This is a genomic window from Pseudomonas sp. UBA6699 (assembly GCF_002454615.1).
Taxonomy (GTDB): Bacteria; Pseudomonadota; Gammaproteobacteria; order Pseudomonadales; family Pseudomonadaceae; genus Aquipseudomonas; species Aquipseudomonas juntendi.
Genome location: NZ_DKJF01000001.1, coordinates 1 through 56232, shown reverse-complemented (window position 1 = coordinate 56232; position 56232 = coordinate 1). Strand labels below are relative to the sequence as shown.

The following is a 56232-nucleotide window of genomic DNA, read 5'->3' as shown; positions in this document are numbered from 1 at the left end:
TTTCAGGCCTTCGCCCCACTGCCGGCGAATCTGCTGGTAATAGGCATCGTCGCTGGCGATGCGGATGGGCTGCGGTGCCTCCAAGGCATCGGCTCGGTACACCAGCAAGTCCAGCGGCATGCCTACCGACAGGTTGCTGCGGATGGTGGAGTCGAACGAGATCAGGCCACAGCGCAACGCCTCATCCAGCGGGGTGCGGTACTCCAGGTTGCGGTCGAGTATGGGCCGCCCGTATTTGCTTTCCCCCAACTGCAGGAAAGGCGTGTCGCGCGTGGCCTGGAAAAAGTTGCCCTGGGCATAGACGTTGTAGATCGCCATCGGCCCGCCCGCAATCTGGCCACCGACGATGAACGAGCTGCTCAGGTCGATACCGGCCGTCAGCTTGCTGCGGTCGCGGCACACCACCTCGCGCAAGGTATCGGCCACCAGCACGGTGGCATCGTAGAGCGTGGCGACATTCAGCAGGTGCGGGCCGCTGCCCTGGCTGCGTTGCTGCAGCAGGTTGACCACTGACTGCGAGGTTGCCAGGTTGCCCGCCGTCTGCAGCACGATCAGGCGCTCACCGGGTACGCTGAAGACGAACAACTTGGCAAAGGTGGAGATCTGGTCGATACCGGCATTGGTGCGTGAGTCGCTGATGAAAACCAGCCCGTCTTGCAGGTGCATGGCGACACAGTAAGTCATGCAAGTTCCCTTGTGTGGCAGAGGTAGTGGCCTTGCTGCAGGCGCGCAGCAAGGCTGGCTTGAGGGCCAGGCGTCACTGGCGATGCACGTGAACACTGGCTTGCATGGACTCGGTGCCACCCCCGCGGCGCACGCCCCTGACCGGGCAGGCGTCGAGGTAGTCCAGGCCCACGGCCAGCTTCAGGTGCCGCTCGGGCCGGGTCAGGCGGTTGGTGATGTCGAAGCTGTACCAAGCGTCGTCGACCCAGGCTTCGGCCCATGCATGGCTGGCCAGGTGCTGTTCATCCTCGGTGCACAGGTAGCCGGAAACATAGCGGGCCGGCACCCCCAGGCTACGGGCGCAGGCCAGGAAGGCATGGGTATGGTCCTGGCACACGCCCGCACCGGCATTGAACGCTTCGCTGGCCGTAGTGCCGACGGAGGTCGACCCTGGGCTGTAGGGCATGCGCTCGGCCAGCCCCTGCATCAGGTCGATCAATGCGGCGCGGTCACGGTGCGTGCCGCATTGCTGGGCGGCGAAGGCCACCAGCGCGTCATCGGCCAGGGTCAGGTGGCTGCCACGCAAGAACGGCAGGGGTGACTGGCAGGCTGCCTCCTGTTCGCAGGCCGGGTCGATTTCGACCTGGCCGCTGGCAGTGAGGGCCAGGTGCCCATGGGGCTTGTCCAGCGTCAGCACATGCAGGATGTTGCCGTACGGGTCGATCTGGCTCTTCACCTTGCAAGGCAGGTCCAGTTGCCATTCGACGATGCGCTGGCGTTCGCTGCTGCGCGGGGTAAGGCGCAGGAACTGAATGCTGTTGGACACATCACTGGCGTAGCTGTAGGTGGTGTCGTGGCGGATGGACAGTTTCATACAACCTCCAGGTAGGAGTGATGGACCGCCTGGCCCAGTTGGTTGACGCGGCCGATGAAATCGCTGAGCCAGGGATGCAGCCCGGCGTCGAGGATTTCGTCGATGGCGGTGCAGCGCAGCCGCGCGTTGAGCTCGGCGGCCAGCCGCTGGGCCGCTCGCCCGGTACTGCCAGGCAGGCCGGCCAGGATCTGGTCCAGCTCCTCGATACAGGCATGCAGCGAGCGCGGCACGTCGACGCGCAGCAACAGCAATTCGGAAACCGGCCCGGCACTGGGCGCGGCGCGGTAGATTTCATTGAAGGCTTCGTAGGAGGTCAGGGCGCGCAGCAAGGCACTCCACTGGTAAAAACCCCTGGCCGAGTCGTCGCTGACCTCGTCGGAGGCCTCGCCGAACATTTCATAGCGCGCATCGAGCAGCCGCAGGGTGTTGTCGGCCCGTTCCAGGAAGGTGCCCAGGCGAATGAAGCTGTAGGCATCGTTGCGCATGATGGTACCGGAGGTGGCGCCGCGGAACAGGTGCGAGCGCTCCTTGACCCAGTCACAGAACTGGCTGATGCCGTAGCGGCCCAGCCCGTTGCTGGCAATGTTGCGCATTTCGATCCAGGTGGCGTTGATGTTCTCCCACATGTCGGCAGTGATCCGCCCGCGCACTGCATGGGCGTTGGTCCTGGCCGCCTGCAGGCAGCAGTAGATGCTGCCGGGGTTGGTGGCATCGAGGGCGAAGAAATGCAGCATGCGCTCGGTGTCGAGCTCGGCGTGGCGACGGATGTAGTCGTCGAGCGTGCCCGAGGCCAAGAGTGACATGGCCAGTTCGGCATGGCCGTCGCTGCGCCCCGCCTGCGGCATCAGTGACAGCGAGTAGCTGACCTCGAGCATGCGCGCCAAGTTTTCCGCACGTTCCAGGTAGCGGGACATCCAGTACAGATCAGAAGCAGTTCGCGAAAGCATGGTTCAGTCCTCCACCACCCAGGTGTCTTTGGTGCCGCCACCTTGTGACGAGTTGACCACCAGCGAGCCTTCCTTCAGCGCCACGCGGGTCAGGCCGCCTGGCACCAGGCGGGTTTCGCTGCCCGACAGTACGAACGGGCGCAGGTCGATATGCCGCGGCGCGATGCCGCTGTCGACGAAGGTCGGGCAGGTGGACAGGCACAAGGTCGGTTGCGCGATATAGGCATGTGGACGCGCTTTGATGCGGGCGCGGAAGTCCTCGATCTGCGCGGCAGTGGCGGCCGGCCCGACCAGCATGCCGTAGCCGCCAGAGCCCTGGGTTTCCTTGACCACCAGCTCGGGCAAGTTGGCCAGTACATGGGACAGGTCGGCCGGCTTGCGGCACTGCCACGTCGGTACGTTGTTGAGGATCGGCTCCTCGCCCAGGTAAAAGCGGATCATGTCGGCGACATAGGGGTAGATCGACTTGTCGTCGGCTACGCCGGTGCCCACCGCGTTGGCCAGCACTACGTTGCCGGCGCGGTACACCGAAATCAGCCCGGGCACGCCCAGCATCGAGTCGGGGTTGAACGAGAGGGGGTCGAGGTAGTCGTCGTCCAGCCTGCGGTAAATCACATCGACCCGTTGCGGGCCGGCGGTCGTGCGCATGTACACATGCTCGTCGCGCACGAACAGATCGGCGCCTTCGACCAGCTCGATGCCCATTTCGCGGGCCAGGAAGGCATGCTCGAAATAGGCACTGTTGAAGCGCCCTGGGGTAAGCAGCACAGCGGTGGGGTTATCCAGCGGGCTGGCGCTCTTGAGCGTGTCCAGCAGCAGGTTGGGGTAGTGGTCGATGGGCGCGATGCGCTGGGCGGCGAACAGCTCGGGGAACAGGCGCATCATCATCTTGCGGTCTTCGAGCATGTAGCTGACACCACTGGGGGTGCGCAGGTTGTCTTCCAGCACGAAATAGCTGCCATCGCCATCGCGGACCAGGTCCACGCCGGCGATGTGCGCATACAGGCCCCGGTGCAGGTCCAGGCCCTGCATGGCGATCTGATAACCCTCGTTGGCCAGGACCTGCTCTGGCGGGATGATCCCGGCCTTGAGGATGCGCTGGTCGTGGTAGATGTCTTCCAAAAACAGGTTCAGGGCCTGCACGCGCTGGATACAGCCGCGCTCGACCGTACGCCACTCGCTGGCGCGGATGCTGCGCGGGATGATATCGAAGGGGATCAGCCGCTCGGTGTCCTGTTTGTCGCCATACAAGGTAAAGGTGATACCGGCGCGGTGGAACAGCAGGTCGGCCTCGCGCCGGCGCTGCTCCAGCAGCTCCAGCGGGGTGTTCGCCAGCCAGCGGGCGAACTCTTGGTAGTGCGGGCGGCAGCTGCCGTTCGCGTCGTACATTTCATTGAAAAAAGCCCGGGACATACCCACTCCTTGCCGCCGTTACCGGCAGCTTCATTGCCGTTCATCTGCGTCTTTCAGGGTGCTGCCTTGCTGGTAAGTGGGGGTGTCTTCAGCCTCGGTCGCGTTGGGTTGCGGGTGCATTCCGTTCACCAACCAGCATTGCAATGAAAGTGCCGGAAACCCGGTGCAGTGCCGGGCAGGCCAGGGAATGGGCGGTGGGCAGCGGTTTTGCTGGGCGGCGCCTGGTCCAGGCGGGGTGAGGTGGCGGCCGGCTGACCGGCCGGCGTGCATCAAAACAGGGCGCCTGGTGTGCAGCCGCGTTTTTTGAACCGCGTTGGTGCGTACTGCCATGCCGGCCAGGCCAGGCAGGCGGTTCAACACCTCAACCCGCGTTGGCGGTCAGTTCCTGGCGAACGATGGCAGCCCCGGCGCTCAACGCCTTGAGCTTGCCGCTGGCGACCGCGCGCGGCAGTGGGGCCATGCCGCAGTTAGTGCAGGGGTAGAGCTTGTCGGCATCGACGAACTGCAACGCCTTGCGCAGGGTGTCGGCCACGGCTTCGGGTGTTTCGATGGCAGGGTTGGCGACATCGATTGCACCGACCATGACCTTCTTGCCCCGAATCAGCTCAAGCAGTTCCATCGGCACATGGGCGTTGTGGCACTCCAGCGAAATGATATCGATGCTCGACTGCTGCAACGTCGGGAACACCTGCTCATATTGCCGCCATTGCGCCCCCAGGGTCTGTTTCCAGTCGGTGTTGGCCTTGATCCCGTAGCCATAGCAGATGTGCACCGCGGTTTCGCACTTGAGCCCTTGAACGGCGCGCTCCAGGGCGGCCACGCCCCAGTCGTTGACCTCATCGAAGAACACATTGAACGCCGGTTCGTCGAACTGGATGATATCGACGCCCGCCGCTTCCAGTTCCAGGGCTTCCTGGTTGAGTAGCCTGGCGAATTCCCAGGCCAGTTTTTCCCGGCTTTTGTAGTGGCCGTCATACAGCGTGTCGATCATGGTCATGGGGCCCGGCAGCGCCCACTTTATTGGCTGGGCAGTTTGCTGGCGGAGGAACCTGGCATCGTCGACGAACACCGGTGCCTGTCGCGCGACAGCACCCACCACCGAGGGCACGCTGGCGTCGTAGCGATCGCGAATGCGCACGGTCTGGCGTTGCTGGAAATCGACCCCGCTCAGGTGTTCGATGAACGTGGTCGCGAAATGTTGGCGGGTCTGTTCGCCGTCACTGACGATATCGATGCCCGCGTGCTGCTGTTCCTGCAAGGCCAGGCGCAAGGCGTCCTGCTTGCCTTCGGCCAGCTGCGCGCCCTGCAATTTCCAGGGTGACCAGAGTGTTTCAGGCTCCGCCAGCCAGGTCGGTTTGGGCAAACTGCCGGCAGTGGAGGTGGGAAGTAGCGTGTTCATCAGCGGTTACCTTGTGCGTTGGGGTGATCAGCCGGCGTATTGAGCGGACCATTGCTCCAGGGTGGCCTGGTACGGTTTGACGAAGCGCTCCTCGGCAAACCTGCCTTGTTCGAGCGCCAGGCGGCTGCGCTCTTCGCGGTCGTAGACAATGCGTGTAAGCGAATAGTCCTGGTGCTGCAGGCTCGGTCGGTAGGCCATTGCGGCTGCCGCATTGGCGTTGTAGATCTCGGGGCGGTAGATCTTCTGAAAGGTTTCCATGGTGCTGATGGTGCTGATCAGCTCCAGGTCGTTGTAGTCGGCCAACAGGTCACCGGCAAAGTAGAAGGCCAATGGCGCCACACTGCCGGGCGGCATGAAGTAGCGCACCTTGAGCCCCATCCTGCTGAAGTATTCGTCGGTCAGCGAGTGGTCGTTCTGGTGATACTCCACGCCCAGCACCGGGTGCTGGTTTTCAGTGCGGTGGTAAACCCTGCTGCTCGACACACTCAGGCAGATGACCGGCGGCTTGTCGAAGTGAGCCTTGTAGGTGGCCGAGTTGATGAAGCACTTGAACAGCTTGCCATGCAGTTCGCCAAAGTTGTCCGGCGTGCTGAAGCTTGGCCGACCCTTGTTGTGTTCCAGCAACAACACACTGAAGTCGTAGTCCCGCACGTACGAGGAAAAGTTGTTACCGACCATGCCGTCGATACGGCGGTTGGTGGTGTGGTCGACGATATGGGTCTGCAACAGCTCGATCAGCGGCAGGCCGCTGCTGCGCTGTTCACTGTGCAGGTGCAGTTCCACCGAAATGATATCCAGCTCTACGCTGTAGCGGTCTGCATAAGCATTGTCCCAGTGCGCCAGGGCGTTGAAGCGGTTGTCGATCATCTGCAAGGTGTTGCGCAGGTTTTCCTGGCGGTTTTCCCCCCGCGCCAGGTTGGCGAAATTGGTGGTGATGCGGGTGTTTTCGCCGGGCTGGTAGTGCTCGTCGAAAGCGATGCGCTGCACAGTGAATTGCGGTGCGTAAGCCATGTTGTACGGTGTCCTGATGCCTGCTCGTGCCGTTGGGTAGTGCAAGCAGGCAACTATTGCCATGGCGCGAGCGACGTGATGTCCGTGTTCAGGCCGTATTCTAGGCAGGGGCCCTACATGAATGATATTGAAGATAAATCACTAATGATTTAGAACCGCTCATGATGGTGGGTGTCGGGAGTAGGCAACGGGAAGGAAAGCTTGTGTATGCGGTCGAGCGCGGGCGGTTGGCCCTGTGATCTTGCTCGCAACTTTCCAGACTAAAGGTACGGAATTTTCAAGTTGGCATGAATATCCCATGTTAGTCGGGAGTCCAGTCTCCACCTACTGCACTACCTCCATCACCTCCACGGAAGAACAAGAAAGGGGGCTAACATGAGTTGTCTGATTTGCGCAGGGCACGCGGAATCCGTCGAATGCACCCTTGGATGGGAGGAGCGGCGCTGTGCCCAATGCGGGTGTTACCGAATGTCCCAGTCGCTGATCCTGGCGATGATGGATGAGGGGCAGATATTCGACACCGAGCGCATGCGCGAGTGGCTGGTCGTGCAACGCGGGCAGGTGCCTGTGCCCGACATCGACCATGACCACGCCATACTGCGCTAACGGCCTGCAGCGGTGTAGCGCCACAGGCCATGGTTGTGCCTGGGGTCAGTGCGCGCTGGCCACGGTCTGCGGTTGCCAGCCGCCACCCAGGGCTTTGTAGATAGAAACGATGCCGCGGTACAGCTCGACCTCGCCTTGCGCTTGCGCATCTTCGGCACTCAGCCGTTCGCGTTCGGCATCGAGCAGCACCAGGTAGTCCACGGTCCCCTCGCGATAGCGAATCGAGGCCAGTTGCGCCGCCTTGCGGCTGGCTTCGCTCTGGCGCATCAACGACAGCAGCCGTTGTTGGGTCTTGGCGTAGTCGCTGAAGGCGTTGGCCGACTCTTCCAGTGCCAGCAACACCTGTTGCTCGTAATTGGCCATGGCGCCTTCGGCGTCGGCCTTGGCCCCGCGCAGGCGGGCCCGCACGCTGCCCAAGTCGAACGCCGCCCAGGTAATGCTGGGGCCCAAGGCCCAGGCATTGGCCGCCGATGAGCCGAGCTGCGACCCGCGCGCGGCGGTAAAGCCCAGGAAACCGCTGAGGCTGACCCGCGGGAACAGGTCGGCGGTGGCGACGCCGACGTTGGCCGTGGCGGCTGCCAGTTGGCGTTCGGCGCTGCGAATGTCCGGGCGGCGGCGCAGCAGTTCGCCGGGGTCGCCCACCGGCAGCGCCTTGGCGATGGCCGGCAGCGCCTTGGGCGACAAGTCTATGCTGAGGGCGTCGGGGCGCTGGCCGAGGAGGGTGGCGATGCGATGCCGCGCCCGGGCCTGTTCGGCCTGCAGTTGCGGCACGGTCGCTTCGACCCCGGCCAGGCGGGCATCGGCGCGTACCACGTCGAGGTCGTTGCCGACCCCGGCGTCGCGCAGGGTTTCGGTGATGCTGCGCGATTGCTGCTGGGTCTTGAGGTTGGCCAGGGCAATCTTCTCGCGCAGCTGTGCACCGCGTAATTGCCCATAGGCATCGACCAGTTCGGCGATCAGGCTGACCTGCAACTGCTGCAGGTCGGCGGCAGCGGCCGCTTCCTGCGCTTCACTGGCTTCGATCTGGCGCTGGATGCGGCCGAACAGGTCCAGCTCCCAGGCCATGTCCAGGCCCAGGTCATAGCGTTCGCTGTTCACCCGTTGCTCGGTCTGGCCAGGAACCTGGCCTTTGCCGATATCGCTGCTGGCACGGCTGGTGACCACCGGGAACGGGTCGTTCTCGGCGTCTTCACGGATCGAGCGGGCCGACTTCAGGCGGGCAAAGGCCACGCGCAGATCCCGGTTGCCGGTCAACGAAGCCTGCACCAGCTGGTTCAGTACCGGGTCGTCGAACTGCTTCCACCACAAGCTTTCAAAGTGGCTGCGGTCATAGGCCTTGGCCTGCGCATCGGCGCCCAGCTGGGCAGGTGCGGTGGCGGGGGCCTGGTAGTCCGGGCCGACCGCGCAGGCGGCCAGGGCCAGGGCCAGCAGGCTTGGCGTCAGGGGTTTGAGCAGGTTCATGCGTGGTTCTCCAGCACTTGCACGCGTTCGGCCTTGCGGGCCTGGCGACGCTCGACGAAACGGCGGATCAGGAAGAAGAACACCGGGGTGAGGAACAGGCCGAATACGGTCACGCCGATCATTCCGGAGAACACCGCCACACCCATGGCATGGCGCATTTCCGAGCCTGCCCCCGAGCTGAACACCAGCGGCACCACGCCCATGATGAAGGCGATGGAGGTCATCAGGATCGGCCGCAGCCGCAGGCGGCACGCTTCCAGCACGGCAGCCAGCGGGTCGAGGCCCTTGGCCTGTTCGTCCTTGGCGAACTCGACGATCAGGATCGCGTTCTTGCACGCCAGGCCCACCAGTACGATCAGCCCGATCTGGGTGAAGATGTTGTTGTCGCCACCCGATACGATCACACCGGTGATCGCCGACAGCAGGGTCATCGGCACGATCAGGATCACGGCCAGCGGCAGGCTCCAGCTTTCGTACTGGGCAGCCAGTACCAGGAAGGCCAGCAGCACGCACAGCGGGAACACGAACAGCGCGGTATTGCCCGACAGGATCTGCTGATAGGTCAGGTCGGTCCACTCGAAGGTCATGCCGTTGGGCAGTTCCGCTTTCAGCAGTTTTTCGATGGCCGCCTCGGCCTGGCCGGAGCTGTAGCCAGGGGCTGCGGCACCGTTGATTTCAGCGGTGATGAAACCGTTGTAGTGCATCACACGGTCCGGCCCGGAGGTATCGCTGACCTTGAGGAAGGTCGCCAGCGGTATCATCTCGCCCAGGTTGTTGCGCACCTTCAATTGGCCGATTTGCTCGGCATCGAGGCGGAACTGCTGCTCAGCCTGGACGTTGACCTGGTAAGTGCGGCCAAAGCGGTTGAAGTCGTTGGTGTACAGCGAGCCCAGGTAGACCTGCAGGGTGTCGAAGATGTCGCTGATCGCCACGCCATGGGTCTTGGCCTTTTCCCGGTCGATGGCGGCATCGACCTGCGGCACGTTGACCTGGTAGCTGGTGAACAGGCCCGCCAGCTCCGGCACCTCGTGGCTTTTGGCAATGATGTTCTGGGTTTCCTTGTACAGCGCTTCGTAGCCCAGGTTGCCGCGGTCTTCGATCTGCAGGCGGAAGCCGCCGATGGTGCCCAGGCCTTGTACCGGCGGTGGCGGGAAGATCGCGATGTAGGCGTCCTGAATGTCGGCGAACTGGGCATTGAGCGCGGCAGCGATGGCGGCAGCCGACTGGCTTGGGTCCTTGCGCTCGTCAAACGGCTTGAGTGGAGTGAACACGATGCCGCTGTTCGGGCTGTTGGTGAAGCCGTTGATCGACAGGCCAGGGAAGGCGACCGAGTCGGCCACGCCAGGTTGCTTGAGGGCGATTTCGCTCATGCGCTTGATCACCGCCTCGGTGCGGTCGAGGCTGGCGGCGTCGGGCAACTGGGCGAAGGCCACCAGGTATTGCTTGTCCTGGGCCGGTACGAAGCCGGTGGGGGTAGACGAGAAACCCAGGTAGGTCAGGCCCATCAGGCCGGCGTACACGAACAGGGCGATGCCGCTGGAGCGAATGACCCGGCGCACGCCGCCCACGTAGCGGTGCGAGGCACGGTCGAAAAAGCGGTTGAACGGGGCGAACAGCCAGCTGCCCAGGAGTTTTTCCAGTAACCGCGAGAAACGGTCCTTGGGCGCATGGTGTTCCTTGAGCAGCACGGCAGCCAACGCCGGTGACAGGGTCAGCGAGTTGAATGCCGAGATCACCGTGGAAATGGCGATGGTCAGCGCGAACTGCTTGTAGAACTGCCCGGTCAGGCCGGAAATGAATGCAGCAGGCACGAACACCGCACACAGGACCAAGGCGGTGGCGATGATCGGCCCGGTCACTTCGGCCATGGCCTTCTGCGTCGCCTCCAGGGGTTTGAGGCCCAAGCCGATATTGCGCTCGACGTTTTCCACCACCACGATGGCGTCGTCCACCACGATACCGATGGCCAGCACCAGGCCGAACAATGACAGCGCGTTGAGCGAGAAGCCGAACAGGTGCATGACCGCAAAGGTGCCGATCAGCGATACCGGCACCGCCAGCAACGGGATGATCGAGGCGCGCCAGGTTTGCAGGAACAGGATGACCACCAGCACCACCAGCACCAGCGCTTCGAACAGGGTGTGCACCACCGCCTCGATGGAGCCGCGCACGAACACGGTCGGGTCATAGACGATGCTGTAGTCCATGCCTTCGGGGAAGTCCTTCTTCAGCTCGGCCATTTTTGCCCGTACTTCGTCGGAGATCTCGATGGCGTTCGAGCCTGGGCGCTGGAAGATCGGCAGTGCCACTGCCGGCTGGTTGTTCAGCAACGAGCGCAGGGCATATTGGCTGGAGCCGAGCTCGACCCGGGCGATGTCTTTCAGCCGGGTGATTTCGCCGTCGGCGCCGGCGCGGATGATGATGTTCTCGAACTCTTCCTCGTTGACCAGGCGACCCTGGGTGTTGATCGACAACTGGAAGCTGGTCGAACCCGGGGCGGGCGGGGCGCCCAACTGGCCGGCGGCGACCTGGCGGTTCTGTTCACGAATGGCTGCGACCACGTCACTGGCGGTGAGGTTGCGCGAGGCGGTCTTGTTCGGGTCGAGCCAGACGCGCAGCGAGTAGTCGCCCATGCCGAACAGCTGCACATCACCCACGCCGCCAAGGCGTGCCAACTCGTCCTTGATATTGAGGATGGCATAGTTGGACAGGTAGAGCATGTCGTAGCGGTTGTCCGGCGAGGTCAGGTGCACGACCATGGTCAGGTCGGGCGAGGCCTTGTCGACGGTGATACCGATGCGGGTCACTTCTTCCGGCAGCTTGGGCTGGGTGCGGGTGACGCGGTTCTGCACCTGCACCTGGGCGTTGTCCAGGTCGGTGCCCAAGGCGAAGGTGATGGTGAGCGTCAGCTTGCCGTCAGCGGTGGACTGGGAAGACATGTACAGCATGTTCTCCACACCGGTAATGGCTTGCTCCAGCGGCGCAGCCACGGTTTCGCCGATGACTTTCGGGTTGGCACCCGGGAAGTTGGCGCGTACCACCACGGTTGGCGGCACTACCTCGGGGTATTCGCTGATGGGTAACTGGAACAGCGAGATCGAGCCGGCAATCAGCAGCACCAGCGACAGCACGGCGGCGAAGATCGGCCGGGTTATGAAGAATTTGGAGAAGTTCATCGGTCTGGTCCCTTAACCGCGTGGCGCCTGGGCGCTGGCGTTTTTCACGTTGTTGCCCGCCACTTTGGGCGCCGGGTTGCTGGCCTCCAGGGCCTGGCGCTGTTGGGCGAGGGCGGCGAGGGTCTGCTCGCTGGCCATCTGGGTTTCCTGCGGCGTTACCGGCGAACCCGGGCGTACGCGCTGCAGGCCCTTGACCACGATGCGCTCGTCCTTGCCCAGGCCGCTGCGCACGATGCGCAGGCCTTCGAGTTTCGGCCCCAGTTCCACGGCGCGGTAGGCGGCCTTGTTGTCCTTGTCCATGACCAGCACGAACTTCTTGCCAAGGTCGGTGCCCACGGCCTCGTCGTTGATCAGTACGGCGTCGTACTGGGCGCTGCCCACCAGCTTCAGCCGGGCATACAGGCCCGGGGTGAATTGGCCGTCGCGGTTGTCGAACACGGCGCGGCCACGGATGGTGCCCGTGCGCGGGTTGACCTGGTTGTCGACGAAGTTCATCTGGCCCAGGTGAGGGGTGCCGGTTTCATTGGTCAGGCCGAGGTACACCGGGGTGCTCTGGCCGCGTTGGCCTTCGCGCGCCAGCTGGGTGTACTTGAGGTACACGCGCTCGTCGGCGTCGAAGTAGGCGTAGACCTTGTCGGTGGAGACCACGCTGGTCAGCGGGGTCACGTCGGCGCTGACGATGTTGCCGGCCGTGAACGCGGCGCGGCTGACCCGGCCGCTGATCGGCGCGGTAACCCGGGTAAAGCTGAGGTTCAGGCGGGCGAGGTCCAGTTGTGCCTGGATGGCGTCGACCCCGGCCCGGGCTTCGGCAGCGGCGCTGCTGCGCGATTCGGCCAGCTCGGCGGAAATGGCGTTGCTGTCGCGCAGGCGCTCACCACGGCGGGCTTCATTGGCGCTGCGGATGGCGGTGGCCTTGGCTTGTTGCAACTGGGCTTCGAGGCGGCGGACTTCAGCCTGGAACGGGCGCGGGTCGATCTGGAACAGCAGGTCGCCTTTCTTGACCTGGGCGCCCTCGGTGAAGGCGACCTGGTCGATCTGGCCGGACACCCGCGGGCGCACCTCGACGGTTTCCGGGGCTTCGAGGCGGCCGGTGAACTCGTCCCATTCATTGATCGGTTGCTCGATCACCTTGGCCACGGTGACCTTCGGCGCGGCGGGAGCCTGCACGGCGTCGGGGGTTCGGCCGCAAGCGCTGATCACCACCACAGCCAGGGCTGCGAGGGGGAAGCGCAAGGGTTTGAGTGATTGTTCCATGGAGAACTCCGCCAATGTATTAGTGATGGGCGGAGTGTGAGTGTCTTGCGCGAGAGGCACGAATCGAACGGGCCGAAATGTATTATCACGCTGAATGATAGGTGGGGATCAGCGGGTGGTGAATCGAGGGTGCGGGCCTGCACCCGAAGCCGGTGCCAGGGCCCGCTGCCACGGGCTTAGCGTTGGCTGCCGCCAGCGCCGCCTGCGTCGGCACCACCGGTCCCTTCGGACCCTGTTCCGTCCATGCCTGGCAAGTCACGATTGTCGTTCTGCTGGGCGGGCGGGCTGTCCGGGTCATTGCCCTTGATGCGCGGGTCGGTATCGCGCGGCATGGGTTTTTCGATCGGGTTGAGGGTGCTGTCCACGCCGGGCTGGGGCGCGTTGTTGTGCGGGTCGTCGGGGTAGGTCGGGCCAGTGCCGGCGGCAAGCGCCAGTGGCGAGGCGAGCAGGGCAATCAGCAGCACGCTTGAGCGGTTCATGGCAGTCTCCATTGCGTGGGGTGGGGCGTACTCCTTTTCGGCCCCACCCGTGGCGCTAACGTGCCATTACTCTGTTCATTCTTCCGATCAGCGGTTACACCACCAGCGACAACAACATGATGAAGATGATGCCGACGATGGAAAGAATCGTCTCCATCATGCTCCAGGTCTTGAAGGTTTCGGCCACGGTCATGTTGAAGTACTGCTTCACCAGCCAGAAGCCGGCGTCGTTCACATGCGACAGGATCAGCGACCCGGCGCCGGTGGCCAGCACCAGCAACTCACGGTTCACGCCCGGTACCAGGTCGATCACCGGTGCCACGATACCCGCGCCGGTGATGGTCGCGACGGTGGCCGAACCGGTGGCGATACGGATCACCGCCGCCACCAGCCAGGCCAGCAGGATCGGCGAAATTTCCGCTTGCACGGCCATTTGCCCGATCACGTTGCCCACCCCGGTGTCCACCAGCATCTGCTTGAAACCGCCGCCAGCACCGACGATCAGCACGATCGCAGCGGTTGGCGCCAGGCTCTGGTCGAGCATTTTCATGATTTGCTGGCGGTTGAAACCGCGGGCCGAGCCGAAGGTGTAGAAGGCCAGCAGCAAGGCAGCGAGCAGGGCGGTGATCGGGTGGCCGATCAGGTCCATCCACTGGCGCACAATGTGCTCGGCAGGCAGCACCACGTCGGCGAAGGTTTTCAGCAGCATCAAGGCCACCGGCAGCAGCACGGTGATAAGGGTGATGCTGAAGCTCGGCAGGTTGCCCTGGTCGGACTCCTTGGCGATCTGGTCCATCAGCTCCTGCGACGGGTTGCCGGGAATGTAGCGGGAGATGAAGTTACCGAACAGCGGGCCGGCGATGATGGCGGTAGGCAGCGCCACGATCAGGCCGTAGAAAATGGTCTTGCCGATGTCGGCGTGGAAGATGCCGATCGCCAGCAACGGGCCCGGGTGCGGCGGTACCAGGCCGTGCACGACCGACAGGCCGGCCAGCAGTGGAATGCCGATTTTCACCAGTGAAACCCCGGAGCGCCGGGCCACGATGAACACCAGTGGAATCAGCAGCACGAAGCCGATTTCGAAGAACAGCGGAATGCCCACCAGGAAAGCGGCGAACATCATGGCCCAGTGCACGTTCTTCTTGCCGAAGGCGCGAATGAGGGTTTGCGCGATCTGGTCGGCGCCGCCGGAGTCGGCCATCAGTTTGCCAAGCATGGTGCCCAGGGCGAGCACGATGCCGACAAAGCCCAGCACACCGCCAAAGCCGTCCTGGAACGACTTCATGACCTTGGCCACCGGCATGCCGGAGGTCAGGCCCAGAAAGCCGGCCGCCAGGGTAAGGGCGACGAAGGGGTGAACCTTGAAGTGGGTGATCAGCAGGATCAGCCCGACGATCGTCACGAGCGCGTCGAGCAACAGGAAGGTATCAGTAGCCAGTCCGAACATGGTTTTAAGGCCTCGGTCTTATCGTTGTTTTGGGCGTAGCGTTGTGGGAACTTTTCGCGCTTTCGCGGGGTCGGGTAGCGCTGTCTTTGGTGAGCCGGGAAACCGCTGGGTCAGGCGGTCTGCGCCAGGCCCTGCTCACCGCGGCTCTTTAGCCAGCGGTCTACCGCTTCGGCCAGGGCTTCGATGGGCTGGGTAGCGTCCAGGGCCAGGGTCAGGGGCTCGCCACGGGGCGATTCCAGGGCGGCGAACTGGCTGTCGATCAGGCTGGCCGGCATGAAATGCCCAGGGCGTGCCAGCACGCGCTTTTCGGCTTCGGCAGGCGACAGTTCGAGGAAAACGAACACCAGCCCAGGCATGGCCTGGCGCAGGGTTTCGCGGTAGCGGCGTTTAAGCGCCGAGCAGGTCAGGATCGGGCGTTCGCCGGCCTGGCTGATGGTTTGCAACTCTTCGCCCAGGCGCACCAGCCAGCCGGCGCGGTCGGCGTCGTCCAGGGGGATGCCCGCGCTCATCTTGCGGATGTTTTCGGCAGGGTGGAAAGCGTCGCCTTCGATCAGGCGACCGCCGCTTCGGGCAGCGATGGCAGCACCGATGCAGCTTTTGCCGCAACCGGCCACGCCCATCACCACGATGGCGGACAGGGGAGAATTCATCAGTACCTCCTGCGGGGTGAGGTAGCGCTGTCTCGTCGCTGACGAACAGCCACCTCCCCGGTGTTATTGGTCTTGTCCTTACGCAGTATGGACGCCTGGCAGCACGCGTGTAGCGGCAGCTACCAAAGATTACATTGCCTGCATCCTGAGACAGCGCTACCTTAGTGGCCGTTCCCCATCCTTGCAAGTAGTAAAATTACAACATCCATGTCCCGCACCGGCTCCCGTACCACAGGTCGTCCTACCCTGGCTGAAGTCGCCAGGCTTTCCGGGGTTTCCCCGATCACCGCTTCGCGCGCGCTGCGCGGCGTGAGCACGGTCGCGCCAGAGCTGGCCGCAAAGGTCATGGCTGCCGCCGCCAGCCTGGGCTACGTGGCCAACCCTGCGGCCCGGGCGTTGGCTTCGGCGCGCAGCCAGTCTGTCGTGGTACTGATCCCGTCGCTGTCCAACCAGCTGTTCATCGATACCCTGGAGGCCATCCACGACGTCATGCGCCCGCGTGGGCTCGAGGTGCTGATCGGCAACTATCACTATGACCTGGCCGAAGAAGAGAACCTGATCCGCAATTACCTGGCCTATCAGCCCTGCGGCATGTTGCTGACCGGGTTCGAGCGCAGCGATGCGGCCCGCCAGATGCTGGCCGCCAGCGGCGTACCCTGCGTGCACATGATGGAGCTCAAGGGCGAGCCGGGGGCGGTATCGGTCGGTTTTTCCCAGGAGCAGGCGGGGCGGGCTGCCGCGCGGCACCTGCTCGAGCGCGGGCGCAAGCGCCTGGCATTCATAGCCGCGCAACTCGACCCGCGGGTGATGCAGCGGGCCGAGGGCTTCCGCCAGGCCCTGGCCGAGGCGGGCCTGCACGCTGCAGAACTGGAAGTGTTGGCCCCGGAGCCTTCTTCGATTGCCTTGGGCAGCACACTGTTCAGCCGCCTGATGCAGCAGGCCCCGGATGTGGACGGCATCTTCTTCTGCAACGACGACCTGGCCCAGGGCGCTGTCTTGCAGGCGTTGCGCCAAGGTGTGGAGGTGCCTCGCCAGGTGGCCATGGTGGGCTTCAACGACCTGCCGGCTTCGGCGCACATGGTGCCGCGCCTCACGTCTATCCGTACCCCGCGGGCTGCCGTCGGTCGGGGCGCGGCCCAGGCCCTGCTCGCGTTGCTGGACGGCAAACGGGTGGCCAGTGCCCAACAGGACCTGGGTTTTGAGCTGATGGTGCGGGAAAGTACCTGATTCGCTTCCCTGTGCAATGGCGTTGACCACGCCCTGGCGGCCTGCCGGCGTAACAGAAATGGAGTAATCACAAAGCGATGGCACTGTGCTTGCACCGCGCATACGGCCATCTATGCTCATGAAACCGCGCATAAAGGAGGCCCGGCGTCATGTTCGATTTCCATCGCAAATCCGATTTGGTCGAGATCCAGCGCAGCCATCAGGCATTGGCCGACGCACAGGCCAAACTGGCTGCCATCAGTCGCTCCATGGCAATGATCGAATTCGCCCCGGATGGCACCATTCTCGACGCCAACGACCGCTTCTGCCAAGCCATGGGTTACAGCGCTGAAGAGCTGCGCGGCAAGCACCACCGGCTGTTCTGCGCGCCGGACTATGCCCAGAGCGCCGAGTACCAGCAGTTGTGGCATGAGCTCGGTCAGGGCAAGGCCATCAGCGGGACGTTCGAGCGCGTCGACAAGGCCGGCCGTGAAGTCTGGCTGGAGGCCAGCTACATGCCCGTGCTGGATGCCCAGCGCCAGGTCAGCAGCGTGATCAAGGTGGCGTCCGACATCAGTCAGCGCGTCGCCCTTGAGCATGAAAGCGAAAGCCTGCTGAAGGCGATCAGCCGCGCCATGGCGGTGATCGAGTTCACCCCGCAAGGGCGGGTGATCAAGGCCAACCAGAATTTCCTGGACACCATGGGTTACCGGCTCGACGAGGTGGTAGGCCGCCACCATGGCCTGTTCTGCCTGCCGCACGAGCGTGAGTCGGCCGAGTACCGCCAGTTCTGGGCCTCGCTGAACCGTGGCGAATACCACTCGCACCGCTTCGAGCGGGTGAACAAGCAAGGCCAGACGGTGTACCTGGAAGCCTCCTACAACCCGATCTTCGACAGCAAGGGCCGCCTGTACAAGGTGGTCAAGTTCGCCAGCGACATCACCCACCAGGTCTGTACCCAGCAAAGTGCCGCCGATGCGGCCCATGCCAGTTCTGTGCAGACCGATGCCTGCGCGCGCAAAGGCACCGAAGTGGTTCAGCAGACCGTGCAGGTGATCGAGCAGATTTCCGTGGAGCTCAACGACGCAGCGCGGAGCATCGATGCGGTGAGCAAACAGTCGGATGTGATCGGGCAGATTGTGCTGACCATTCGTGGTATCGCCGACCAGACCAACTTGCTGGCGCTGAATGCGGCCATCGAAGCCGCCCGTGCCGGCGAACACGGGCGCGGTTTTGCCGTGGTCGCCGATGAGGTGCGCAACCTGGCCGCGCGCACCAGCAAGGCTACCCTGGAAATCGTCGATGTGGTGCGGCAGAACCACGACCTGTCGCTGTTGGCCGTAGCCAGCATGCAGTCAAGCCTGAACCGCACCGGCCATGGCGTGGCGCTGGCCAATGAAGCCGGCACGGTGATCATGGAGATTCAGCAAGGCTCAAGGCACGTGGTCGATGCCATCAGCCAGATCAGTTCGACGCTGCAATTGCATTGAGCGCAGCACGCATATCGTCCAGCAGGGCCTGCAGGCTGGCTTGCAGCCGTGCGCGCGGCTCGTCGGTCGGCGAGCCTTGCGCCTGGGCCGCTTCGATCGCTTCGCAATCCTGGACCACGGTGCGTACCCTGATCATCTTGGCACCGCCCTTGATGCGGTGGGCCAAGGCACGCAGCGCCTCTTCGGGCGCGTCCGCCGCCAGCGCATGCAGGGCCGCCAGGTCTTCACCAACGCTGATCGACAGTTGCTCGAGCAAATGCCTGGTGAGCTGCGCGTCGTCCTGAGTCAGGTGGCGTAGCTCATCCAGGTTCAAGCCGCCCGCGCGCGTTGTTGGCGCAGGTGGGCGGGCCTGGGGCAGGTGGGCTTTGAGGGCTCGCAAACCTATCGGCTTGAACAGGCAAACGTCCATCCCGCTGGCCAGGCAGCGGGTACGTTCCTCGGCCTGGGCATTGGCGGTGATGCCCAGAATCCGGCACCTGGGCAGGCTGCGCTCGGCCTCGAACTGGCGGATGCGCCGGGTGAGTTCATGGCCATCCATGACCGGCATGCTGCAATCGGTGATCACCACATCGAAGCGCCCCGCTTGCCAGCGGCCCCAGGCGACTTCACCGTTCTGCGCCAGGCTCACCTGGTGCCCAAGGGTGTGCAATTGCCGCTCCAGCAATAGCAGGTTGGCAGGGTAGTCGTCGACGATCAGCACATTCAAAGGGCCGTCGCTGTTTTCCAGTTGGGCCGGGTCCTCAGGCACGGCTGCCGGGGGCGCGCAGGTGGGCAGTTGCAGGTTCACTTGCACCCGGGTGCCGACGCCTTCGACACTTTGCAGCTTCAGCGTGCCGCCCATCAGCGCGGCAAGCGTGCGGCTGATGACCAGGCCCAAGCCTGCGCCCTGGCGGGCCCTGGGGCCGTCGGCCTGGACAAAGGCATTGAACAGGCGGGCCTGGTCGGCAGGGCTGATACCGATGCCGGTGTCGCGCACATCCAGCTCCACCGGCAACACGTCATGGCCGGCGATAACTGGCAGAAGCAGGCTGGCCTGCACCTCGCCACGGTCGGTGAACTTGATGGCGTTGCTGATCAGGTTCGACAGGATTTGCTTGAGCCGCAGCGGGTCCGCCAGCACCCAGGCCGGTTCAGCGGGCAGTTCGCCGTGCAGGTGCAGGCCCTTAGCCCGGGCGTTGCCTTCGAACACGCGCAAGGTGGCGCGCACCAGTTCGCGCAGGTCCGTGGGCACGGGTTGCAGGGTGATGTGCCCGGACTCGATGCGGGAAATATCGAGAATGTCGCCAATCAGTTCCAGCAGGCCAAGCGCTGAATCATGGGCCGTCTGCAGCGTATGGATATCGCTGCGGCCGCTACGGCAGTCCTCCAGCGCCAGTTCCAGCAAACCGATCACGGCATTCATCGGGGTGCGGATTTCATGGCTCATGGTGGCCAGGAACGTACTTTTGGTCTGGCTGGCCTGTTCAGCGTCGTCCTTGGCCTGGCGCAGTTGCTCCAGCAGCCCGCGGCTCAGTGCCAGCTGGTCCTGCAGGGCATGTTGCGCCTCGGTGCGCTGGTTGATCAGCTTGCGCAGGTAGCTGTTCCAGAACACCACGCCGGCCAGCAGCAGCGCCGACAGCACCAGCACTTGCAGGGCGAGGGTGCGGTAGTCGCGCCACGGGCTGTCGCTGACCAGGGAGCTGGTGCGCCAGCGGTTGATCAACTGCGCCAGTTCTTCAGGCGGAATGCTCAGCAGCGCCTTGTCGAGAATGGCCTGGAGCTGGGGCTGGTCGGCGGCCACGGCGAAGGCGGCCAGGGCCGGGTCTTCATCGAGCACACTGGCAATGCGCAGGCGGTCCTTGAATACATGGCTGATGTAGTACGCCGCATTGATGTGGTTGCTCAGGGCGACGTCGGCACGGCCATTGGCCACGGCTTCCATCAGGCCCAGCGGGTTGTCCACCTCGACCAGGCGGGCCTGCGGGTAGCGTTGCTGCAGCAAGGCGCGTTGCGGCGAGCCTTTGACCACCGCGATACGCTGGCCGTCCAGAGCCTTCAAAGGGGCGGGTGCGGTGATGTCGCTGCGGGTGACCAACACCCTTGGGCTGACCAGGTAAGGCCGGGTGTAGCGCAGTTGCCTGGCGCGGTCTGCGCCGTAGCCCAAGGCGCCGATCATCAGCGCATCACCTTGGTTCAGCCGCTCGACCATGTGGTAGGCCGATGTGCTTTCAACGGTCTTGAACTGCAGCCCGGTGCGCAAGCCGATCTGCTTGAGCAGATCCAGGGTGATGCCGTTGGCGTTGTCCTGGGCGTCGTTGAAGGTCAAGGGCGCCAGTGATGTGTTGATCAGCACGTTGACCACCGGGTGCTCGGCGATCCAGGTTTCCTCTTCGGCACTGAGGGCCGTCAGGTGGCGCTGCAACAACAGGCTGGTATTGCCACCGCTCCAGCGGCGCAGGATGTTCAGCCGTTCGCTTTCACTGATGCGGGCCAGTGCCTTGTCGACCAGCTGGCGCAAGTGCAGGTTGTCGCTGGACAGGGCGAACGCGAACGCTTCGGGGGCGGCCGGGGAAAAGTGGTCGATCTTCAACGTGCCCTGGAAGCTTTTGCCGATCATGAAGTCGGTACTGATGGCGTCGCCCAGGTAGGCGTCGGCCTCGCCCAGTTCGACAGCGGCCAGCCCGGCCAGGGTGGAGCGGTACAGGCTCAGTTGCGCCTTGGGGTACAGGCTGCGTACGGTATTGGCGGGCAGGTAGTGATCAACCATGGCCAGGCGCAGGCCGGCCAGGTCGGGCGTACCCTTCAGGCTGCGCCCCTCCCGGGTCACGACCACCGGCAGGTCGTCGGCATAGGGTGAGCTCAGGCTGAGGTGGGCGTCTGCTGCCTCGAAGGCGTTGGAGCTGCCCAGCAGGTCGATGCGCCCCTCATGCAGGGCAGTGATGGCCTCGTGGCGGCTGGCAAAACGGCGCACTTCGATGCCAATGCCAAGCTGCTCGCCGATCAGGCCGGCGTAATCGGCGCTCAGGCCTTCGTAGTCACGGGGGCTGACATTGATCTCGAAGGGCGGGTAGTCCGGCCGCGAGCTGCCCAGCACCAGTTGCCGGTGCTGCTGCAGCCACTGGCGGTCTTCGGCCGAGAGCGCCAGCGGCGCGGCAGCACTGACCGAGCGCGCCAACAACTGCCGGGGTTCGCTGCTGGCCTGCAACCCGCTGGCATTGGCCAGGCCGATGATCATGAAGGCGCTCGCCAGCAGGAACTTCATGCTCGCCAGCCGCTCAGTAGACGCTATTGCGCTTGGCCAGGTCGACCATCTCGACCAGCGATTCGGTCTTGAGTTTTTCCATGATGCGGCCCCGGTAGGTGCTGATGGTCTTGGCGCTCAGGTTCATGCAGGTTCCAATGTTCTTGTTGTTTTCGCCGCGTGCCAGGCGCCGCAGCACTTCCATCTCACGGTTGGAAAGGCTGGCCAGGCGCACCGGTTCGCTCTCCAGGGAGTTGCTGTTGACCGACATCTGCGGAAACGTCGAATAGCCCTTCACCAACGCCTTGAGGGCGAACAGCAGGGCCTCGTGGTCCTCTTCCTTGGTGACGAACGCGCCGATACCGGCATCCAGGCAACGGCGCACGTACAAGTCGGTGGCCTGGCCAGTGAGCACCATGATCTTGGGGGTTGGCTCCAGGCACTGAAGGCGCTTGATGACCTCCATGCCGTCCAGGCCAGGCAGGCCGATATCCAGCACCACCACGTCCGGGCGGAGTTCACGGGCCACCTGCGCCACCTCGCTGCCATTGCCGACTTCGCCGACGACATGGAAGCGCTCACGCTCGAGCAGTAGGCGCAACGACAACCGCACGATAGGGTGGTCGTCGACGATCAGCACGGTTGTCATGGGGAAAACTCCTGTCAGGATGTGGTCCGCTTCCTGGAACACTCAGGAATACGTTTGCAAGCGGGTTAATCGGGAGCGCAGCACCATACGGCCAAACCTGACGTTTGGTAATCCCGAGTATAGAAGTGTTGAAATTTTCCGGACTACTTGTCGAAAATTCCTACAAGTAGTGGAAAAACATCACCACTGCCACAGTGGTGATGTCAGACAGGAAAGGGCGCTCAGGCGCAGCCAGAGGGGTTTCGACCCTGCGCAGGGGCAAGCCTGGACGTGCTCAGTCGCCAGGCCGATACAGGTGGGCGTGACCGGCACGGTACAAGGCGGATTCGGCGAACGGCGCATCCCCCAGTACATGGCCTACCAGGATCAGTGCCGTGCGCCGGAAGTGCTTGGCGGCGCTGCGCTCGACGATGTTGCCCAGCGTGCCGCGCACCCAGTCCTGGTCTGGCCAGGTGGCGCGGTGCACCACGGCCACCGGGCACTCGGTGCCGTAGTGGGGCAGCAGCGCTTCAACGATCCGTGGCAGGTGCTTGACCCCCAGGTGAATCGCCAGGGTGCTGCCGTGGCGGGCCAGGTCGGCCAGCTGTTCCCCGGGTGGCATTGGCGAACTGTCGCCGTAGCGGGTCAGAATCACGGTCTGCGCCACTTGCGGCAGGGTTAGTTCACAGCCGAGCAGGGCAGCGCTGGCGGCCGTGGCAGTGACCCCGGGGATGATCTGGTAGTCGATACCCAGTGCCTTGAGGTGGCGGATCTGCTCGCCGATAGCGCCGTACAGGCTGGGGTCGCCGCTGTGTACCCGGGCGACATCTTGGCTGTGTTCGTGGGCGGTGCGCATCGCTGCGATGATCTGCTCCAGGTGCAGTTCGGCGCTGTTGATCACGGTACTGGCCTGGTGGCCTTCGAGCACGGCAGCGGGCACCAGCGAGCCTGCGTAGATGATCACCGGGCATTGGCGGATCAGCCGCTGGCCCTTGACCGTGATCAGTTCGGGGTCGCCGGGGCCGGCGCCGATGAAGTAGACGGTCATGCAATGTCCTTGCAAAAAAAGGGTATGGCGCGTTCAGCAGGCCAGGGCGAGTGTCGCCGGGCCGAGCACCTGGCGCTTGAGCAACAGCCGTGGGCTGCCTCGTTGCCGATCGGCCAGGGCCAGTGCGGTGCTCTCCGCCACGCCCCAACACCCGGTGTGGGCATGGGCGGCGGCGGAGCGGTGGCTGAGCAGTGGCTGGTAAGCGTGCAGTTGCTGGCTATGGTACAGCACCAATGGCACACCCAGGTGCTCGGCCAGCTGCTGCAAACCCGGCTCGTCAGCCTTCAGGCTGATGCTGGCGATGCCGCGCAGGTCTGCCAGTGCCAGGCCGTGGTTGGCCAGTGCCTGGCACAACAGGGTGTGCAGGGTGGCCGCCGGGCAACCCCGGCGGCAGCCAAAACCGGCATAGAAAGTGCCCATCAGGCCTGGCTGGAACGGCGGAACAACCAGGCGCTGAGCAGGCCCAAGGCCAGCCAGAAGGCCGCATTGGTCAGCCACGAGGCCAGCTTGAACTGGGTTTCCAGGGCCTGCGGGGCCAGGCTTTGGTGAACCTCGGGCTGCGGGGCGCCGAGCACATGCGGGATCACCAGCAACGCCGCGCCCAGCACTTTCAGCAGCCCGTGGCGGGCGAACACCAACAAGGCCAGGCCGAGCGCGGTGGCGCTGGCGGTGCCGACCCACCAGGCCTGGCGTTGCCCCAGGTCTGCTGCAGCGGTGCCTGGCAGTTCGGGCGGCAAGCCCAAGGTCGGGGCCAGGCAGAACACGGCGAACCCGGCCAGCCCCCACCAGGCACCGGTACTGGCGCGGGTGGGCGCGCGCAAGCTGTACAGCGCGGCGAGAACAAGGGCGAAGCCGACGGCAACCACCAGGTTGCCGCCCGTGGTGGCGAGCACTCGTTGCCAGCCATCTTCCGGCGACCAGGCCTCGGCGCTGTGTTCATGGGCAGGCACTTCACTGCCATGCTCATGGTGCGCGGCAGGTGCCGAGGACTCGTAGGTTTCCGCCTGAAGAATCAGCGGGGCCACCCAGAAGCTTTGCAGCAAGGTCAGCAGCAGGGCGGCGAGCAGCCCGCTGAAACCCGCGGTGCGGGCAATGCGCATGATCATGGGGGCGTACTCAGTGGCAGGGGAAGGCGGCGCTGTGGCGGGTGTCGTGGGCGGCGTTATGCACCGCCTCGATGTGCGAGAACCCGGCGAAGTAGACCAGGCACAGGCCCAGCAAGCTGGCACCGACGGCAATGATGACGCGCTGGCTGAGGGTAGCGGGGGTGGCAAGGCTGTGTGGCTTGGTGCTGGCGACGGGCATGACGCGTTCCTCTGCTTTTTGTGGGCAATGGGCAGGCGCGGCAGCCCCGGGCGCGGTTACCCAGGGGAATGCAACAGCGCCCGCCCACCGCGGGTTGTTCATGAACGCCAGGCCGGTCTCCGGGCTTGCGAGGAGGAGCAGGGCTCCTGGCAAGCGTCACCTTCCCATGCCGCACTACATGGCACAGTGGTACAGACGCTTCGCTCGCTTACCGTTGCGGGGGCAGCACCGGCATTGTCGGGCCCTGGTCAGGGCCTGCGACGCACCGGTTTCCCGTTTCACCCCATGAAGGGGCACCTGAACGTGAGGCCGTAAGGAGAGCATGGGGCGGCCCTGGCGTCAATTACCCGGTGGGCTGCGCATGTGCCTGGGCCGGGTGGAGCAACCGTTAGCCCCGCGCGAATGCCGCCAGCTTGTCCCCGTCCAGGCGGTAGCGTACCCACTCATCCTGGGCCTCGGCGCCCAGCTTCTGATAAAAGCCGATTGCCGGCTCGTTCCAGTCCAGCACGCTCCACTCCAGGCGCCCACAGTTGTTGGCCACCGCCTCGCGGGCGATGTGCTGCAGCAACTGGCGGCCAGCCCCGTCACCGCGCTGTTCGGGGGTGATGTACAGGTCTTCCAGGTAGATGCCGTTGCGCCCCAGCCAGGTGGAATAGCTGTAGAAATACACGGCAAAGCCGATCGCCTGGCCATCGCGTTCGCAGATCAGGCTGTGCACGGTACTGCCTGCACCGAACAGGCTGTGCTCGATATCGGCCAGGGTGGCGACCACCTCGTGGCGCGCGCGCTCGTACTCGGCCAGCTCGGTGATGAAGTTGAGGATCTGCGCGGCATCGGCAGGCGCGGCAGGGCGAATGGAAAGGCTCATGAGACGGCTTCCTTGATCCAGAATGGCAGCACAGTAATGTGTATCTGCATAATTTGTTGTAACTGTAGTGGTCGCCTAGGAGGGCGACTCCGGTAGTGTGACAGCACCCTCACTGAAAGTGGAATGCCCGCCATGCCTGCTGCAGAACCCCCGCTGGCTGATGCTGTTCAATGTCCTGATGGCCCTGCTGCTGGTGATTTCACTGTACCCGCTGCTGTTTGTAGAATCGGTGTTTCCCTAGCATTGCGAGTGCCGTGAACCCATGCAGTTGATCCCCTGGTCCCATGAATGCGCCGAAGGCTTCACCTTGCGTGGTTGGCGAACCCCGGCCAGCGGCAAGCCACTGCTGCATTTCTTGCATGGCAACGGTTTTTGCTGTTTGGCCTACCAGCCGTTGCTGATGCACCTGGGTGAACATTTCGACCTGTGGCTATGTGATGTGCAAGGGCACGGTGACAGTGACCATGGCGGGGCGTTTCTGGGTTGGAACCGCACGGCGGCGCTGGCCGTGGAAGCGTTTGAAGCGGGCCGTGGCGAATACGGCGAAGTGGCCCGCTTTGCCGTGGGCCACAGCTTCGGCGGCGTGTTGACCGGGCTGATGTTGGCCAGTGACCCGCAGTTGTTCGGCCGTGCTGTGCTGCTCGATCCGGTGTTGTTCAGCCGCCGGATGCTCGGCGTGATGGGCGCCGCGGCGCTGGTTGGCCTGCACCAGCGTCATGCCTTGGCGCGCAAAGCCGCCAGCCGCCGCAGCCATTGGCCTGATCGCACAGCGGCGCTGGCTTCGCTGCAGGGCCGGGGCATCTTCAAAGGCTGGGCCGATGCGGCGTTGCAGGCGTATGTCGAGCATGCCATCGGCGATTGCGGCGAGGCCGTGGTGCTCAAGTGCCGACCCAGCCGCGAAGTGGAAATCTTCAGCTCGTTCCCCAAGCGCATGTGGGCCAGCCTGTGTGCAATCAATACCCCGACCCACGTGATCTATGGCAAGCACACCTATCCATTCGTGCCACGCTCGGTGCAGCGCCTGGTGTCGCTGAATGCCAGCATCAGCGCGCAGGAGGTCGCCGGTGGGCACTGCTTCATGCAGGAAGACCCGGCGATGGCAGCCGAGCAGGTGCTGGCTTTCTTGCAGCGGTGATTGTTCTGTAGGTGGAACGATGTGGGCCGTTAAAGCCCTCTACCGGCAGATTGTCATCATTGATAAGGTGATCCAAACCGAAACAGGAGCCTTCTCATGAAAACCATTCTGGGTATCCACCACAGCCCCCACGCCCATTGGGTGGGTGATGGCTTCCCGGTCCGCAGCCTGTTCACCTATGACCACCTGGCCAGCCATATCAGCCCGTTCCTGCTGCTGGACTATGCCGGCCCGCATGCGTTCACCCCAACCCAGGCCCGGCGCGGCGTTGGGCAGCACCCGCACCGTGGTTTCGAGACTGTGACCATTGTCTACCAGGGCGAGCTGGAGCACCGCGATTCCACGGGTACCGGGGGCCTGATCGGGCCGGGCGATGTGCAATGGATGACCGCCGCCAACGGCATCATCCATGAGGAATTCCATTCGCCAGCCTTTGCCGAGCGGGGCGGCATGCTGGAGATGGTGCAGCTGTGGGTCAACCTGCCCGCTCGCGACAAACGTGCGGCGGCGGGCTACCAGACACTGCTGGCCAGCGATATCCCGGTGGTGGCGCTGGATGACGGGGCCGGCAGTGTGCGGGTGATCGCCGGGGATTACCAAGGCCGCCAGGGGCCGGCGCGCACTTTCACGGCCATGGATGTCTGGGACCTGCGCCTGAACAACGGCGCTGCCTTGCAGTTGCCGGTGGCCGCCGGGCGCAACGCGGCGCTGGTGGTATTGCGCGGCCGCGTGCGGGTCAATGGTGAGCGCGAAGCCGGGCCGTCCAGCCTGGTGCTGTTCGACCGCGAGCAGGCGGATGTACGGGTCGAAGCGCTCGAAGGTGCCAGCGTGTTGCTGCTCAGCGGTGAGCCGATCGACGAGCCGATCGTGGGTTACGGCCCATTCGTGATGAACAGCCAGGCGGAGATTGCCGAGTCGTTCGACGACTTTCATGCCGGGCGGTTTGGCCAGTTGCAGCAGTAGAAGAGCGCGGGGCCGGTGCCGGCCCCCACTGAAGCCCTGCGCAACCATTCGTCGTGAAGTTCGCTGCTGCGACCGAACACCCGATCCTGGCAGGCGATCTTCCACTAAGGTGCTAGAGGATTCCCCGCATCATCATTGCCCCGGCGCATGGACGCCCGCCGTGGCATGCGCATTATCAATTGGCACCCAGCCCCACGAGGGCGTACTTCCTCACAACAGGCCATCCCACCGAGAGGGTCGTACCATGTCGTTGATAGGAGTTTCCATGCTCGAGCTGCGGCAGTTGATCGAGCATGCTTGCCTGCCAGATCGCTGTGAAATCAGCTGTACCGATGGTCACAACCTGACCATCCGCCTCGGTCAGGGCCAGAGCCTCGATGAGTGCTGCACCCTCAGCGGGGTGCCATTGCGCAGCCTCAACAGTTGCCGCGATGTGCTGAACCTGGTGGAGCAATTACATACCCTGCGTGACCGCCCGCCTGCACCGCTAAAATCCATCGCCTGATGCGAGTGCGCGAACCCCGTCCAGCCCCTGGCTGGCGGGGAAGGCCCGTGCGCTGTCGCCAGCCGTTGATTGCCTACTGAAGTTCCACCAGCAGGTTCAATCCACCATCGCCACACTTGTCCTTGTCGCGAACGACCCCATGGTAGCTGCGACCATCCCACATGAATGCCACGCTATGGGCGCGCTCGACCTTGTGCGGGAGCGGTGGGCAGATGTGTACACGCAGCGCCGCGCGGCCCTGCAGATTCAAGGGGGCAAGTTGGCACTGGCATTCCACCGACTGCGCAACCGGCCCGAACAGGGTGTCGCGAACGTAGTCCAGTTGCAGCGCGGTATTGGGCGAACGGCCGGGCATCCTCATAGGGATTCGACTCGTTGATTACGGCAAGGACGGCAGGTCTGGCAAGGCATGACGGACTCCTGGCGGGCGGCAGTATAATTATTCTCTTAACCCTGGGGTGGGCAGTCGTTCAACCTGTTTCATGCCTGTGTTGCACAGGCCTGACAAAGCCTAGCCGCCCGCCTTGCGCAAGGTGAGGTTGATGCGCCGCTCGCCCATGCGCGGGTGCACGCCGGGCTTGATCGGCAGTACGCCATGAAAGCGCAGGCGGTCTTCGCCGCCCCACACCAGCACATCGCCGTGGCTGAGGGCAATGCGCTGGGTTTTGTCGGCCCGCTGCAACCCGCCGAACAGGAACACCGCCGGCAGGCCCAGCGACAGTGAAACGATCGGTTGGCCAAAATCGTGCTCGTCGCGGTCCTGGTGCAGGCTCAAACGTGTGCCCGGCAGGTAATGGTTGATCAGGCAGGCGTCCGGGGTGAAACCGTCGAAACCGGCCATGGCGGCAGCGCGGTTGGCCAGGGTGAGCAATATCGGCGGCAAGGCAGGCCAAGGCTGGCCGGTCAGCGGGTCCGAACGGCTGTAGCGGTAACCCTGTGCATCACTGACCCAGCCCAATGTGCCGCAATTGCTCAGCGCCACCGCCATGCGCAGGCCGCCGGGCGTGTGCATGTGCCGAAACGGTGCGGCACGCAGCACCGGGCGCAACGCGTCGAGCAGTGGTTCGACATCGCCCAGGGCAAACCCGGGCAACAGCACGGTTTCGCTTGCCAGGCGTTGTGGCTGAGGGCCGAACAGGTCGAGGTCGGACTGAATCATGGCCTGGGTATCGAATGGGGTAGGCCCATTGTAATGGGCTTCGTCGCCCAGGCCTATGCGCGGGTCAATACCCGTGATCGCAATGTCAAGACTGAAACCGGTTTCAAAAGATTTCTGAACGCGCTAGATTACTTGGCTGTCTTTTTGAAGGGCCAACAAGACTCGCCCGCACAACACTAGATGGCGCTTATAAGGCCGCCCGCAGCCGATGAGGATTCACCATGCCCGAACATGCTCCCGACAACCCGCGCAGGGACTTTCTGCGCAAGACCTTGACCTTGATCCCCGTGGTGACCGTCGCCAGCACCGGGCTCGGGGCAGGTGCCAGCCAGCTGCTGGCCGCGCCGCAGCAGGAACCGAAGGTGCCGGCAGCGCCACCGGCGGGCACGTACCAGCCAACCTTCTTCAGTGCCGAGGAATGGGCCTTCGTGCAGGCCGCCGTAGCGCGCATCATCCCTGCCGATGCCCTCGGGCCCGGTGCGCTCGAAGCCGGGGCCGCCGAGTTCATAGACCGGCAGATGAATACCCCCTACGCGACCGGGGCCCAGTGGTACATGCAAGGCCCGTTCAACGCCGACGCCCCACCCGAACTGGGCTATCAACTGCAGTTGAACCCGCAGCAGATCTACCGCCTGGGCATCGCCGCAGTGGATGGCTGGTGCAAGGCCAACAGTGGGCAAGTGTTCGCTGCCCAAGACAGCGCTACCCAGGACCGGATACTCGGCAAAGTCGAGGCGGGTGAGCTGGCATTCGAGGCAGTACCGGCCGCGGTATTCTTCAGCCTGCTGGTGCAGAACACCCGTGAGGGGTTCTTCTGTGACCCGATTCATGGCGGCAACAAGGGCATGGTCGGCTGGACCCAGATCGGCTTTCCGGGCGCGCGCGCCGACTTCATGGACTGGGTGGAGCGCAACGAGCCGTACCCGTTCCCGGCTGTATCGATCCGCGGCGAGAGGGCCTGAGGCATGGCGACTGTTTTGAAAAAGGTGGATGCCGTCATCGTCGGTTTTGGCTGGTCGGGTGCGATCATGGCCAAGGAGTTGACCGAAGCCGGCCTGCAGGTGGTGGCCCTGGAGCGCGGGCCGATGCAGGACACCTACCCGGAGGGTAGCTACCCGCAGGTAATCGACGAGCTGACCTACAGCGTGCGCAAGAAGCTGTTCGTCGACGTGTCGAAAGAAACCGTCACCATTCGCCATAGCGTGAACGACGTGGCACTGCCCAACCGCCAACTGGGCGCCTTCCTGCCTGGCAAGGGCGTAGGTGGGGCAGGCTTGCATTGGTCGGGTGTGCATTTCCGGGTAGACCCGGTGGAGTTGCGCCTGCGCAGCCATTACGAGGAGCGCTACGGGCGCAAGTTCATCCCCGAAGGCATGACGATCCAGGACTTCGGCGTCAGCTACGAAGAGCTGGAACCGTATTTCGACTTTGCCGAGAAAGTGTTCGGCACGTCCGGCCAGGCCTGGACGGTCAAGGGCCAGCTGGTAGGTGAGGGGCGGGGTGGCAACCCTTATGCACCCGACCGTTCCAACCCGTTCCCGCTGCCGGCGCAGAAGAACGTGGTGTCGGCCAGGCTGTTCGAAAAGGCCGCCAGCAGCCTGGGCTACAAGCCCTACAACCTGCCTTCGGCCAACACGTCAGGGCCTTACACCAACCCCTACGGCGCGCAGATGGGGCCGTGCAACTTCTGTGGTTTCTGCAGCGGCTACGTGTGCTACATGTATTCCAAGGCATCGCCGAATGTGAATATTCTGCCAGCGCTGCGCCAAGTGCCGAATTTCGAGTTGCGGGCCAACGCCCATGTGCTGCGGGTGAACCTGGACGACAGCAAGCGCAAGGCTACCGGCGTGACCTACATCGACGCCCAGGGGCGCGAGGTGGAGCAGCCGGCCGACTTGGTGATCCTGGCGGCGTTCCAGTTCAACAACGTGCGCTTGATGCTGCTTTCCGGTATCGGCAAACCCTACGACCCGGTGAGCAACGAGGGTGTGGTCGGGCGCAACTTTGCCTACCAGAACATGGGCACGGTCAAGGCGTTCTTCGACAAGGACACCTACACCAACAACTTCATCGGCGCCGGTGGCAATGGCATTGCCATCGATGACTTCAACGCCGACAACTTCGACCATGGCCCGCACGGCTTCGTCGGTGGCTCGCCAATGTGGGTGAACCAGGCTGGCAGCCGTCCGATCGCCGGTACTGCCAACCCGCCTGGCACCCCGGCCTGGGGCAGCGCCTGGAAGAAGGCCACGGCCGACTATTACACCCATCAGGTGTCGATGGACGCCCACGGCGCCCACCAGTCCTACCGTGGCAATTACCTGGACCTGGACCCGACCTACCGGGACGCCTACGGCCAGCCACTGTTGCGCATGACCTTCGACTGGCAGGAAAACGACATCAGGATGAACCAGTTCATGGTCGACAAGCTGAGCAAGATTGCCCAGGCGATGAACCCCAAGGCCATTGCCGTGCTGGGCAAGAAGGTCAAGGACCACTTCAACACCGCCAGCTACCAGACCACCCACCTGAACGGCGGCGCGATAATGGGCACCGACCCGAAAACCAGCGCGCTCAACCGTTATCTGCAGTGCTGGGATGTACACAATGTGTTCGTTCCGGGGGCATCTGCATTCCCCCAGGGGCTGGGTTACAACCCCACCGGGCTGGTGGCGGCGCTGACCTACTGGTCGGCTCGGGCCATCCGTGAGCAGTACCTGAAAAACCCCGGCCCGCTGGTCCAGGCTTGAGGAGCGATGAGCATGAAGACAATGTTGATCGCAACCCTGCTACTGGGCGCCGGTGTGGCTGGCCAGGCCGTAGCCGCTGAGGATGCGCAGGTGCGCCAGGGTGAATACCTGGCCCGCGCCGGTGACTGTGTGGCCTGCCACACCGCCAAGGGAGGCAAGCCCTTCGCCGGTGGCCTGCCGATGCAAACACCTATCGGCACGGTGTACTCCACCAATATCACCCCGTCCGCCAGTGGCATTGGCCATTACAGCTTCGAAGACTTCGACCAGGCTGTACGCAAAGGCATCGGCAAGGACGGCAGCACCCTGTACCCGGCCATGCCATACCCTTCGTATGCGCGCATCACCGAGCAGGACATGCAGGCGCTGTACGCCTATTTCATGAAGGGCGTCGAGCCGGTGGAGCAGCCCAACCAGGCTACCGATATTCCCTGGCCGCTGAGCATGCGTTGGCCGTTGGCCATCTGGCGTGGCCTGTTCGCGCCTGCGGCAACGCCCTGGCAAGCCTCGGCAGCGGCTGACCCGGTGGTCGACCGTGGCGCGTACCTGGTCGAAGGCCTGGGGCATTGCGGTGCCTGCCACACCCCGCGGGCGCTGACCATGCAGGAAAAGGCGCTGAGCCCGGCCGAGGGCAAGCAGTTCCTTGCCGGCAGCGCGCCATTGGAGGGCTGGATCGCCAAGAACCTGCGCGGCGATCACAAGGACGGCCTGGGCAGTTGGAGCGAAGCCGAGCTGGTGCAGTTTCTCAAGACCGGGCGCAGTGACCGCAGTGCGGTGTTCGGCGGCATGAGCGACGTGGTCGAGCACAGCATGCAGTACATGACCGATGCCGACCTGACGGCGATTGCCCGTTACCTGAAGACCCTGCCGCCCAGCGACCCGAACGACCAGCCGCATGTCTACGACAAGCAGGTGGCCGATGCCCTGTGGCGCGGTGACGACAGCAAGCCTGGCGCCGCGGTGTACATCGACAACTGTGCGGCTTGCCACCGAACCGATGGCCAGGGCTACACCCGTGTGTTCCCGGCCCTGGCCGGCAACCCGGTGGTGCAGACGGCGGACGCCACCTCGCTGATCCATGTGGTGCTGGCAGGTGGCACGGTGCCGGCGACGCACACCGCACCGTCGAACTTCACCATGCCAGCGTTTGGCTGGCGCCTGAGCGACCAGGAAGTTGCCGAGGTGGTGAACTTCATCAGGACCAGCTGGGGTAACCAGGCGGGGGCGGTTACCGCCGGGGATGTGAAGGCATTGCGCTGAGAGGGGGTTGCCTCAGGTTCGGCGAAGGCATTGTGTCGCCGAACCTGGCCTTGCCCGGCTGGCCAGCCCGGTCGCTTCGGCCGACCAACGGCATATTGACGAAAGCACCAAGTTTTGGTGTATTGAAACCGGTTTCATCGTCCACCTAATAATCATAAGGACACCCATGACCGACGCGCCTGCCCATGCCCGCGAACGGGTCACCATCAGCGAAGTCGCGCGAGTGGCTGGCGTTTCCAAAGCCACCGTCTCGCGCTACATCGGTGGCGATCGCCAGTTGCTGGCCGACGCCACCGCCAAGCGCCTGGCCGAGGTCATCGAACGCCTTGGCTACCGCCCCAACCAAATGGCCCGTGGCCTCAAGCGCGGGCAGACGCGCCTGATCGGCATGCTGGTTGCCGATATTCTCAACCCCTATTCCGTAGCGGTGATGCATGGCGTGGAAACCGCCTGCCGCCAGCATGGCTACAGCCTGGTGGTGTGCAACACCAACCGTGACGACGACCAGGAGCGCCACCACCTGGTCGCCCTGCAGAGCTACAACGTCGAAGGCCTGATCGTGAACACGCTGGGGCACCACCCGGGCGAACTGCTCAACCTCCAGCGCGACCTGCCCATGGTGCTGGTCGACCGTCAACTCCCTGAACTGAACGCCGACCTGGTCGGCCTGGACAATGCCGACGCCGTCGAGCAGGCCCTGGACCACCTGCAGGCACGCGGCTACCGGGATATCCTGGCGGTGAGCGAGCCGCTCGATGGCACCAGCTCGCGCCTGGAGCGGGTGCAGGCGTTCGGGGCCTCGGTCAGCCGCCGCCCAGGCATGCGCCAGCAGGTGCTGGAAACCGGCGCTGGCCTGGCAGGGCGGTTGGCCGCGTTCCTGGCTGACCGGGGTCATGGCCCGCAAGCCATTTTTACCTGCAACGGTGTTGCCACCCTGGCCGTGACCCGTGCCCTGCATGACGCCGGGTGCAATCTGTTTGCCGATGTCGGCCTGGTCGCACTAGACGATCTGGACTGGTACCCCCTGGTCGGCACTGGCATCACGGCATTGGCCCAGCCTACCGAACGCATCGGCATAGCAGCCTTTGAAAGCCTGCTCGGCCGGCTTCGTGGCGATGGCGCAGCGGCACGGCGCATCGAATTCAAGGCCAACCTGGTCATCCGCGGCTCGACCCGACCCCAGTGAGCAACGGCAGGCCTTGTGCCTGACGCTGCCGTATAAAAATGAAACCGGTTTCAAAAGGATAAAAACAATGTACCCGAACCCCGTTTCCATCAGCCTCTCCAGCTATGGCGCCGACTTTGTCCGGCAACGTGGCCAGGAGCAGTTTCTCGACCTGCTGGCCGCCGCAGGCGTCAGCCGGGTGGAGTTGCGTGAAGAATTGTTCGCCAGTGCACCCGATACCGCGGCACTGGGTGCCGTGATTGCCGGGTTGGGCATGGAGTGCCTGTATTCGACCCCTCTGGAGCTGTGGACGGCGCAGGGCGTGCCCGACCCTTCGCTGGTGCACAAACTGGACACCGCGCGGGCGCTGGGCGCGGTGGCGCTGAAAGTGTCCTTGGGCCATTTCGATGAACACTGCGACCTTTCGGCCTTGGCGGCGCTGCTGCCAGCGCAGGGGCCGTTGCTGTTGGTGGAAAACGACCAGACCCTGCAAGGCGGCAGAATCGAGCCCCTGCAGCGCTTCTTCGAGCAGGCCGATGCATGCGGCCTGAACCTGGGCATGACGTTCGATATCGGTAATTGGCACTGGCAGGGCGAGGTGGCGTTGCACGCTGCCCGGCAACTTGGCCGGTGGGTGCGCTATGTGCATTGCAAGGGCGTACAGCGCCGTGCCGACGGCCGCCTGGTCGCCGTGCCGCCGCAAGCATCAGACCTGCGCGCCTGGGCCGAGCAACTGGCCGAATTCGCCCCTGGGGTGGTACGCGCCGTCGAGTATCCCCTGGCCGGCGACGACCTGTTGGCCCTGACCCGGGCCCAGGTGCACAGCCTGTCGCTGCTGGGTGCTGACCAGGAGGTGGCCCATGCATGAGCATGACGTGCTGTGCTTTGGCGAAACCATGGCCATGTTCGTCGCCGAGCACTGCGGCGACCTGGCCAGTGTCGGGCAGTTCGGCAAGCGTATCGCCGGCGCGGACAGTAACGTGGCCATCGGCCTTGCACGGCTGGGCTTCAAGGTGCGCTGGCTGAGCCGGGTAGGTGACGACTCGCTGGGGCGCTTCGTGCTCGACAGCCTGCGCCGTGAAGGCCTGGACTGTTCGGCGGTGGAAGTGGATGGCCACTGCGCCACCGGCTTCCAGCTCAAGGCCCGTTGCGATGATGGCAGCGACCCCGCGGTCGAATACTTCCGCCGGGGGTCGGCAGCCAGCCGGCTGTCGCCTGCGCTGCTGCAACCTGGCTTGCTGCAAGCGCGCCACCTGCATGCCACGGGCATCCCGCCGGCGCTGTCGGACAGCTGCCGGGCACTGTCGCACGGGCTGCTCGACGCCATGCGTGCAGCCGGGCGCAGCATCTCGTTCGACCCCAACCTGCGGCCCTCGCTATGGCCGGACCAGGCCAGCATGGTGCGCGAAATCAATGCCCTGGCGAGCAAAGCCGACTGGGTCTTGCCAGGCCTGGAAGAGGGCCGCCTGCTGACGGGCCAGCACAGCCCCGCCGATATCGCAGCGTTCTACCTCGACCAAGGCGTGGAACTGGTGGTGATCAAGCTGGGCGACGCCGGGGCCTACTGGCGCAATGGCAACGGCGAGGGCCAGGTCGCCCCTGTAGCCGTCAGCCGTGTGGTGGACACCGTCGGCGCCGGTGATGCGTTCGCCGTGGGCGTGCTCAGCGCACTGCTCGAGGGCCGCCCAGTGGCAGAGGCGGTGGCGCGAGGCAACTGGTGCGGCAGCCGCGCCGTGCAATCGCGCGGCGACATGGAACGGCTGCCGCTGCGTCACGAACTGGAGGCCTACGACCTGCGCAGAAGTGCCTGAATGCTTTAACCGGAATCACCTGTTGCCACAAAAACAACAAGCTCAGGAGTCACAGACCATGCAAAGCCAAAAACTGGCACCGCGTCGCTGGTGGTACATCATCCCGATCGTGTTCTTCACCTACAGCCTGGCTTATCTGGACCGCGCCAACTACGGCTTCGCCGCCGCCTCGGGCATGGCCGAAGACCTGCACATCACGCCCGTGCTGTCGTCCTTGCTGGGGGCGTTGTTCTTCCTTGGCTACTTCTTCTTCCAGGTACCTGGGGCCATCTACGCTGAAAAACGCAGCGTGAAGAAGCTGATATTCGTCTGCCTGATCCTCTGGGGCGGTTTGGCCACGCTTACCGGGATGGTCAGCAATGTCTACATGCTGATCGGCATCCGCTTCCTGCTGGGCGTGGTCGAGGCCGCAGTGATGCCCGCCATGCTGGTGTACTTGTGCCACTGGTTCACCCGTGCCGAGCGCTCCCGCGCCAACACCTTCCTGATGCTGGGCAACCCGGTCACCATCCTGTGGATGTCGGTGGTGTCGGGTTACCTGATCAAGCATTACGACTGGCGCTGGATGTTCATCATCGAGGGCCTGCCGGCGGTGATCTGGGCGTTCTTCTGGTGGCGCCTGGTGGATGACCGCCCAGCCCAGGTCAGCTGGCTGAGCGCCCAGGAAAAAGCAGACCTGCAACAGGCGCTGGCAGCCGAGCAGCAGGGCATCAAGCCGGTCAAGAACTACCGCGAGGCATTCCGCTCGCCGCAGGTGATCATCCTGGCGCTGCAGTACTTCTGCTGGAGCATTGGCGTGTACGGCTTCGTGCTGTGGTTGCCGTCGATCCTCAAGCAGGCGGCCAACGTCGACATTGTGCAGGCCGGCTGGTTGGCCTCGGTGCCCTACCTGGCGGCGGTAGTGGCCATGGTGGGCGTGTCCTGGGCCTCTGACCGCATGCAAAAGCGCAAGCGCTTCGTGTGGCCGCCGCTGCTGATCGCTGCCGTGGCGTTCTATGGCTCTTATGCCCTGGGCACCGATCACTTCTGGTGGTCGTACGCGCTGCTGGTGGTCGCTGGCGCCTGCATGTACGCGCCCTATGGCCCGTTCTTCGCCATCGTGCCCGAGATACTGCCGGCCAATGTCGCCGGGGGTGCCATGGCGCTGATCAACAGCATGGGGGCGCTGGGCTCTTTCGGCGGCTCCTGGCTGGTGGGCTACCTCAATGGCGCCACGGGTGGGCCTGGCGCCTCGTACCTGTTCATGTGCGGTGCGCTGCTGACTGCCGTGGCGCTGACGGCCGCCCTCAATACCTCCCAGACCTCCGGCCGGGCCAAACGCAATGGCACGCGCCTGGCGCTGAACCCTTAGGAATGACTGCAATGAAAAAACGAATCGTCTTGTACAAGCGCCTTTCCGATGACCTGATGGCGCGCCTGCACGCCCAGGTGGACGTGACCTGGGTGAACATTGCCCAGCCCGATGGCCTGGCGCGCCTGCGCGATGCCTTGCCAGGGGCGCACGGGTTGCTGGGCGCCAGCCTGCGCCTGGACGCCAGCCTGCTCGATTTGGCGCCGCAGTTGGAGGTCGTGTCCAGCGTTTCGGTCGGGGTGGACAACTACGACGTTGCGCAGCTCAGCCGCCGTGGCGTGATGCTGACCAATACCCCGGACGTGCTGACCGAAACCACGGCGGACACCGGTTTCGCCCTGATCCTGGCGACCGCCAGGCGCGTGGTGGAGCTGGCCAACTGGGTGCGTGACGGCCATTGGCAGGCCAACCTGGGGCCGGCGCATTTTGGCTGTGATGTGCATGGCAAGACGCTGGGCATCGTCGGCATGGGCCGCATTGGCGAAGCGTTGGCCCGGCGTGCTGCCGCAGGCTTTGGCATGCGCGTGCTGTACCACAGCCAGCGCGCCAAGCCCGACGTGGAAGCACGCCACGCTGCGCGCCAGTGCAGCCTGGACGCGCTGTTGCAGCAAGCGGACTTCGTCTGCCTGACGGTACCGCTCAGTGCCAGTACTGAAGGGCTGATCGGTGCGCGTGAGCTGGGGTTGATGAAGCCCGAGGCGATTCTGGTAAACATTTCCCGCGGGCGGGTGGTGGACGAGGCTGCGCTGATCGACGCGTTGCGCGCCAGGCGTATCCGTGGTGCAGGGCTGGATGTGTTCGTGCAGGAGCCGTTGCCGATAGACTCGCCACTGCTGCAGTTGGACAACGTGGTAGCAACCCCGCACATCGGCTCTGCGACCCAGGAAACCCGCCAGGCCATGGCGCGCTGTGCAGTGGACAACCTGCTCAGCGCGCTGGCGGGCGAGCGGCCTGCGAACCTGGTAAACGGCTGATAGAAGGCGGCGCTGTGGCGCGCCCGCGCGCCGTCAGCGGCAGTTACCGGCCTTGCGGTAACCTGCCGCCTGCGCCTCACCTTCGTTGGCGAAACTGACCTGGTTCTTGGCCGCTACCTGGGTGTAGCCGGGGCAACCCACTGCCAGGTGGTAGACGTGGCTGTTGCGGTTGCCCAGCACCGAACCCGGCGCCCCGGCATTGGCCTGGCCCGGCTTGCCTGGTGCCTGGGCGGGCGCCGATTGCGCCACGCCAACCCCGCTGGGTTTGTAATCAGCCGTCCACTTGCGCTGGCCGCTGACGAAATGGTTGGCATGCCCCATGATCGCGGCGATGCGGCGGTCGCGCTCCTTTTCCCACGCTGACACCGGGTACTGCTTGTCCCAGGCCATCAGCACTTGTTGCTGCTGGCGCGACATGTTCAGGCGATAGCGGTCGTACATGTAGAAGGTGGTACGGGCCACCAGGCCTTTGACTTCGTCACGAGGCTCGGCGGCGCGCTGGGCGAAATCCACCTTGGTGGTGCACTGGCCGTATTCGCCGGCGTTGCCGCTGACCATGCCGTAGTTGAAGTTGCTGCGGTCGCCATTGACCTCACCCACGGCCAGGTACAGGTTGAACAGGTCGGCCTCCATGGCGCGGAACACGGGGTCGCTGTCCACACAATGCTCGCGCCCACCGTTCTTCCAGCATTGGCGCTGGTTGCCGAAGGTATAGGCCGGCACGATGTGTTCCCATTCGGTGCGCTCGGCGCGATTTTGCTGCTTGCGCGTCTGATAGCCGCACGACGCCGCATCGACCCGCCCACCGGACTTGCCGACCCAGGTCCATTTGCAGCCGCAATACAGGTCGCCCATGGCGCTGCTGGCTTGGTCCAGGTACACCTTCTGCTTGGCCACGACCTTGGCCTCGGTGAAGGTGGCAGGGGGTGTGGCCCACGCTGGCAAGCTAAAGGAAAATAGTAGAGTTACGGCATAAAGCAGTGATTTCATGAGAGAAAATATTCAAATGCGAGGACACGCATTGTAATACTTTCATCGTCATTGGCCAGCACGCCGGGCATACCCGGCGTGCTGGCAAAGGCCCACGCTACTTGAAGCCTGCCACCGCGTGCGGGATATACGGCGCCTGCAGCCGTGCCACTTCATCGGCACTGAGCTGCACCGACAGCGCGGCCAGCGCATCATCCAGATGGGCGGGTTTGGAGGCGCCGACGATCGGTGCGCTTACGCCGTTTTTGCCCAACACCCATGCCAGCGCGACCTGGGCCATTGGCACCCCTCGTTCGCCGGCAATCTGCTCGACGACATCGATGACCCGGCCATCTTCGACCTCGGTAGCTTTATAGAACGACTGCCCGGACAGGTCGCTACGGGTGCGGTCGGTCTGCTGGCCGTTGGGGCGCGTGAGGCGGCCGCGGGCCATCGGGCTCCAGGGCAACAAGCCCACGCCTTGGTCCAGGCACAGCGGGATCATCTCGCGTTCTTCTTCGCGGTACAGCAGGTTGAGGTGGTTCTGCATCGAAACGAAGCGGCTCCAGCCGTTGCTGGCCGCCACCTGCTGAGCCTTGGCGAACTGCCAGGCGTACATCGACGAAGCGCCGATGTAGCGCGCCTTGCCAGCCTTGACCACGTCGTGCAGGGCTTCCATGGTTTCCTCGATGGGCGTGTGGTAGTCCCAGCGGTGAATCTGGTACAGGTCCACATAGTCGGTGCCCAGGCGCGTGAGGCTGGCGTCGATGCTGGCCATGATCGCTTTGCGGGACAAGCCCTGTTCATTGGGCCGGTGGGTGCCTTGCCCCATGTTCGGTGGGTAGAACACCTTGGTGGCGATGACCGTTTCTTCACGGCGCGTGAAGGCCTTCAGCAGTTTGCCGACGATCACTTCCGACGTGCCGGCAGAGTAGCTGTTGGCAGTGTCGAAGAAGTTGATGCCTTGCTCGACGGCATGGCGAATGATCGGCCGGCTGGCCTCTTCGCCCAAGGTCCAGGGGTGGGTGCCGGCATCCGGTTCGCCGAACGTCATGCAACCCAGGCACAGCCTGGAAATATCCAGGCCGGTGCTACCCAGCTTTACGTATTGCATCGTGATCTCCTAGGAAGGGGAAGGGATGAACCCAGCCTGCGGCTGGTGCTGATGGTAGTGAGTTCAGCAATGGGGAAGGTTCATCGAACGCCGTGTGACGCTGAACCTACCCCTGCCCAGCACCGCTGCCGGGTCAATGCCCACCACGCATCCGCCGGGCGAGCAGGTAGATGCCCAGCCCGACCAGCGCGGTCGCCGCGCCGATGTAGCCGGTGCTGGTCCAGCCCATGCCGGCGGTAATCGCCATACCGCCCAGCCAAGGCCCCAGTGCATTGGCCAGGTTGAACGCGGCATGGTTCGACGCTGCGGCCAGGCTTGGCGCTTCATGGGCAATGTCCATCAAGCGGATCTGCAACGGTGCCGCCAGGGCGATCATGGTGCCCACCAGGCCGATGCCCAGCAGCAGGCTCCAGAGCGCCTGCGCGGCGACGGTGAAGAACAGCAGCACGGCGATCGACCAAACCAGCACCAACCCCACCGCACGGAACTGCAACCGGTCGAACAGCTTGCCACCTGCAATGTTGCCAACGATACCGCCCACACCGAAGGCCGCCAGGCCGAACGGAATCCACTGCGGCGCGACCTGGGTCACTTGCAGCATGGTCGGCGCCAGGTAGCTGAATACACAGAACATGCCGGCAAAGCCAATGGCCGCGATGCCCAGTGCCATCCACACTTGCGGCAGGGCAAAGGCGCGCAGTTCCTTGCGTGGGTCGCTGCGCACCTCATCGTGCGGCTGGGGCACGAAGCGCCAGACCAGGGCAATGGTGCACAGGGCGATCACGCCGACCAGCACGAACGCCGAGCGCCAGCCAAAGTACTGGCCGAGGAAGGTGGCTACAGGGTTGCCCAGCAGCATGGCCAGCGTCAGGCCCAGCATCACCCGGGCCACGGCCCCGGCACGCTGGTCCTTGGCAACCATGCTCGAGGCCACCACCGCGGCGATGCCGAAATAGGCACCGTGGGGCAGGCCGCTGATGAAGCGGAAAGCCACCAGGCCGCTGAAGGAAGGGGCGAGGGCGGTGGCCAGGTTGCCCAGCGCATACAGCAGCATCAACAGCAGCAGCATGTGCTTGCGCAGCAGTTTGGCGCCCAGAATCGCCAGGGTCGGCGCACCGACCATGACCCCCAGCGCATAGGCACTGATGGCGTGGCCCACTTGCGGTTCGCTCAACTGCAGGTTGCTGGCAATGTCGGGCATCAGGCCCATGATGGAAAATTCACCGGTACCGATGGCGAAGCTGCCCAGCGCCATGGCGGCTTCCATCTTGGCGACGGCGCTTTTGCTGGGCGGCGGGGGGAGTTGCTGGACTGACATCTGAATCCCTTGTTGGGCCTATGTTGAAACATGCTGAAACGTTCAAGGCGGGATGATAGTCAATCGGTGGGCGCAACGTCGAGGCAGCGCCGCCGCTCAAACCAGGAGCCAAGCGCCGATCAGCGCTCCAGATAATGCGTTTGTGCGGCGAAATCGATGAAGCGTTTGCTGGCCAGCGACAGGTATTCCCCTGAACGCCAGCACAACCTGAAGCTCATCTGCTGTGCCGGGCGGAAGGGTACGCCGACAATGCCCGGTGTACGCTGCTGCACCGAGCGCAGCAGGGTGGCCACGCCCATGTTGTCCAGTGCTGCCTGCACCACCAGCGAGACGAAATTGCTCTGCAGGGCCACTTGGTAGGTAATGCCGTGTTCGGCGAAAAATGCGTCCAGCAGGTGGCGCTGCACGAAGGTCCGGTCGAATACCACCATGTCGGTATTGCGCAGGTCTTCGGCGGTGAGAAATGCCTTGCCGGCATAAGGGTGGTCGGGGTGCATGCATGCCAGCATCTCGTCGCTGCCCAGCAGGATCGACTCCTTGTCCTGCGGTACGCGCCGCGATTCCAGCAACGCCAGGTCGATTTCCCGTTGTTCGAGGCGCTGGCCGATGTCGGCGGCGCTGCCCTCGAACACGGTCATGGCGATACCGGGGTACGACTGACGGAACGCGTTCATCAAGCCTGGCACATAGTGCAGGCCGAACATTGGCGGGATACCCAGGCGCACTTCGCCGCGCTTGAGGTCCGCCATGTCGCGCAGCTCCTGCCGGGCCACATCCATTTCGCGCAGGGCAGAGGCTATGCGTGGCAGGAACTGCTCGCCCTCGGCCGTGAGCAGCACCTTGCGGGTGGTGCGGTTGAACAGGGTCACGCCCAGCTCTTCCTCCAGCCGGGTAACCGCCATGCTCAACGCAGGCTGGGCTATGTGCAGGTGTTGCGCTGCTTTGGTGAAGCTGCCTTGGCGGACGATTTCGACGCAGCAACGCAGTGCCTTGAGGTTCATTGGGGCGTACGACCTTTCGTAGTCATTGCATTTATAACGAACTGTGATGCCACGCATCATAACAATATATTTATTATTATTAACCAGAGGGCCTACGATGCGCGGCACTGAGACATCCTGCAACATCTCAGTCACGCAGCCGATCTCGCTGCAATCCCCCAAAGATTTTGAGGTAGTACCCTAAATGGCCAAGGCCGCCGATGTCGTTGTGCAATGTCTGGAAAACGAAGGTGTCGAGTATGTATTCGGCATTCCTGGTGAGGAAAACCTCGACCTGCTCGAATCCCTGCGCAAGTCGAAGATCAAACTGGTACTGACCCGTCACGAGCAGTCTGCAGGCTTCATGGCGGCTACCTACGGTCGCCTGACCGGCAAGACCGGCGTCAGCCTGTCGACCCTCGGCCCGGGTGCCACCAACCTGGTCACGGCCAGCGCCTATGCCTACCTGGGCGGCATGCCGATGATGATGATCACCGGCCAGAAGCCGATCAAGAAGTCCAAGCAGGGCCGCTTCCAGATCATCGACGTGTGCGGCATGATGGACCCCATCACCAAGTACACCCACCAGTTCGCTTCGGCCGACAACATCCCTTCGCGCATGCGTGAAGCCTTCCGCCTGGCTGAAGAAGAAAAGCCGGGTGCCGTGCACCTGGAACTGCCGGAAGACATCGCCGCCGAGCAGACCGACGCGCTGCCGATCCCGCGCAGCCTGCACCGCCGCCCGCTGGCCGAGCACGTGGCCATTGAAGCTGCGATTGAAAAGCTGCACAAAGCCCGCAGTCCGATTTTGGTTATCGGCGCCGGTGCCAACCGCAAGATGACCGCCAAGGTCCTCAAGCAACTGGTCGATAATACCGGTGTCCCATTCGTCACCACCCAGCTGGGTAAAGGTGTGGTCGACGAGCGCCACCCACGCTTCCTGGGTAACGCTGCGCTGTCGTCAGGCGATTTCGTGCACCGTGCGATCGAAGCGGCGGACCTCATCGTCAACATCGGCCACGATGTGATCGAGAAGCCGCCGTTCTTCATGGTGCGTGGCGGCACCGAAGTCATCCATATCAACTTCCGCTCCGCCGAAGTCGATGCCGTGTACTTCCCGCAGGTTGAAGTGATCGGCGACATCGCCAACGCCGTGTGGCAGATCGCTGAAGGCCTGGGCGACACTTCGCACTGGGACTTCACCCGCCTCATGGCGATTCGTGAAGCCAACGAAGCCCAGATCGCCGAAGGCGCCGACGACGACCGCTTCCCGGTCTACCCACAGCGCCTGGTGGCCGACATTCGTCGCGTGCTGCCGTCCGAAGGCATCGTGGCCCTGGACAACGGCATCTACAAGATCTGGTTCGCCCGTAACTACAAGGCGCACAAGCCGAACACCGTGCTGCTGGACAACGCCCTGGCGACCATGGACGCCGGCTTGCCATCGGCCATGGCTGCACACCTGGTCTACCCGGATCGCCCGGTGATTTCGGTGTGCGGTGACGGCGGCTTCATGATGAACAGCCAGGAGCTGGAAACCGCCGTGCGCCTGGGCATGCACATCACCGTGGTGATCCTGCGTGACGATGGCTACGGCATGATCCGCTGGAAGCAGGCCAACATGGGCTTCACCGATTTCGGCCTGGACTACGGCAACCCGGACTTCGTCAAGTATGCCGAAGCCTACGGCGCCAATGGCCACCGCGTGGAAAGCGCCGACGGCCTGCTGCCGCTGCTGGAGCACTGCATCAAGACCCCAGGCGTGCACGTGATCGACTGCCCGGTCGACTACAGCGAAAACGACCGCATCCTCAACAGCGAGCTGCGTGAGCGCGCGCTGGCGGTATAAGAGCTGATGTCCTTATCGGGACTGCACGCTGGCACCCACAGGTCTCTCAAGATTCTGTGGGTGTTGACTGGTGGCACATAACCAACACTTCACGTCTCGCAAGTCGATCATGCTCAGGCTCTTCAATTTATGGAGAGTACGAGTTCATGACCATCGGTTCTAGTCACAACCACCCTGCTGATCTGGCCATTGAGCCATCCTTGCCTTTGCAGCCTTGGGCCGCGCGTTTTCCAAATCCTCCAGACCTCTGCTTCGACTATCGCCGTCTTGTTGAACAACAGGGAGGTGTTGCACGTGCCGCCCGCCCGGAGCATCGGATCTGTATTGTTGGTGCTGGCGTGACAGGGCTAACAGCTGCTCGGGAATTGTTGCGCTGTGGTTTTACCCGCATCACTTTGATAGAGCAATCTCAGCGCGTGGGTGGGCGCCACCTGACAGTGGTGAACAACGGCGGCAATTACAAGCAGCCTTCAACCCCATTCGAAATGGGGGCCATGCGTATGCCTCTGTTCAACAGGACAGGGGAATCACCTAAAGATGGTTGCTCGCTTATGGCCTACTACGCGACGCTGTTTAAGCTAAAACTTTCCGATTTCCCGAACCCTGGGACGCCTTGGGTGAACACAACCGGTATCTATCTTCGTGACGGGGAACTTGAGGAGGAGGGGAAGCCGAAGTTGCTGTTTTGGCGGAATCCACAAGGGGATACTCCTCCACCGACAGCAACGCTGCAAAAGGTCTATGAAAAATGGCAGCGCTTCGCCACGCAGTTTGCCGAGCGCGTTGCCATGGTGTATGGCACGCCATCCTGGGCGTCGACATGGCAAGCTATAGTCGAGCGTTACCACCTGCTGTCATTCAGGGATCTTGTGCGTTTGCCAATGCTCACTGTGTGGAATCCCGCAAACCCTGCTGATTTTGGCGGGCTGGGCATGAGCAGCGAAGAGTCGGCTATTTTCTATTCAATCGGTATTGGTGATGGTAGCTGGGGTGCATTTTACGACGTCTGCTGCCTGTATCCGCTGCGTACTGCGATCTTTGGCTTCAGCAGTCATTTGCAACTGGTGCATGGCCGCGTTGATCAGGATGGATTGCCCTATGCTGCGCCGTATCTGGAAGCCAGCAATGTTCCTGATAGTAGAGGGCTGATGTTCAACGGTCCTGCGTATATCGGTCTAGCGGCGATGGATGAAAGTCTGTTGTTTCTCGACGCCGGGATGAACGGCACTTCGCTTTATGATCATCTCCTTCGACAAGATGACGGGCTGTTGACAGACACCTCGGTCCGTTCCTTGCAAAAGCTTGAAGCGGGTCGTATTCGGGTCGGATACTGCTGGCACTGCAGTGATCCTGCACATCAAAGCCTCCAATATGATGACTTCGACAGTGTGATCCTGACTGTCCCTTCCTGGCTGATCGAGACCAACATGCGCCTCGACGGTTTTAGCCGTCAGATACTGCCGCAGTCGATTGTGGATGCGTGGAAGCACGCTCATTGGGAAACCAGCTGCAAAGTCTATGCGCCACTGAAGAAGAGTTATCTGGACAGTAAATCAGCTTTACCCCAGATCCTCGTCACCGACAGCTTGGTCCACGACGTATACGCCTATCGGTACAACGATCGTTACCCCGACGACTGCATCCTGCTCAGCTACACATGGGAAGATGATGCAACGAAGCTAGCCGTATTCACTGATGAAGAACTGGCCAACAAGTGTGTGGAGGAACTCGACCGAATCCTCCTGCGCTGCTGCAATGTGGCCGAACCTATATCGCCTTACATCGATACCCGAAACATCCGCATACAGCGCTGGGCTACGGACAAAAATGCGCTCGGCTGCGCAAAGCTGTACCGCGCTGGTACCTACTACGACGCGGTCGGCCTGATGAAGTATAACCGCGATTACAGTGCCAGCTCGGGGCTTTATCTGGCTGGGGAGTCCTTCTCCGTTGACGCCGGCTGGACCGAGCCGAGTCTACGCACCGCGCTTGATGTAGTGATCAATCTTTGCAACAACACATCCGCAACGTTCAATGGAGACTTTACCCTTGAACACTATCCGCATTATCAACTTGGGAAATAGCGGCAGCTGGGTGTTTTTGTGAGATTCGTCCTACTGCGCTTACTCGCTTCTCCTTCGACCTCATAGGACCTGCCCGACTGTCTCTCCCAACCCCAACCCCGCTCTACTGGCGACCTTCCAAAACAACCACAAAAAGGAAGTCGCCATGTCCGAACATTGCCCCCCCGTCAGCCCTGTCCGCATCGCTGTCATCCAGTACGACCCACAAGTCGGGCTAGAGTACTGCGATGGCAACCTGAGCAGAGGCCTGGCACTGGCCCGGCGTGCGGTGCGTGAAGGTGCCAATCTGATCGTGCTGCCCGAGCTGGCCAACACCGGGTACACCTTTCACTCCCGTGCCGAGGCCTATGCCCATGCCGAAACGTTGCAGGCGGGCCGCAGCCTGAAAGCCTGGGCTGATTTCGCCAGGGAATATCAGGTGTACGTGGCAGCAGGATTCGCCGAGCGTGAGGGCCTGAAGCTCTACGACAGCGCCGTATTGTTTGGCCCCGACGGCCTGCTAGGCCACTATCGCAAGGCCCACCTGTGGAACCAGGAAAAGCTCTGGTTCACCCCTGGCGACCTCGGCTTCCCTGTATTCGAGACGCCAATCGGCCGTATTGGCCTGCTGATCTGCTGGGACATCTGGTTCCCTGAAGTGCCACGGCTCATGGCAGCGCAAGGGGCAGACATCATATGCAGCTTGAACAATTGGGTGTGGACACCGCCTCCGCTGTTTGATGAAACAGGGCGTTGCATGGCGTCGTACCTGACCATGACAGCCGCGCATGTGAACAATGTCTACATCGCCGCCGCAAACCGTATCGGCAGTGAGCGAGGAGGGCGCTTTCTCGGTTGTTCGTTGATTGCCGGAACCAACGGTTGGCCCATTGGTGCTGTGGCCAGTGCGGAGGAGGAAAGCATTGTCTACGCCGATGTCGACCTCAGCAGCGCGCGTTCAGCGCCGATCTGGAACAGCCTCAACGACCTGCAGCGTGATCGCCGTACCGACCTCTACGATGCTGCGCTTGGCTACCGCCTGCATGCGCCTATGCCACGCTGAGGATCCGCACATGAAGCCATTACTGCTGCCCAATCGGCAGCACGCCCCCGTGCTGATCTTCACCTGCCTGGCAATGCTGCTGGCAGCCAGCCTTGCGTCAGGCCCGTGGCCAGACTACGGGCAACTGGCGGCGACCCTGGACCAACCGCTGAGTCGTTTGCGTTGGATAGTGGGCGATATCAGCGAGGTCGCATTCTACAAGCATGAGCTGCCTGCGCTGGGCTTGCTGCTAGGCGCCAGCCTGGCACATTGGGCCCATCTTCGCGGGTACCGCTGGCAGGGTTTTGCCATCTGCTATGGAAGCGGACTGTGGCCATGGGTGTTCACCAGCTCGCTGATGGGCCTTTTACTTAGCCATGCCTTGTGGGGATGGACCTTGGCCAGTGGTACCTGGCAACCAACGTTCGTGGCCTTCGTGTCGTTGCCGGCAGCCATGGTGCTGTTGTATGGGGCGGGCTGGCGTGTGGCGATAGCAGGCGCATTGCTGGGGGCATTACTGGTAACCCCGGCGAGTCTGCTGCTGGTCAACTACCTGTGCTACCCCCTGCAGTTGCCTGTGGTTATCGGCAACGTGGGTGGAATGGCCGTGGCAAGTGCCGCCGCTTTCCTGCTGTGCAAGCGCTACCCGTCATGGGTCCGCCAAAGCCACGAACCCGACGTTGTGAAACCTGTGGCCAGCCAGCCATCCTACGGTGTGATCTGGACTTTGCGGCGTGTACTGGCCGATTTCAGTGAAGCCCCCTTCTTTGGCAATGAGCTGGCTAGTCTGGGTCTCCTACTGGGTTTGTTGCTGGCTTACCTGTTGGCCCCGGCAGCACCTGCATACGGTTCAATGTTGGCGTTGCACATACTGGCCGGACAGGCCTTGGCATCCTTGGTCGGGGTCGTATTCTGGCGCGGCCAGTGGCAAGCCCGGGGGTGGTATCCGACTTATATTCCGATTGTCTCGATCGTGCCGGCCGCCGTGCTGACGCATGGCGGTAGTTGGCAAGTCATTGTGGCCGGTGCAGTGCTGGGGGCCCTGGTGGCTCCGCCGCTGGCAGTGGCGATCACGCAGCGGTTGCCGAGTTATGTGCATGGCTACATCGGCAACGTGGTGTCGATGGCGATCAGCACGTTGGGAATCGTACCGCTGATCGGGTTACTGGTGGGGGGAGAAGGATGATTGAGCATTCGGACCTGCCCAAGCTGTCGATCGCCAGTTTGGGCGGGACGGTCAGCATGCAGGCTACAGCGGGTGGGTGTGGCGTAACGCCCACCCTGGATTGTGAGCAGCAACTGCTTCAGGTACCGCAGTTGCGCGAAATGGCGCAGTTGACTGTAACGTCATTGAGCTTGGTCCCCAGTGCATCGCTCAGCTTCAACGCGTTGCTGGAAGTGCTGGCCTGGGCTCGCTGCGAAGTCGAGGGCGGTGCCCGGGCCGTGATACTGACCCAAGGCACCGACAGCCTTGAGGAAACGGCCTATTTCCTTGACCTGCTTTGGCCCTTCGATGCGCCTTTGGTGATGACCGGTGCAATGCGCTCGCCCAGCCAGCCGGGCAACGATGGCCCGGCCAACCTTCTGGCTGCGGCCCAGGTTGCATTGGCACGAGGCAGCGGTGGGCGTGGTGTGCTGGTGGTGATGAATGATCAGATCCATCGTGCGACAAAGGTTCGCAAGACAGCCAGCCTGGCGATAGCGGCATTCGACTCGCCTGGTTTCGGTCCTGTGGGGGAAGTTGTAGAAGGTGTTGCAACGTACCGCCATCCCCCAGACAGGCGGGAGGTACTCCCGCTACCGGGGCGTACCGACCAGCGCGTCATCCTGCTGGAGGCGTGCCTGGACGCCGACACTGTATTGCTGCAGGCTCTGCCCGCATTGCGCTACGACGGGCTGGTCATCGCCGGGTTCGGCGCCGGCCATGTTTCCGGCAATTGGTCTGATGTTCTAAAGCACATGACGCCAACCCTGCCAGTCATTGTCGCCACTCGTACAGGTGAGGGGGCTACAGCCCGCGCAACATACGGTTTTTCCGGCTCCGAGATCGACTTGCAGAAAAAAGGTGTGCACATGGCCGGGCACCTCTGCCCGCGCAAGTGCCGCATCTTGCTGTGGCTGCTGATTGGCGCCGACCGGCAGCATGAGTTGCCGGGTTGGCTGCCCACCTGAAAATTTGCCCGCGCAGTGCCTTGCACGGGCAACCCTTCAAGCATTGCTGTGCTAGGGTGCACACACTTTTGCTAGCAAGGATTCCCTGCCCGATGCTCCCGCCACTCAGCGAAAAAGAACTGCACCGCCTCGAAGACCTGCTGATCACCTACGGCAACGACTACTCGGTACTCAACCTGGCCGAGCTCAATGGCTTTTTCACCGCGCTGGCTAGCTCGCCGACCACGGTCACCCCCGAGCACTGGCTGCCGGCAGTGGCAGGTGGCAAGGTGCCCAAGTTCAAGAAACCGGCCCATGAAGAAGCCTATGTGGCATTGATGCTGCGGTATGCCGACCAAGTCGCCGGACAGTTGGGCGACCACATCGATCAGTTCGAGCCGCTGTTCGAGGAAACAGAAGACGAGCAGGGCACCGTGGTCGTGATGGAAGAATGGTGCTTCGGCTACATGCGCGCTACCCAGGTCGCCAACTGGGAAGCTTTGCCGCCAGAGCAGGACCAGTTACTCAAAGCCATTTCTTTGCATGGGCTGGAGGATAACTTCGAGCTGCTGGACCAGATGAGCGAAGCGGAGATACAGGCCTGTGTGCCGAAGGTGATCGAAGCCGCGCGTGGTTTGTTCCGCTACTTCAACAAGCCGCACTGAGGCACACGGGCTCGGTTGCTGCGGTGCTTGCTGGGGCCGCACTGCGGATCCGTCAGCAAGCACTCGAAAAACGCAGACTGTTGTTTGACATGGAGCGGTTTATTATTCCATCTGGCGAAATTATGGTTTCCCCCGCGCACTGATTCTGCTGCCAGCCGAATCAGTGCAGCATGTGCTCCATCAGCCCAATCCGGTGCTGACCAGGAGCCAAGCCCATGTCGAACCCGATCAAGCTCTACAACTTCCCCAAGTCCGGCCACGCCCACCGCATCGAGCTGATGCTTTCGCTGCTCAACCTGCCTACCGAGCTGGTGTTCGTGGACCTGGCCAAAGGTGCGCACAAGCAGCCGGACTTCCTGGCCCTCAACCCGTTCGGCCAGGTACCGGTCATCGATGACAACGGCACGGTGATCGCAGACTCCAACGCAATCCTCGTTTACCTCGCCAAAAAATATGACAACGGCACCTGGCTACCCGAAGCGCCAGCCGCTGCCGCCCGTGTACAACGCTGGCTGTCGGTCGCTGCAGGCCCGCTGGCCTTTGGCCCGGCCGCTGCACGCCTGGTGACCGTGTTCGGCGCTTCGTTCAACACTGACGAAGTGATTACCCGGGCGCACACCCTGCTCAAGGTGATTGATGCCGAACTGGCCAAGTCGCCGTTCCTGGCAGGCGACACGCCGACCATCGCCGACGTCGCCAACTACTCCTACATCGCCCACGCACCGGAGGGCAACGTGTCGCTGGAGCCGTATGCCAACGTACGTAGCTGGCTGGCGCGGATCGAGGCATTGCCGGGCTTCGTACCGATGCCCCGCACCGTCATCGGGTTGCAGACCAGCGTCTGATCCCTCTGCGAGGAACGCCACCATGCAACAGTCCCCCGATCGCCGCCCCTCGCCTTGGCATGCGGGCGAGAAAACCCTGCAGGAAAAGGTCGGAGTAGCAGAGCGCATGGAGGCGTTCGGGCAAAAGGTCATTCGTGACTACATGCCCGACCAGCACCGCACGTTCTACCATCAGTTGCCGTTCATGGTGGCGGCCAGCGTAGACGCTCAGGGGCGGCCCTGGGCGACGCTGCTGGAAGGGCCGGAAGGTTTCGTCAGTTCGCCCGACCCACGCCAGTTGACGATTGACGCCAGGCTAGCGGCCGATGACCCGGCGACCCCGGGATTGGTCGCCGGGCAGGCAATCGGCCTGCTGGGCATCGAACTGCACACCCGCCGGCGCAACCGCCTCAACGGGCAGATCCGCCAGGCGGTTGCAGGGCAATTGCAAGTGACGGTAGAGCAGTCGTTCGGCAACTGCCCGCAATACATCCAGTTACGCGATTACACGCGCGTCGCCGAACCGGCCCAGGGGCGCATCGATGCGACATCCCTGGATGCCACGACCGTCAGTATGATCCAGTCTGCCGACACCTTCTTCGTCGCCAGCTATGTCGAGCATGACACCGGCCAGCGTTCGGTGGATGTGTCCCACCGTGGCGGTCGGCCAGGATTCGTCAGGGTGCAAGGCAATACGCTAACCATCCCCGACTACGCCGGTAACCTGCACTTCAACACCTTGGGCAACTTGTTGGTCAACCCGAGGGCAGGTTTGCTGTTCATCGACTTCAGTAACGGCAACGTGCTGCAGGTGGGCGGGCGTGCCGAGGTGCTGCTGGAAAGCCCGGCCATCCAGGCGTTCGAAGGTGCAGAGCGGCTGTGGACGCTGGAGGTCGACCAGGTGGTGTGGCGGCCGGCTGCGGTTTCCCTGCGCTGGGCGTTCAAGGAGTACGCCCCCACCAGCCTGATGACCGGCACCTGGGCCGAGGCCGATGCGCGTTTGCAGCAACGTCAGCAGCAGCGCCAATGGCAAGCCTGGCGGGTGCTGCGGGTAGAGCAGGAGAGCCGCGATATCCGTTCGTTCTACCTGCAGCCGCCCACCGGTTCCGCTGTGGCGTTTGCACCCGGGCAACATGTTCCGGTGCAGGTCAAGCGCGACGGTGAGGCGCCGCTTATCCGCACCTACAGCTTGTCCAGCGCACCTTCCGACGGCTATTGGCGCATCAGCGTCAAAGCCCAGGGCCCGGTTTCCCGCCACTTGCATGAGCGCATCGCGCCAGGCGATGTGCTTGATGTTCGCCCACCCATGGGCAGTTTCACGCTCGACATACAGAGCACGCGGCCGTTGGTGCTGATTGGCGCTGGCGTAGGCATTACGCCGTTGCTGGCCATGCTGCGTGAGCAATTGAGCCAAGGGCAGGCTCGGGCCATCCACGTGTTCCAGGGTGCGCGTAGCCTGGCCGACCTGCCGTTCAGGCAGGAGCTGGCGAGTCTGCAGCAACGGGCCGAGGGCTTGCTGCACATTCATCGCGCCCTGAGCCAGCCGGAAAGCCATGCGCTGCTTGGGCGGGATTACGAGTTTGCCGGGCGCCTGGGCATGGGGCAGGTCAAGGCGACGCTGGCGCTGGACGACTACGAGTTCTACCTGTGCGGACCGGGCAGTTTTACCCAGGACTTGTATGAAGGGTTGCGCGGCGTGCATGTGCCGGATGCGCGGATTCACGCAGAAGCGTTTGGGCCGTCGACGTTGCGCCGGCACACGGACGCCGACCAGCCCGCCTTGCATCAGCCACCCGCTGCCAGCGAGCCAGTACCGGTGTACTTTGCGGCGTCGGCCAAGGAGGCGCGCTGGGCACCCGGCGGCGGTACCTTGCTGGAGCTGGCCGAGGCGCGCGGGCTGGCGCCGGAGTTCAGTTGCCGGGGTGGCTCGTGTGGTACCTGCAAGACCAGACTGGTGAGTGGCCAGGTGCATTACCCGAATCCACCGGCAGAGCTACCGGAGGCGGGGTCGGTGTTGATCTGTTGTGCCGTGCCGGCGCAGGTGCAGGAGGGGGTACAGGCCCTGGTGCTGGACATCTGATACACCAGCCCCGCCTCTTCGCGGGCGGCAGAAAATACCCAGATGAACAATAATCCCGGCACCTCATGTCCCCAGGAGCTCGCATGGACCAGATCCACCTGATGAAGGTATTCGTCGCCGTAGGTGAGCTGGAAAGCTTCGCCGCTGCTGCCCGCCGCCTGGCCATCTCCCCGGCCGCCGTCACCCGTGCCGTCAGCGCCCTGGAGGAGCAGCTGGGGGTCAAGCTGCTACTGCGCACCACCCGCAGCGTGCGCCTGACCGAGGCAGGCGGCCGCTACCTGGAGGACACCCGGCATATCCTGGCCAGCATTCACGAGGCCAACGAAGCGGCGGCGGGCATCAATGCCATCCCCAAGGGTGACCTGGCGGTGACTGCACCGATCCTGTTCGGCAGGAAGTTCGTCATGCCCAGCATCGTTCGCTACCTGCAGCAGTATCCGCAAGTCGACGTGGCCGCCTACTTTCTCGACCGCGTGGTGAACCTGGTCGAGGAAGGCATGGATGTGGCCGTGCGCATCGGCCCGTTGCCCGACTCCGGGTTGAAGGCCCTGCGGGTCGGTCAGGTCCGGCGCATGTTGTGCGCTGCGCCCGGTTACCTGGCGCGCCACGGTGTGCCCAGGCACCCCTCGGACCTGGCCGGGCATGCGGTGATCGGTACCACCAACCTGTCCCCCCGAGCCGGCTGGCGCTTTGGCGTGACCGATGAGCCGACTTTGGTGCGCATGAAACCGCGGCTGACGGTGACCAGCAATGATGGGGCTATCGCTGCGGCCTGCGGTGGCCTGGGGATTGCCCGTTTATTGTCATACCAGGTGGCTGATGAACTGGCTAGCGGGCAGTTGCAGGTGATTCTGGCCGAGTATGAGGAAGCACCCTGGCCGATTCACATACTGCACCGCGAGAGCAAGTACGGGTCGGCCAAGGTCAGAACCTTCATCGACATGCTGGCGCAGGCGCTGCGGGACCAGCAACTGGAGTGAGCATGTAGCGCCCACAATGCGTTACAACGCTTGGTACTGCATGCTGAACCCCAGGCTCATCGTGTCACCCTGTTGCAACAGCCTCAGCCCCGGCCGGCCGGGCAGGTGATGGGCGTTGACCGGGTGGCTGACCGGCTCGAAGCAGAAGAAGCCTTGCCCCGGCGGGCAGAACAGCAAGAAGTGCTCCGCCCCGCTGGTGCGACAGGCCAGCCGGTAGCCTGCCCCCGGCTGTTCGATCACACAGTGCCCCGGCCAGCCACTGAAGGCGTGGTCGACCAGCGTCTCGGGCAGGTGGCCCAGTGCTTCGAACCGCCACGGCTCGGGCACCGTGGCCTGATACGACGGCAAGCGCCCAGCCTCGGCCAGCCACACTTTGCGCGCGGGCGCAGACAGCTTGGTATCGGGGTAGCGCGGAAGGTAAGGGTGCAGGCCCAACCCATACCAGTTGGCCGAATCATCCCGGTGCGTCACATGCAGGTCCAGGGTCAGGCAGCCTTCATGCAGGTGTATATCCAGCGTGGCCTGGTAGGCGAAAGGTACGGCACTGTCCAGCGTCAGCCGTGCGCGCCGTTCGCTGTGATGCTCAACGTGCCAGGCCTGCTGCCAGGCGCTGCCATGGATGGGATAGGGGTCGTGCTCGGTATTCGGCGCCAATGCCTGCCAGCCCTGCGGCCGGGCATAGCCCCCCTCGGCAACCCGATTGGACCAAGGCGCCAGTGGGTAGCAAGCCAGCCGCCTGGGCGTGGCGCTGGCCAAGGCAGCCGCGTCGGTATGGCGCAGCAGCGCCTGCCCCGTTGCCTTGACCTGCCAGTTGACCAGACTGGCACCCAGTTCCGGCGCCAGGCTCAGGCGGGTCAGGCGGTCCTGCAGGTGCAGTGTGGTCACAGCCATGCAATGTTCCTCTGGAGCAGAGCGATCAGTTGGCCCGCCGGTAAGTCAGCAGCACGATGCCGCATACCACTACGGCGCCGCCGAGCAATTGCAGCGGGCCCAGTTGCTGGTCGAGCAGGGCCCAACCCAGCAGTAAAGTGGCGATGGGTTCGACGTTCATCACCGGGGCGTTTTGCGCCATGTTCAGCCTGGGTACGCAGACGAACAGCAAGCTGAACGCCAGCCCATACAGCAGTACCAGGCTGGCCAGCGCCACCCAGCCACTGCTGCTGCCCGGCAGCGACAAACCGGCCGGCATCACCCCGCTGGCGCCCGCGAGCAGCATGCTGGAGAACACGATCAGCAGGGTCAGCAGGCTGCGCACCGGGCCCCGCACGCTAGGCAGCTTGTGGTCGGTGATCCACAACGCGCAAGCAAAGGCACAAGCGGCGCCGAAGGCCAGGCTGACCCCCAGCGCCCAGTGCGGGTTGCCCGCACCGCTGTCGGCCAGGCGTGCCGGCACATCCAGCGCCAGCACCAGGCCGCATAGGATCAAGCCCATGAACAGCACGGTGCGGCCAGTGGGGCGCGCACCGCCCAGCGCCCAGGTCAGCAGCGCCAGCAGCATCGGGAAGGTATTGCCTACCAGCAAGGCCAGGGCCACCGGGATGCGCGCCACCGCCGAATACAGGCACAGGCTCTGGGTGGCGATCAGCAGGCCAAGCAGCAGTTGCCAGCGGCGGGTGCCAACGGGCAGCGCCAGCGCCTGACGTTGCCACAGCAGCACGCCGGCCAGCACCAGCAAGGTGATGCCGGAACGGCAGAGTATGGCCAGCAGCACACCGGTGCCGTCATCGAAGGCGATGCGTGCGGCGATATGGTTACCGGCGAATGAGCAGGCAAGCAGAGCCAGCAGGGCGATGGCCAGCTGGCGCGGGAACAGCGGGGAAGCAGAGGAGGGGACAGCCATGTGCAGGATCCGTTTGCAGGTAGATTTTCCAGCCCTATCGCAGTCGTTGTAGGAGCGGCCTTGTGTCGCGATGGGCCGCAAGGCGGCCCCAGCAATATTCGCAACAACGCCGAAAACCTGGGGCCGCTTTGCGGCCCAT

50 protein-coding genes, 2 pseudogenes and 1 riboswitch (1 of these 53 only partly in view) are annotated in these 56232 nt (G+C 63.6%); of the genes and pseudogenes, 25 read left to right on the top strand and 27 right to left on the bottom strand.

Translation table 11 applies throughout. The features are described from left to right. The 6 genes from B3361_RS00255 to B3361_RS00230 form a co-directional block, all read right to left on the bottom strand. Positions 1-684: the 5' portion of a proteasome-type protease gene (locus B3361_RS00255; protein WP_029885142.1), read on the bottom strand. It extends 39 nt beyond the left edge of the window; only the first 684 of its 723 coding nucleotides appear in the window; the start codon lies at positions 682-684; its stop codon lies beyond the left edge, outside the window. Positions 685-757: 73 nt separating this feature from the next. Next, positions 758-1537: a transglutaminase family protein gene (locus B3361_RS00250; protein WP_029885141.1), complete on the bottom strand. Its 780-nt coding sequence runs from the start codon at positions 1535-1537 to the stop codon at positions 758-760. Then, on the bottom strand, positions 1534-2484 hold the full coding sequence (locus B3361_RS00245; protein WP_286920033.1) for an alpha-E domain-containing protein: 951 nt from the start codon (positions 2482-2484) through the stop codon (positions 1534-1536). Before B3361_RS00245 ends, B3361_RS00250 begins: the two co-directional genes overlap by 4 nt. A 3-nt stretch (positions 2485-2487) precedes the next feature. After that, positions 2488-3897, bottom strand: coding sequence for a circularly permuted type 2 ATP-grasp protein (locus B3361_RS00240; RefSeq protein WP_029885140.1), 1410 nt, complete (start codon positions 3895-3897; stop codon positions 2488-2490). A 361-nt stretch (positions 3898-4258) separates the two neighbouring features. Next, positions 4259-5296, bottom strand: a complete 1038-nt coding sequence (locus B3361_RS00235) for a methionine synthase (RefSeq protein WP_054905449.1) — start codon at positions 5294-5296, stop codon at positions 4259-4261. A gap of 27 nt (positions 5297-5323) precedes the next feature. Next, positions 5324-6307, bottom strand: coding sequence for a DUF1852 domain-containing protein (locus B3361_RS00230; RefSeq protein ID WP_054905448.1), 984 nt, complete (start codon positions 6305-6307; stop codon positions 5324-5326). Positions 6308-6775: 468 nt separating this feature from the next. Between B3361_RS00230 and B3361_RS00225 the strand changes: the two genes are divergently transcribed. Beyond that, positions 6776-6913 carry a hypothetical protein gene (locus tag B3361_RS00225; RefSeq protein ID WP_166524972.1) on the top strand — a complete coding sequence of 46 codons (138 nt, stop codon included), beginning with the start codon at positions 6776-6778 and terminating at the stop codon, positions 6911-6913. Positions 6914-6958: 45 nt separating this feature from the next. Here B3361_RS00225 and B3361_RS00220 read toward each other — a convergent pair whose 3' ends face one another. From B3361_RS00220 to B3361_RS00195, 6 genes are all read right to left on the bottom strand, one after another. Next, positions 6959-8374: an efflux transporter outer membrane subunit gene (locus B3361_RS00220; RefSeq protein WP_054905447.1), complete on the bottom strand. Its 1416-nt coding sequence runs from the start codon at positions 8372-8374 to the stop codon at positions 6959-6961. After that, positions 8371-11550 carry an efflux RND transporter permease subunit gene (locus tag B3361_RS00215; RefSeq protein WP_029885133.1) on the bottom strand — a complete coding sequence of 1060 codons (3180 nt, stop codon included), beginning with the start codon at positions 11548-11550 and terminating at the stop codon, positions 8371-8373. The genes B3361_RS00220 and B3361_RS00215 overlap by 4 nt, the downstream gene beginning before the upstream one ends. Positions 11551-11562: 12 nt before the next feature. Further along, a complete protein-coding gene (gene mexE / locus B3361_RS00210) occupies positions 11563-12804 on the bottom strand; it encodes a multidrug efflux RND transporter periplasmic adaptor subunit MexE (RefSeq protein ID WP_009682303.1) in 1242 nt (413 codons plus the stop codon). Positions 12805-12980: 176 nt separating this feature from the next. Next, on the bottom strand, positions 12981-13283 hold the full coding sequence (locus B3361_RS00205) for a hypothetical protein (RefSeq protein WP_054905445.1): 303 nt from the start codon (positions 13281-13283) through the stop codon (positions 12981-12983). A 94-nt stretch (positions 13284-13377) separates the two neighbouring features. Further along, a complete protein-coding gene (locus B3361_RS00200; protein ID WP_054905444.1) occupies positions 13378-14730 on the bottom strand; it encodes a GntP family permease in 1353 nt (450 codons plus the stop codon). 110 nt (positions 14731-14840) lie between these two features. After that, positions 14841-15380 (bottom strand): gluconokinase, encoded by a 540-nt coding sequence (locus B3361_RS00195; RefSeq protein WP_054905443.1) that lies wholly within the window; start codon positions 15378-15380, stop codon positions 14841-14843. Between the two features lie 207 nt (positions 15381-15587). Here B3361_RS00195 and B3361_RS00190 point away from each other — a divergent pair, with 207 nt between their 5' ends. From B3361_RS00190 to B3361_RS23945, 3 genes and pseudogenes are all read left to right on the top strand, one after another. Next, on the top strand, positions 15588-16607 hold the full coding sequence (locus tag B3361_RS00190) for a LacI family DNA-binding transcriptional regulator (RefSeq protein WP_054905442.1): 1020 nt from the start codon (positions 15588-15590) through the stop codon (positions 16605-16607). Between the two features lie 149 nt (positions 16608-16756). Continuing rightward, positions 16757-17539: pseudogene (locus B3361_RS23950) on the top strand (PAS domain-containing protein); the annotation flags it as partial. A gap of 42 nt (positions 17540-17581) precedes the next feature. Beyond that, positions 17582-18076 (top strand): methyl-accepting chemotaxis protein, encoded by a 495-nt coding sequence (locus B3361_RS23945; protein ID WP_370593812.1) that lies wholly within the window; start codon positions 17582-17584, stop codon positions 18074-18076. Here the strand turns inward: B3361_RS23945 and B3361_RS00180 are convergent. The 7 genes from B3361_RS00180 to B3361_RS00150 form a co-directional block, all read right to left on the bottom strand. Continuing rightward, a complete protein-coding gene (locus tag B3361_RS00180; RefSeq protein ID WP_182336670.1) occupies positions 18051-21317 on the bottom strand; it encodes a transporter substrate-binding domain-containing protein in 3267 nt (1088 codons plus the stop codon). The two genes, B3361_RS23945 and B3361_RS00180, sit on opposite strands and share 26 nt — an antisense overlap. A 13-nt stretch (positions 21318-21330) precedes the next feature. Beyond that, on the bottom strand, positions 21331-21945 hold the full coding sequence (locus tag B3361_RS00175; RefSeq protein WP_009682293.1) for a response regulator transcription factor: 615 nt from the start codon (positions 21943-21945) through the stop codon (positions 21331-21333). A 274-nt stretch (positions 21946-22219) separates the two neighbouring features. Beyond that, complete coding sequence (gene cobM, locus B3361_RS00170) at positions 22220-22972, bottom strand: precorrin-4 C(11)-methyltransferase (RefSeq protein WP_054905439.1); 753 nt, start codon at positions 22970-22972, stop codon at positions 22220-22222. Positions 22973-23005: 33 nt separating this feature from the next. Then, complete coding sequence (locus B3361_RS00165; RefSeq protein WP_054905438.1) at positions 23006-23392, bottom strand: cobalamin biosynthesis protein; 387 nt, start codon at positions 23390-23392, stop codon at positions 23006-23008. Next, a complete protein-coding gene (locus tag B3361_RS00160; RefSeq protein ID WP_054905437.1) occupies positions 23392-24078 on the bottom strand; it encodes a CbtA family protein in 687 nt (228 codons plus the stop codon). The genes B3361_RS00165 and B3361_RS00160 overlap by 1 nt, the downstream gene beginning before the upstream one ends. A gap of 10 nt (positions 24079-24088) precedes the next feature. Continuing rightward, positions 24089-24277 (bottom strand): CbtB domain-containing protein, encoded by a 189-nt coding sequence (locus B3361_RS00155; protein ID WP_009682288.1) that lies wholly within the window; start codon positions 24275-24277, stop codon positions 24089-24091. A 93-nt stretch (positions 24278-24370) separates the two neighbouring features. Then, positions 24371-24593, bottom strand: a riboswitch (cobalamin riboswitch). 72 nt (positions 24594-24665) lie between these two features. Beyond that, positions 24666-25145 (bottom strand): GNAT family N-acetyltransferase, encoded by a 480-nt coding sequence (locus tag B3361_RS00150; protein WP_029885123.1) that lies wholly within the window; start codon positions 25143-25145, stop codon positions 24666-24668. A 136-nt stretch (positions 25146-25281) separates the two neighbouring features. Here B3361_RS00150 and B3361_RS00145 point away from each other — a divergent pair. From B3361_RS00145 to B3361_RS00130, 4 genes and pseudogenes are all read left to right on the top strand, one after another. Continuing rightward, positions 25282-25386 (top strand): annotated as a pseudogene (locus B3361_RS00145) (LysE family translocator); the annotation flags it as partial. Between the two features lie 21 nt (positions 25387-25407). Continuing rightward, positions 25408-26280, top strand: coding sequence for an alpha/beta fold hydrolase (locus tag B3361_RS00140; RefSeq protein WP_154211535.1), 873 nt, complete (start codon positions 25408-25410; stop codon positions 26278-26280). 96 nt (positions 26281-26376) lie between these two features. Then, on the top strand, positions 26377-27243 hold the full coding sequence (locus B3361_RS00135) for a pirin family protein (protein ID WP_054906072.1): 867 nt from the start codon (positions 26377-26379) through the stop codon (positions 27241-27243). 244 nt (positions 27244-27487) lie between these two features. After that, the gene (locus B3361_RS00130) at positions 27488-27748 is read left to right on the top strand and encodes a DUF1652 domain-containing protein (protein WP_054906071.1); all 261 of its coding nucleotides are present in this window, start codon (positions 27488-27490) and stop codon (positions 27746-27748) included. 73 nt (positions 27749-27821) lie between these two features. Here B3361_RS00130 and B3361_RS00125 read toward each other — a convergent pair whose 3' ends face one another. Both B3361_RS00125 and alkB read right to left on the bottom strand, forming a co-directional pair. Further along, the gene (locus B3361_RS00125; protein ID WP_286920032.1) at positions 27822-28109 is read right to left on the bottom strand and encodes a hypothetical protein; all 288 of its coding nucleotides are present in this window, start codon (positions 28107-28109) and stop codon (positions 27822-27824) included. 150 nt (positions 28110-28259) lie between these two features. After that, positions 28260-28907, bottom strand: a complete 648-nt coding sequence (alkB, locus tag B3361_RS00120) for a DNA oxidative demethylase AlkB (RefSeq protein WP_054906069.1) — start codon at positions 28905-28907, stop codon at positions 28260-28262. 221 nt (positions 28908-29128) lie between these two features. Here alkB and B3361_RS00115 point away from each other — a divergent pair, with 221 nt between their 5' ends. From B3361_RS00115 to B3361_RS00080, 8 genes are all read left to right on the top strand, one after another. Continuing rightward, positions 29129-29869 carry a gluconate 2-dehydrogenase subunit 3 family protein gene (locus B3361_RS00115; protein ID WP_054906068.1) on the top strand — a complete coding sequence of 247 codons (741 nt, stop codon included), beginning with the start codon at positions 29129-29131 and terminating at the stop codon, positions 29867-29869. A gap of 3 nt (positions 29870-29872) precedes the next feature. Continuing rightward, complete coding sequence (locus tag B3361_RS00110; RefSeq protein WP_009682279.1) at positions 29873-31657, top strand: GMC family oxidoreductase; 1785 nt, start codon at positions 29873-29875, stop codon at positions 31655-31657. Positions 31658-31669: 12 nt separating this feature from the next. Further along, a complete protein-coding gene (locus B3361_RS00105) occupies positions 31670-32917 on the top strand; it encodes a cytochrome c (RefSeq protein WP_009682278.1) in 1248 nt (415 codons plus the stop codon). Between the two features lie 166 nt (positions 32918-33083). Further along, positions 33084-34103, top strand: a complete 1020-nt coding sequence (locus tag B3361_RS00100) for a LacI family DNA-binding transcriptional regulator (RefSeq protein ID WP_154211536.1) — start codon at positions 33084-33086, stop codon at positions 34101-34103. A gap of 67 nt (positions 34104-34170) precedes the next feature. Continuing rightward, on the top strand, positions 34171-34950 hold the full coding sequence (locus B3361_RS00095) for a sugar phosphate isomerase/epimerase family protein (RefSeq protein WP_054906066.1): 780 nt from the start codon (positions 34171-34173) through the stop codon (positions 34948-34950). Further along, a complete protein-coding gene (locus B3361_RS00090; RefSeq protein ID WP_054906065.1) occupies positions 34943-35893 on the top strand; it encodes a sugar kinase in 951 nt (316 codons plus the stop codon). The genes B3361_RS00095 and B3361_RS00090 overlap by 8 nt, the downstream gene beginning before the upstream one ends. Before the next feature lie 58 nt (positions 35894-35951). Further along, positions 35952-37244 (top strand): MFS transporter, encoded by a 1293-nt coding sequence (locus B3361_RS00085; RefSeq protein WP_054906064.1) that lies wholly within the window; start codon positions 35952-35954, stop codon positions 37242-37244. A gap of 11 nt (positions 37245-37255) precedes the next feature. After that, on the top strand, positions 37256-38218 hold the full coding sequence (locus B3361_RS00080) for a 2-hydroxyacid dehydrogenase (protein ID WP_286920030.1): 963 nt from the start codon (positions 37256-37258) through the stop codon (positions 38216-38218). A gap of 33 nt (positions 38219-38251) precedes the next feature. Here B3361_RS00080 and B3361_RS00075 read toward each other — a convergent pair whose 3' ends face one another. From B3361_RS00075 to B3361_RS00060, 4 genes are all read right to left on the bottom strand, one after another. Continuing rightward, positions 38252-39208 carry an endonuclease gene (locus B3361_RS00075; RefSeq protein ID WP_154211537.1) on the bottom strand — a complete coding sequence of 319 codons (957 nt, stop codon included), beginning with the start codon at positions 39206-39208 and terminating at the stop codon, positions 38252-38254. 97 nt (positions 39209-39305) lie between these two features. Next, positions 39306-40301, bottom strand: coding sequence for an aldo/keto reductase (locus tag B3361_RS00070; protein WP_054906061.1), 996 nt, complete (start codon positions 40299-40301; stop codon positions 39306-39308). A 133-nt stretch (positions 40302-40434) separates the two neighbouring features. Then, positions 40435-41619 carry an MFS transporter gene (locus B3361_RS00065; RefSeq protein ID WP_054906060.1) on the bottom strand — a complete coding sequence of 395 codons (1185 nt, stop codon included), beginning with the start codon at positions 41617-41619 and terminating at the stop codon, positions 40435-40437. Positions 41620-41738: 119 nt separating this feature from the next. Beyond that, positions 41739-42620, bottom strand: coding sequence for a LysR family transcriptional regulator (locus B3361_RS00060; RefSeq protein ID WP_009682269.1), 882 nt, complete (start codon positions 42618-42620; stop codon positions 41739-41741). 184 nt (positions 42621-42804) lie between these two features. On the opposite strand from B3361_RS00060, the gene B3361_RS00055 reads away from it, so the two are divergent. From B3361_RS00055 to B3361_RS00015, 9 genes are all read left to right on the top strand, one after another. Next, a complete protein-coding gene (locus B3361_RS00055) occupies positions 42805-44448 on the top strand; it encodes an acetolactate synthase large subunit (RefSeq protein ID WP_286920029.1) in 1644 nt (547 codons plus the stop codon). A 146-nt stretch (positions 44449-44594) separates the two neighbouring features. Next, a complete protein-coding gene (locus B3361_RS00050; protein WP_054905990.1) occupies positions 44595-46532 on the top strand; it encodes a flavin monoamine oxidase family protein in 1938 nt (645 codons plus the stop codon). A 145-nt stretch (positions 46533-46677) separates the two neighbouring features. Continuing rightward, positions 46678-47574: a nitrilase family protein gene (locus B3361_RS00045; protein WP_154211823.1), complete on the top strand. Its 897-nt coding sequence runs from the start codon at positions 46678-46680 to the stop codon at positions 47572-47574. Between the two features lie 10 nt (positions 47575-47584). Next, positions 47585-48739 carry a hypothetical protein gene (locus B3361_RS00040; protein ID WP_054905989.1) on the top strand — a complete coding sequence of 385 codons (1155 nt, stop codon included), beginning with the start codon at positions 47585-47587 and terminating at the stop codon, positions 48737-48739. Next, positions 48736-49725, top strand: a complete 990-nt coding sequence (locus B3361_RS00035; RefSeq protein ID WP_054905988.1) for an asparaginase — start codon at positions 48736-48738, stop codon at positions 49723-49725. Before B3361_RS00040 ends, B3361_RS00035 begins: the two co-directional genes overlap by 4 nt. Before the next feature lie 92 nt (positions 49726-49817). Then, positions 49818-50369 carry a UPF0149 family protein gene (locus tag B3361_RS00030; protein WP_054905987.1) on the top strand — a complete coding sequence of 184 codons (552 nt, stop codon included), beginning with the start codon at positions 49818-49820 and terminating at the stop codon, positions 50367-50369. A 215-nt stretch (positions 50370-50584) separates the two neighbouring features. After that, positions 50585-51214 carry a glutathione S-transferase family protein gene (locus B3361_RS00025; RefSeq protein ID WP_029885569.1) on the top strand — a complete coding sequence of 210 codons (630 nt, stop codon included), beginning with the start codon at positions 50585-50587 and terminating at the stop codon, positions 51212-51214. A gap of 22 nt (positions 51215-51236) precedes the next feature. Further along, positions 51237-53273: a pyridoxamine 5'-phosphate oxidase family protein gene (locus B3361_RS00020; protein WP_054905986.1), complete on the top strand. Its 2037-nt coding sequence runs from the start codon at positions 51237-51239 to the stop codon at positions 53271-53273. Positions 53274-53356: 83 nt separating this feature from the next. Continuing rightward, positions 53357-54253, top strand: coding sequence for a LysR family transcriptional regulator (locus B3361_RS00015; RefSeq protein WP_154211822.1), 897 nt, complete (start codon positions 53357-53359; stop codon positions 54251-54253). A gap of 21 nt (positions 54254-54274) precedes the next feature. Here the strand turns inward: B3361_RS00015 and B3361_RS00010 are convergent, their stop codons facing one another. Then, positions 54275-55144 carry an aldose 1-epimerase gene (locus B3361_RS00010; RefSeq protein WP_054905984.1) on the bottom strand — a complete coding sequence of 290 codons (870 nt, stop codon included), beginning with the start codon at positions 55142-55144 and terminating at the stop codon, positions 54275-54277. Between the two features lie 25 nt (positions 55145-55169). Then, on the bottom strand, positions 55170-56093 hold the full coding sequence (locus B3361_RS00005) for an EamA family transporter (RefSeq protein ID WP_054905983.1): 924 nt from the start codon (positions 56091-56093) through the stop codon (positions 55170-55172). Positions 56094-56232: the final 139 nt, after the last annotated feature.

Excerpts from the sequence above, each read along its gene's own strand:
- B3361_RS00250 (WP_029885141.1), bottom strand. The coding sequence starts at position 1,537 with ATGAAACTGTCCATCCGCCACGACACCACCTACAGCTACGCCAGTGAT.
- B3361_RS00245 (WP_286920033.1), bottom strand. The coding sequence starts at position 2,484 with ATGCTTTCGCGAACTGCTTCTGATCTGTACTGGATGTCCCGCTACCTG.
- B3361_RS00240 (WP_029885140.1), bottom strand. The coding sequence starts at position 3,897 with ATGTCCCGGGCTTTTTTCAATGAAATGTACGACGCGAACGGCAGCTGC.
- B3361_RS00235 (WP_054905449.1), bottom strand. The coding sequence starts at position 5,296 with ATGAACACGCTACTTCCCACCTCCACTGCCGGCAGTTTGCCCAAACCG.
- B3361_RS00230 (WP_054905448.1), bottom strand. The coding sequence starts at position 6,307 with ATGGCTTACGCACCGCAATTCACTGTGCAGCGCATCGCTTTCGACGAG.
- B3361_RS00225 (WP_166524972.1), top strand. The coding sequence starts at position 6,776 with ATGTCCCAGTCGCTGATCCTGGCGATGATGGATGAGGGGCAGATATTC.
- B3361_RS00220 (WP_054905447.1), bottom strand. The coding sequence starts at position 8,374 with ATGAACCTGCTCAAACCCCTGACGCCAAGCCTGCTGGCCCTGGCCCTG.
- B3361_RS00215 (WP_029885133.1), bottom strand. The coding sequence starts at position 11,550 with ATGAACTTCTCCAAATTCTTCATAACCCGGCCGATCTTCGCCGCCGTG.
- mexE (WP_009682303.1), bottom strand. The coding sequence starts at position 12,804 with ATGGAACAATCACTCAAACCCTTGCGCTTCCCCCTCGCAGCCCTGGCT.
- B3361_RS00205 (WP_054905445.1), bottom strand. The coding sequence starts at position 13,283 with ATGAACCGCTCAAGCGTGCTGCTGATTGCCCTGCTCGCCTCGCCACTG.
- B3361_RS00200 (WP_054905444.1), bottom strand. The coding sequence starts at position 14,730 with ATGTTCGGACTGGCTACTGATACCTTCCTGTTGCTCGACGCGCTCGTG.
- B3361_RS00195 (WP_054905443.1), bottom strand. The coding sequence starts at position 15,380 with ATGAATTCTCCCCTGTCCGCCATCGTGGTGATGGGCGTGGCCGGTTGC.
- B3361_RS00190 (WP_054905442.1), top strand. The coding sequence starts at position 15,588 with ATGTCCCGCACCGGCTCCCGTACCACAGGTCGTCCTACCCTGGCTGAA.
- B3361_RS00180 (WP_182336670.1), bottom strand. The coding sequence starts at position 21,317 with ATGAAGTTCCTGCTGGCGAGCGCCTTCATGATCATCGGCCTGGCCAAT.
- B3361_RS00175 (WP_009682293.1), bottom strand. The coding sequence starts at position 21,945 with ATGACAACCGTGCTGATCGTCGACGACCACCCTATCGTGCGGTTGTCG.
- cobM (WP_054905439.1), bottom strand. The coding sequence starts at position 22,972 with ATGACCGTCTACTTCATCGGCGCCGGCCCCGGCGACCCCGAACTGATC.
- B3361_RS00165 (WP_054905438.1), bottom strand. The coding sequence starts at position 23,392 with ATGGGCACTTTCTATGCCGGTTTTGGCTGCCGCCGGGGTTGCCCGGCG.
- B3361_RS00160 (WP_054905437.1), bottom strand. The coding sequence starts at position 24,078 with ATGATCATGCGCATTGCCCGCACCGCGGGTTTCAGCGGGCTGCTCGCC.
- B3361_RS00155 (WP_009682288.1), bottom strand. The coding sequence starts at position 24,277 with ATGCCCGTCGCCAGCACCAAGCCACACAGCCTTGCCACCCCCGCTACC.
- B3361_RS00150 (WP_029885123.1), bottom strand. The coding sequence starts at position 25,145 with ATGAGCCTTTCCATTCGCCCTGCCGCGCCTGCCGATGCCGCGCAGATC.
- B3361_RS00140 (WP_154211535.1), top strand. The coding sequence starts at position 25,408 with ATGCAGTTGATCCCCTGGTCCCATGAATGCGCCGAAGGCTTCACCTTG.
- B3361_RS00135 (WP_054906072.1), top strand. The coding sequence starts at position 26,377 with ATGAAAACCATTCTGGGTATCCACCACAGCCCCCACGCCCATTGGGTG.
- B3361_RS00130 (WP_054906071.1), top strand. The coding sequence starts at position 27,488 with ATGTCGTTGATAGGAGTTTCCATGCTCGAGCTGCGGCAGTTGATCGAG.
- B3361_RS00125 (WP_286920032.1), bottom strand. The coding sequence starts at position 28,109 with ATGAGGATGCCCGGCCGTTCGCCCAATACCGCGCTGCAACTGGACTAC.
- alkB (WP_054906069.1), bottom strand. The coding sequence starts at position 28,907 with ATGATTCAGTCCGACCTCGACCTGTTCGGCCCTCAGCCACAACGCCTG.
- B3361_RS00115 (WP_054906068.1), top strand. The coding sequence starts at position 29,129 with ATGCCCGAACATGCTCCCGACAACCCGCGCAGGGACTTTCTGCGCAAG.
- B3361_RS00110 (WP_009682279.1), top strand. The coding sequence starts at position 29,873 with ATGGCGACTGTTTTGAAAAAGGTGGATGCCGTCATCGTCGGTTTTGGC.
- B3361_RS00105 (WP_009682278.1), top strand. The coding sequence starts at position 31,670 with ATGAAGACAATGTTGATCGCAACCCTGCTACTGGGCGCCGGTGTGGCT.
- B3361_RS00100 (WP_154211536.1), top strand. The coding sequence starts at position 33,084 with ATGACCGACGCGCCTGCCCATGCCCGCGAACGGGTCACCATCAGCGAA.
- B3361_RS00095 (WP_054906066.1), top strand. The coding sequence starts at position 34,171 with ATGTACCCGAACCCCGTTTCCATCAGCCTCTCCAGCTATGGCGCCGAC.
- B3361_RS00090 (WP_054906065.1), top strand. The coding sequence starts at position 34,943 with ATGCATGAGCATGACGTGCTGTGCTTTGGCGAAACCATGGCCATGTTC.
- B3361_RS00085 (WP_054906064.1), top strand. The coding sequence starts at position 35,952 with ATGCAAAGCCAAAAACTGGCACCGCGTCGCTGGTGGTACATCATCCCG.
- B3361_RS00080 (WP_286920030.1), top strand. The coding sequence starts at position 37,256 with ATGAAAAAACGAATCGTCTTGTACAAGCGCCTTTCCGATGACCTGATG.
- B3361_RS00075 (WP_154211537.1), bottom strand. The coding sequence starts at position 39,208 with ATGAAATCACTGCTTTATGCCGTAACTCTACTATTTTCCTTTAGCTTG.
- B3361_RS00070 (WP_054906061.1), bottom strand. The coding sequence starts at position 40,301 with ATGCAATACGTAAAGCTGGGTAGCACCGGCCTGGATATTTCCAGGCTG.
- B3361_RS00065 (WP_054906060.1), bottom strand. The coding sequence starts at position 41,619 with ATGTCAGTCCAGCAACTCCCCCCGCCGCCCAGCAAAAGCGCCGTCGCC.
- B3361_RS00060 (WP_009682269.1), bottom strand. The coding sequence starts at position 42,620 with ATGAACCTCAAGGCACTGCGTTGCTGCGTCGAAATCGTCCGCCAAGGC.
- B3361_RS00055 (WP_286920029.1), top strand. The coding sequence starts at position 42,805 with ATGGCCAAGGCCGCCGATGTCGTTGTGCAATGTCTGGAAAACGAAGGT.
- B3361_RS00050 (WP_054905990.1), top strand. The coding sequence starts at position 44,595 with ATGACCATCGGTTCTAGTCACAACCACCCTGCTGATCTGGCCATTGAG.
- B3361_RS00045 (WP_154211823.1), top strand. The coding sequence starts at position 46,678 with ATGTCCGAACATTGCCCCCCCGTCAGCCCTGTCCGCATCGCTGTCATC.
- B3361_RS00040 (WP_054905989.1), top strand. The coding sequence starts at position 47,585 with ATGAAGCCATTACTGCTGCCCAATCGGCAGCACGCCCCCGTGCTGATC.
- B3361_RS00035 (WP_054905988.1), top strand. The coding sequence starts at position 48,736 with ATGATTGAGCATTCGGACCTGCCCAAGCTGTCGATCGCCAGTTTGGGC.
- B3361_RS00030 (WP_054905987.1), top strand. The coding sequence starts at position 49,818 with ATGCTCCCGCCACTCAGCGAAAAAGAACTGCACCGCCTCGAAGACCTG.
- B3361_RS00025 (WP_029885569.1), top strand. The coding sequence starts at position 50,585 with ATGTCGAACCCGATCAAGCTCTACAACTTCCCCAAGTCCGGCCACGCC.
- B3361_RS00020 (WP_054905986.1), top strand. The coding sequence starts at position 51,237 with ATGCAACAGTCCCCCGATCGCCGCCCCTCGCCTTGGCATGCGGGCGAG.
- B3361_RS00015 (WP_154211822.1), top strand. The coding sequence starts at position 53,357 with ATGGACCAGATCCACCTGATGAAGGTATTCGTCGCCGTAGGTGAGCTG.
- B3361_RS00010 (WP_054905984.1), bottom strand. The coding sequence starts at position 55,144 with ATGGCTGTGACCACACTGCACCTGCAGGACCGCCTGACCCGCCTGAGC.
- B3361_RS00005 (WP_054905983.1), bottom strand. The coding sequence starts at position 56,093 with ATGGCTGTCCCCTCCTCTGCTTCCCCGCTGTTCCCGCGCCAGCTGGCC.